Origin of the sequence: Pseudomonas sp. LFS044, assembly GCF_047978245.1 — a bacterium.
Lineage (GTDB): Bacteria > Pseudomonadota > Gammaproteobacteria > Pseudomonadales > Pseudomonadaceae > Aquipseudomonas.
The window spans coordinates 1-57,671 of sequence record NZ_JBFPFX010000028.1 but is presented as its reverse complement, the minus strand read 5'-3'; the positions used below and the strand labels follow the sequence as shown (position 1 = coordinate 57,671).

The 57,671-nt window shown below is 63.8% G+C and carries 43 protein-coding genes (1 of these 43 running past the window's edge); 16 read left to right on the top strand and 27 right to left on the bottom strand.

Annotated features, from left to right (window positions below):
* From ACNQPL_RS21085 to ACNQPL_RS21060, 6 genes are all read right to left on the bottom strand, one after another.
* A protein-coding gene (locus ACNQPL_RS21085; protein WP_346613238.1) for a serine acetyltransferase crosses the window boundary here: on the bottom strand, positions 1-370 show its 5' portion. 155 nt of this gene lie to the left of the window's left edge; only the first 370 of its 525 coding nucleotides appear in the window; the start codon lies at positions 368-370; its stop codon lies beyond the left edge, outside the window.
* 8 nt (positions 371-378) lie between these two features.
* The gene (locus tag ACNQPL_RS21080; RefSeq protein WP_346613237.1) at positions 379-1,335 is read right to left on the bottom strand and encodes a glycosyltransferase family 2 protein; all 957 of its coding nucleotides are present in this window, start codon (positions 1,333-1,335) and stop codon (positions 379-381) included.
* The gene (locus tag ACNQPL_RS21075) at positions 1,328-1,945 is read right to left on the bottom strand and encodes an acyltransferase (protein WP_346613236.1); all 618 of its coding nucleotides are present in this window, start codon (positions 1,943-1,945) and stop codon (positions 1,328-1,330) included. Before ACNQPL_RS21075 ends, ACNQPL_RS21080 begins: the two co-directional genes overlap by 8 nt.
* A 115-nt stretch (positions 1,946-2,060) precedes the next feature.
* Positions 2,061-3,527: an FAD-dependent oxidoreductase gene (locus ACNQPL_RS21070; RefSeq protein ID WP_416467812.1), complete on the bottom strand. Its 1,467-nt coding sequence runs from the start codon at positions 3,525-3,527 to the stop codon at positions 2,061-2,063.
* A complete protein-coding gene (locus ACNQPL_RS21065) occupies positions 3,524-3,652 on the bottom strand; it encodes a hypothetical protein (RefSeq protein WP_346613234.1) in 129 nt (42 codons plus the stop codon). Before ACNQPL_RS21065 ends, ACNQPL_RS21070 begins: the two co-directional genes overlap by 4 nt.
* A 134-nt stretch (positions 3,653-3,786) precedes the next feature.
* On the bottom strand, positions 3,787-5,163 hold the full coding sequence (locus ACNQPL_RS21060) for an oligosaccharide flippase family protein (RefSeq protein WP_346613233.1): 1,377 nt from the start codon (positions 5,161-5,163) through the stop codon (positions 3,787-3,789).
* A gap of 94 nt (positions 5,164-5,257) precedes the next feature.
* Between ACNQPL_RS21060 and ACNQPL_RS21055 the strand changes: the two genes are divergently transcribed.
* From ACNQPL_RS21055 to galE, 3 genes are all read left to right on the top strand, one after another.
* Positions 5,258-6,784 (top strand): O-antigen ligase family protein, encoded by a 1,527-nt coding sequence (locus tag ACNQPL_RS21055; protein WP_416467810.1) that lies wholly within the window; start codon positions 5,258-5,260, stop codon positions 6,782-6,784.
* Positions 6,785-6,788: 4 nt separating this feature from the next.
* Entirely contained in the window at positions 6,789-9,389 is a 2,601-nt protein-coding gene (locus tag ACNQPL_RS21050) for a glycosyl hydrolase family 5 (RefSeq protein ID WP_416467808.1), read from the top strand.
* Between the two features lie 75 nt (positions 9,390-9,464).
* Entirely contained in the window at positions 9,465-10,427 is a 963-nt protein-coding gene (galE, locus tag ACNQPL_RS21045; RefSeq protein ID WP_416467806.1) for a UDP-glucose 4-epimerase GalE, read from the top strand.
* A gap of 65 nt (positions 10,428-10,492) precedes the next feature.
* On the opposite strand, the gene ACNQPL_RS21040 is transcribed toward galE, so the two are convergent.
* From ACNQPL_RS21040 to ACNQPL_RS21005, 8 genes are all read right to left on the bottom strand, one after another.
* Positions 10,493-11,299, bottom strand: coding sequence for a CpsD/CapB family tyrosine-protein kinase (locus ACNQPL_RS21040; protein WP_416467804.1), 807 nt, complete (start codon positions 11,297-11,299; stop codon positions 10,493-10,495).
* Positions 11,300-11,311: 12 nt separating this feature from the next.
* On the bottom strand, positions 11,312-12,880 hold the full coding sequence (locus tag ACNQPL_RS21035; RefSeq protein WP_346613228.1) for a GumC family protein: 1,569 nt from the start codon (positions 12,878-12,880) through the stop codon (positions 11,312-11,314).
* Positions 12,881-12,900: 20 nt separating this feature from the next.
* On the bottom strand, positions 12,901-14,016 hold the full coding sequence (locus ACNQPL_RS21030; protein ID WP_346613227.1) for a hypothetical protein: 1,116 nt from the start codon (positions 14,014-14,016) through the stop codon (positions 12,901-12,903).
* A 25-nt stretch (positions 14,017-14,041) separates the two neighbouring features.
* Positions 14,042-14,599 (bottom strand): polysaccharide biosynthesis/export family protein, encoded by a 558-nt coding sequence (locus ACNQPL_RS21025; protein WP_346613226.1) that lies wholly within the window; start codon positions 14,597-14,599, stop codon positions 14,042-14,044.
* Between the two features lie 305 nt (positions 14,600-14,904).
* Positions 14,905-15,081, bottom strand: coding sequence for an EPS-associated small membrane protein EppA (eppA, locus tag ACNQPL_RS21020; protein WP_167060926.1), 177 nt, complete (start codon positions 15,079-15,081; stop codon positions 14,905-14,907).
* Positions 15,082-15,420: 339 nt separating this feature from the next.
* Positions 15,421-16,539: a glycosyltransferase family 61 protein gene (locus tag ACNQPL_RS21015; protein ID WP_416467800.1), complete on the bottom strand. Its 1,119-nt coding sequence runs from the start codon at positions 16,537-16,539 to the stop codon at positions 15,421-15,423.
* Between the two features lie 75 nt (positions 16,540-16,614).
* The gene (locus tag ACNQPL_RS21010; protein WP_416467798.1) at positions 16,615-17,766 is read right to left on the bottom strand and encodes a hypothetical protein; all 1,152 of its coding nucleotides are present in this window, start codon (positions 17,764-17,766) and stop codon (positions 16,615-16,617) included.
* Between the two features lie 254 nt (positions 17,767-18,020).
* The gene (locus ACNQPL_RS21005) at positions 18,021-19,634 is read right to left on the bottom strand and encodes a putative bifunctional diguanylate cyclase/phosphodiesterase (protein WP_416467797.1); all 1,614 of its coding nucleotides are present in this window, start codon (positions 19,632-19,634) and stop codon (positions 18,021-18,023) included.
* Between the two features lie 139 nt (positions 19,635-19,773).
* Between ACNQPL_RS21005 and ACNQPL_RS21000 the strand changes: the two genes are divergently transcribed.
* The 3 genes from ACNQPL_RS21000 to ACNQPL_RS20990 all read left to right on the top strand — a co-directional run bounded on the left by ACNQPL_RS21000 (position 19,774) and on the right by ACNQPL_RS20990 (position 23,235).
* Complete coding sequence (locus tag ACNQPL_RS21000; RefSeq protein WP_416467795.1) at positions 19,774-21,393, top strand: NADP-dependent glyceraldehyde-3-phosphate dehydrogenase; 1,620 nt, start codon at positions 19,774-19,776, stop codon at positions 21,391-21,393.
* Between the two features lie 123 nt (positions 21,394-21,516).
* Entirely contained in the window at positions 21,517-21,984 is a 468-nt protein-coding gene (locus ACNQPL_RS20995) for a VOC family protein (protein ID WP_346613221.1), read from the top strand.
* A 63-nt stretch (positions 21,985-22,047) separates the two neighbouring features.
* Positions 22,048-23,235 carry a hypothetical protein gene (locus tag ACNQPL_RS20990; protein ID WP_416467793.1) on the top strand — a complete coding sequence of 396 codons (1,188 nt, stop codon included), beginning with the start codon at positions 22,048-22,050 and terminating at the stop codon, positions 23,233-23,235.
* Between the two features lie 94 nt (positions 23,236-23,329).
* Here the strand turns inward: ACNQPL_RS20990 and ilvA are convergent, their stop codons facing one another.
* Complete coding sequence (gene ilvA, locus ACNQPL_RS20985; RefSeq protein WP_387532033.1) at positions 23,330-24,892, bottom strand: threonine ammonia-lyase, biosynthetic; 1,563 nt, start codon at positions 24,890-24,892, stop codon at positions 23,330-23,332.
* A 183-nt stretch (positions 24,893-25,075) separates the two neighbouring features.
* Positions 25,076-25,507: a PACE efflux transporter gene (locus ACNQPL_RS20980; RefSeq protein ID WP_416467792.1), complete on the bottom strand. Its 432-nt coding sequence runs from the start codon at positions 25,505-25,507 to the stop codon at positions 25,076-25,078.
* A 572-nt stretch (positions 25,508-26,079) separates the two neighbouring features.
* Between ACNQPL_RS20980 and wecB the strand changes: the two genes are divergently transcribed.
* The 5 genes from wecB (at position 26,080) to ACNQPL_RS20955 (ending at position 34,473) form a co-directional block, all read left to right on the top strand.
* A complete protein-coding gene (wecB, locus tag ACNQPL_RS20975; RefSeq protein WP_416467790.1) occupies positions 26,080-27,234 on the top strand; it encodes a non-hydrolyzing UDP-N-acetylglucosamine 2-epimerase in 1,155 nt (384 codons plus the stop codon).
* On the top strand, positions 27,231-29,405 hold the full coding sequence (gene nrfB, locus ACNQPL_RS20970) for a cyclic di-3',5'-guanylate-activated glycosyltransferase NrfB (protein WP_416467789.1): 2,175 nt from the start codon (positions 27,231-27,233) through the stop codon (positions 29,403-29,405). Before wecB ends, nrfB begins: the two co-directional genes overlap by 4 nt.
* Positions 29,402-32,401, top strand: a complete 3,000-nt coding sequence (locus ACNQPL_RS20965; RefSeq protein WP_416467787.1) for a phage receptor — start codon at positions 29,402-29,404, stop codon at positions 32,399-32,401. Before nrfB ends, ACNQPL_RS20965 begins: the two co-directional genes overlap by 4 nt.
* Positions 32,401-33,240 carry a DUF4434 family protein gene (locus tag ACNQPL_RS20960; protein WP_416467785.1) on the top strand — a complete coding sequence of 280 codons (840 nt, stop codon included), beginning with the start codon at positions 32,401-32,403 and terminating at the stop codon, positions 33,238-33,240. Before ACNQPL_RS20965 ends, ACNQPL_RS20960 begins: the two co-directional genes overlap by 1 nt.
* Before the next feature lie 141 nt (positions 33,241-33,381).
* Positions 33,382-34,473 carry a diguanylate cyclase domain-containing protein gene (locus tag ACNQPL_RS20955; RefSeq protein ID WP_416467784.1) on the top strand — a complete coding sequence of 364 codons (1,092 nt, stop codon included), beginning with the start codon at positions 33,382-33,384 and terminating at the stop codon, positions 34,471-34,473.
* Here the strand turns inward: ACNQPL_RS20955 and ACNQPL_RS20950 are convergent.
* Both ACNQPL_RS20950 and ACNQPL_RS20945 read right to left on the bottom strand, forming a co-directional pair.
* Positions 34,448-35,746 carry an ATP-binding protein gene (locus ACNQPL_RS20950; RefSeq protein WP_416467783.1) on the bottom strand — a complete coding sequence of 433 codons (1,299 nt, stop codon included), beginning with the start codon at positions 35,744-35,746 and terminating at the stop codon, positions 34,448-34,450. The two genes, ACNQPL_RS20955 and ACNQPL_RS20950, sit on opposite strands and share 26 nt — an antisense overlap.
* 6 nt (positions 35,747-35,752) lie before the next feature.
* On the bottom strand, positions 35,753-36,454 hold the full coding sequence (locus ACNQPL_RS20945) for a response regulator transcription factor (protein ID WP_346613211.1): 702 nt from the start codon (positions 36,452-36,454) through the stop codon (positions 35,753-35,755).
* A gap of 157 nt (positions 36,455-36,611) precedes the next feature.
* Between ACNQPL_RS20945 and ACNQPL_RS20940 the strand changes: the two genes are divergently transcribed.
* The 3 genes from ACNQPL_RS20940 to mobA all read left to right on the top strand — a co-directional run bounded on the left by ACNQPL_RS20940 (position 36,612) and on the right by mobA (position 41,600).
* The gene (locus tag ACNQPL_RS20940; protein ID WP_416467782.1) at positions 36,612-37,787 is read left to right on the top strand and encodes an efflux RND transporter periplasmic adaptor subunit; all 1,176 of its coding nucleotides are present in this window, start codon (positions 36,612-36,614) and stop codon (positions 37,785-37,787) included.
* A gap of 11 nt (positions 37,788-37,798) precedes the next feature.
* Positions 37,799-40,927 (top strand): multidrug efflux RND transporter permease subunit, encoded by a 3,129-nt coding sequence (locus tag ACNQPL_RS20935; protein WP_416467780.1) that lies wholly within the window; start codon positions 37,799-37,801, stop codon positions 40,925-40,927.
* A 100-nt stretch (positions 40,928-41,027) separates the two neighbouring features.
* On the top strand, positions 41,028-41,600 hold the full coding sequence (mobA, locus tag ACNQPL_RS20930; RefSeq protein ID WP_416467779.1) for a molybdenum cofactor guanylyltransferase MobA: 573 nt from the start codon (positions 41,028-41,030) through the stop codon (positions 41,598-41,600).
* Between the two features lie 132 nt (positions 41,601-41,732).
* Here the strand turns inward: mobA and ACNQPL_RS20925 are convergent, their stop codons facing one another.
* The 5 genes from ACNQPL_RS20925 to peaA form a co-directional block, all read right to left on the bottom strand.
* Positions 41,733-43,406 carry a fatty acid CoA ligase family protein gene (locus ACNQPL_RS20925; RefSeq protein ID WP_416467777.1) on the bottom strand — a complete coding sequence of 558 codons (1,674 nt, stop codon included), beginning with the start codon at positions 43,404-43,406 and terminating at the stop codon, positions 41,733-41,735.
* Between the two features lie 127 nt (positions 43,407-43,533).
* Positions 43,534-44,655 carry a quinohemoprotein amine dehydrogenase subunit beta gene (gene peaD, locus ACNQPL_RS20920; RefSeq protein ID WP_416467776.1) on the bottom strand — a complete coding sequence of 374 codons (1,122 nt, stop codon included), beginning with the start codon at positions 44,653-44,655 and terminating at the stop codon, positions 43,534-43,536.
* 32 nt (positions 44,656-44,687) lie between these two features.
* The gene (gene qhpC / locus ACNQPL_RS20915) at positions 44,688-45,011 is read right to left on the bottom strand and encodes a quinohemoprotein amine dehydrogenase subunit gamma (protein ID WP_008091708.1); all 324 of its coding nucleotides are present in this window, start codon (positions 45,009-45,011) and stop codon (positions 44,688-44,690) included.
* A 1-nt stretch (position 45,012) separates the two neighbouring features.
* Positions 45,013-46,443 (bottom strand): quinohemoprotein amine dehydrogenase maturation protein, encoded by a 1,431-nt coding sequence (gene peaB, locus ACNQPL_RS20910; RefSeq protein ID WP_416467774.1) that lies wholly within the window; start codon positions 46,441-46,443, stop codon positions 45,013-45,015.
* Between the two features lie 51 nt (positions 46,444-46,494).
* Positions 46,495-48,060 carry a quinohemoprotein amine dehydrogenase subunit alpha gene (peaA, locus tag ACNQPL_RS20905; protein ID WP_416467773.1) on the bottom strand — a complete coding sequence of 522 codons (1,566 nt, stop codon included), beginning with the start codon at positions 48,058-48,060 and terminating at the stop codon, positions 46,495-46,497.
* A gap of 494 nt (positions 48,061-48,554) precedes the next feature.
* Here peaA and ACNQPL_RS20900 point away from each other — a divergent pair, with 494 nt between their 5' ends.
* Together ACNQPL_RS20900 and ACNQPL_RS20895 are read left to right on the top strand one after the other, a co-directional pair.
* Complete coding sequence (locus tag ACNQPL_RS20900; protein ID WP_416467772.1) at positions 48,555-50,048, top strand: aldehyde dehydrogenase family protein; 1,494 nt, start codon at positions 48,555-48,557, stop codon at positions 50,046-50,048.
* 152 nt (positions 50,049-50,200) lie between these two features.
* The gene (locus ACNQPL_RS20895; protein WP_416467771.1) at positions 50,201-51,514 is read left to right on the top strand and encodes a hypothetical protein; all 1,314 of its coding nucleotides are present in this window, start codon (positions 50,201-50,203) and stop codon (positions 51,512-51,514) included.
* A 130-nt stretch (positions 51,515-51,644) separates the two neighbouring features.
* Here ACNQPL_RS20895 and ACNQPL_RS20890 read toward each other — a convergent pair whose 3' ends face one another.
* Genes ACNQPL_RS20890 through ACNQPL_RS20875 form a run of 4 tightly spaced genes read right to left on the bottom strand, consistent with a single transcriptional unit; the run spans position 51,645 to position 57,242 of the window.
* Positions 51,645-52,937: an NAD(P)/FAD-dependent oxidoreductase gene (locus tag ACNQPL_RS20890; protein WP_416467770.1), complete on the bottom strand. Its 1,293-nt coding sequence runs from the start codon at positions 52,935-52,937 to the stop codon at positions 51,645-51,647.
* Entirely contained in the window at positions 52,930-53,607 is a 678-nt protein-coding gene (locus ACNQPL_RS20885; RefSeq protein ID WP_416467768.1) for a S8 family serine peptidase, read from the bottom strand. The genes ACNQPL_RS20890 and ACNQPL_RS20885 overlap by 8 nt, the downstream gene beginning before the upstream one ends.
* Positions 53,597-55,330 (bottom strand): ABC transporter ATP-binding protein, encoded by a 1,734-nt coding sequence (locus ACNQPL_RS20880; RefSeq protein ID WP_416467767.1) that lies wholly within the window; start codon positions 55,328-55,330, stop codon positions 53,597-53,599. Before ACNQPL_RS20880 ends, ACNQPL_RS20885 begins: the two co-directional genes overlap by 11 nt.
* Position 55,331: 1 nt before the next feature.
* Positions 55,332-57,242, bottom strand: coding sequence for a sigma-54-dependent Fis family transcriptional regulator (locus ACNQPL_RS20875; protein ID WP_416467766.1), 1,911 nt, complete (start codon positions 57,240-57,242; stop codon positions 55,332-55,334).
* Positions 57,243-57,671 lie beyond the last annotated feature (429 nt).

The following is a 57,671-nucleotide window of genomic DNA, read 5'->3' as shown; positions in this document are numbered from 1 at the left end:
CAGCGCCGATGTCGACGTTATTGCCAAACACCGGTGCTATCGGTTCGTTGACGTTCTTCAGGCCGACCACCACGCCATTGCGAATCCGGCAGTCGTCGCCAAATCGAGCATAGCCGCTGATGACAATCCCGCCGAAATGGTCAATGACGAAGTTGCGGCCAATCACCACCTCGCATGGCAGCTCGACCCCGGTGATGATCTGCACGAACTTGAACAGCACCTTGTAGACAAACGACAGTAGCTTGCGCAAAAGCGCCGGCCGCACGCCATAACGCCAGCGGCCAAAGCGGTACACCACCAGCACCCAGAAACCCTGGGCGCCCCAATCGCCACCGTGTGCGCGCAAGTCCGCGCGAATGTTATCGAACATGGCTTCACCTAACGTGTGGGTTGGCTCGCGAACCGGGTCTTGAGCAGCAGCGACCAGGTCGCCTGGGTATGCCGCCAGCAGGCCTTGATTGCGCCCCAGCCGCGTCCCTTGAGCAGCGCCTTGAGTGCCAGCACCAGGTCACCCAGGCTCACCAGCAGCATGTGCAGGGCCAACCCGGCGACACCGTGATGCTTGCGAAAATACAGCAGCTCGCTTTCGATCTGGTAGCTGGAGATCTGCCGGCTCGCCGCCTCGAGCTCGGCGACCGACTTGGAGCTCTCACCGCCGATGTGCACGACCGTGGTGTGCGGGTAGAACACCACCTTCCAGCCAGCCTCCTTGACCCGCTTGCAATGGTCCACCTCCTCGTAATAAAGGAAGTAGCGTGGGTCGAACAACCCCACCTGGTCGAGCACCTCACGGCGTACCAGATAAAAGCAACCAGGCAGCCAGTCGCATTCGCGCACCGAGCCGTGGTCCCAGTTCATCTCGTCGACCATTTTCAAGCCGGGGAAAAAGCGCCCGAGACCGGTGCGTGCCACAAACACGTTCAACGGCGTAGGGAAGTACCGGCAACTGGGCTGCAGGTCGCCGTCGCGCCCCACCAGCCGCACGCCCAGCACACCGCACTCCGGGTGGGCATCCATGTAGTCGATGGTTTTCTGCAGGCTGTCGTCGGCAACGAACGCATCGGTATTGAGCAGCAGCGCGTATTTGCCTTGCAGGTGGGCCAGCAGCTGATTGTTGGCACGGCCAAACCCCACGTTCAGCTTGTTGCTGAGCAAAACCGCCTCGGGGCAGACCTGGGCCATGCGCTGCACCGAATCGTCGACGGAGGCGTTGTCCACTACCAGGTACTTGGCCAGCCGCTCACTGCCGGCCTGGCGCAAGGCATCGAACATCGGCTGCAGCAACGATGCGGTATTGAAGTTGACGACCATCACATCGACGGGTTTTCTATCCATTGCTACCGTCTCCGAAAAAATACTCGCTGCGTTGCCGCGCCAGCGCAGGCTCCACCGTGGGGTCGTAAGCGCCCTTGCGGTTCTTCACCATGTCGATCCAAGGATAGGCATTGCAGCGCGCCTCGACCCGCTTGATCAGCTCTTCGGTGGTGCAGATGAATTTGGCCGGGTTGCCGCCGACGACCGTGCCGGGCGGCACATCCTTGGTGACCACGGCACCGGCAGCGACAACCGAATCCGGCCCGATGGTGACCCTTGGCATGACGATGGCGCCGTGGCCGACAAAGCTGTTGTCCCTGATATCAATGTAGCCGACCGAATCCAGATGCTTGCCGTAACAGATCTCGATCAGCGCAACCACCCCATCGTGGCCGATCAATGTGCAGTCCGACAGGCCCACATTGCTGCCAATGCGCACCAGTGTCGGGTCGGTCACGTTACAGCCGCAGTTGATATACACGTTGCTGCCCACGGAGTGAAAACTCCCCCACCGCGCCAGGTAGGTACCCCACTCCAAGGGTGTCGGGTTGCAGAATTTCTTGTATGCCGAGCGTCCCCGCCCTGTCGAGTAAAAGTACTGCGTCATGGCATTCCGTATCCATCCTTTCATACTGCTAGCCTCGCAAGTCAAGCGCTCCTGGACTGTCCCTGAGGCGAACCGGTCTCGTTCTTCTTTGTGCTGACCGCAACGCTCTCAACCCTTTACCTTGTGCTTCAAGCCTTCATCAAACCCGCGCGCCCCTGGCCGCCTTCAACCGTGCATCAAGGTGGTCGGCCAGGCGGAGCGCGAACTGCAACAGCGGCATCGTCGGGTTCGAAGCGCCGCCCGTGGCGAAAATGCTGCTGCCGGCCACGTAGAGATTGTCTGTGCCGAACACCTTGCAGTCGGTATCGACCACGCCAAACTCAGGCGACGCTGCCATGCGCGTGGTGCCCATGTGGTGGGCATGCGGCTGCACCTTCAAGGCAAGGTCGGTGTCGTAGACGTAGTCGTTCAGCTTGACGAAGCCAAGCCCCATCTCGGCGAACTGCTTGGCCAGTTCACTGCCAATGCACTTGATGGTATGTCTGTCGGTGGCACTGAGCGCCCAATTGACGTTGACCTTGGAGACACCCAGTTCATCCTTTTCGTCGAGCAGCGAAATACGGCTGTGGGCATTGGGAAACTGTTCGATCATCGTGCTGATGACGCCATCGCCCGGGCAACTGAACTTGGCCACGAAGTCGATCTTGCTGGCCACGCCCATCTCACAGGCGAGGTTCTCCAGAAAGTGCTTCACCTCGGCGGTTCTGCCATACGTCTGCACATCGGTAAGCACGGTGGTCGAGACATTGCCTTTGCCGGCGCGGTACTCGGAGACAAACGTATCGGTGGTGTAGTACTGACGTGGCTCGGTACCTTGCCCGTCTTTGAGGATGAACGTGCCCATATCGACGTTCAGGTGTTCCATCAGGCAACAGCCGGTCAGGCCATCCTTCTTGATCACGCCTGCGCCAACCAGCGTCGTACTGTTGAGCAACTGCCTGGCATTCTCGATGGCGCCGGTGGCGAGAATGAAGGTGCTCGCCACGACCCGTTGACGATTGCGCGCGTAATCGCAGACCACTGCCGCTTTCAACTGCCCGGCAGCCTCGTCGAAATCCAGGTCGACGCAATTGCAGTTGATGAACACGTCCAGCCCTGCCGTTTCGTCGAGCGCCTTGGCATATTTTTGCGCAAACCGCGTTGGCGGGCTGAGCAGAAAGCGGTCGGCGTCGAATTCATCGCCGCCCAGGCCAGCGTTGACCGTTCGAAATTCGGCGCCCTGCGGCAGGTCCACGATATCCATGGCTGCGGGCAGGTAACGTTCTATCTCCCCATAGGGAATGGGCCAGCCAGGCAGATCGACTGGCGGTGCATTGGCGAAGTCGGACGCCGTGAAGGGGCGGCAACGGCCTGCCCAGTGATTGGAGGTGCCGCCCAGGTAACGCAGGCGCGTTTCCTCAGCGTACAGTTCAAGCCCGGTGGAGGTGCACCTGTAGAATGCCTGGGAACGCGGTGAATACTCATGGCCACCGCCCTCAAGCAGCACCACGCGCCACCCCGCCTCGGCCAGGCGCAAGGCCAGAGTGATGCCGGCCGGCCCGGCGCCGATGATGCAGACGTCGTAAGCCTTGCGCAGGGTTTTCTCAGCCTCATAGTCCTTGATCATGCTCGCCCGTCCTTGAAGTACTCGGAAGGCAACACCCAGCCGTTGATCACGACAAACTCGCCCTTTACCGCAGGTTTGCGCGGCACGCTGGCGCCCACGCCGAACACGGCAGCTCCGGCGCTCAACAAGACACAATTACGAAGAAAGCCCCTGCGCCCCAACTGCCGAGTAAGAAACTGCAGCTTCCCCATGATCACAAGACCTATGTCATTGATTTTATTGAGCTCGTTATTGTTAGGTACCACGTGCCAGCAGGGCTTCACAGCCAGTCGAAAAGGCGTGTGAGCAAAAAGCCACAAAGCGCGCCGACCACAATCATCGGCAGCACCACAAGTTCGCGCTTCACACTGAAAATGTCTAGCTTGCAGTTGACGTAGAAAATCAGGATCAGGGTTGGGAAGGTATGCAGTGCTGCGCCCCAGATCGCCCATTTCACACCGCCCAAGGCCAGCAGCAACGGTAGCAGGGTCCACAGCGACACGAGCCGGATGATGTTGTCCATTGCCTGGTACTTGGTGTGGCCCAGGGCGATCCACAGCTGATGGGCCAAGGTGTAGCGCAGGGTGAAAAACGACAGCGACAGGATGGCCAGCATGGGGCCGGCGTCGGCATAGCGCGCGTCGTACAGCCAGCCGATCAGCAACGGGCTGCCGGTCAGGAAGCCGCCACACAAGAACAGCATGACCAGGTCCACGATCAGCCTGAAGTGGAAGTACAGCTTCTTCAGGCGAGCCTTGTCCCCCGACCGGGCTGCCTCGCTGAACGCCGGCAGCGCCACCGTACCGAACAGCTTCATCAGGCCGGTCTGCAGTGACCCGAGTATCAGCACCGCAATCGAATAGACCCCCAGCTGCGCCACCGTCATGGTGCCGCCGAACCAGATGCGGTCACCATACATCGCCAGCACTCCGACCATCGATGACAGCAGTATCCAGCGGCCGAACACGATCAGTTCGTTCAACGCCTCGCGGTCCCACTGCAGACGGTTATGCGGCCCTTGCAGGGCCAGGTGGCCGAGCAGCGTACCGGCCAGGGCGGACGTCAGGCCGGCGATCACCAGCGACCAGATCGACCGGGTGAAATACCCGATGGCCAGCATCGTGATCAAACCGACGACCTGCGACGCGATGTCGACCAGTACCACGCGCTTCTGTTGGAAAGTTCGCACGGCCACGTCTATCTTGGTCGACTGGAACCCCCAGATGATCGCCGACAGGCCGGTGATTGCCAGCACCAGGGGCAACTCGGGCGCCGCATAGGTGGAGTGCGCCGGCCACAGGTCGGCCACTTGCGCGGCCCAGGCACCGAGGGCCAGCAGCAGCGTCAGCGCAAACAGCATGAAACCGCGCACGATCTGCACGGTCCAGGCGGTATTGAGGAATAGCGGGTCGTCGCCGCGGTGGCTCTGGATGATGTTCTGGCGCAGGCCGACATCCGACAGCAGGTGAAGCAGTACCGAAACGGTGGTAGCAATGACCATCACCCCGAACATTTCCGGCAGCAGCAGCCGGGCCATGATCAGGTTGCCGCCCAGGCGCAGTACCTGTGAGGCGACCAGCGACACCAGGTTCCATGCCCCGGCGCCCAAGGCGCGCTTGCGCAGACTGGATGAGGCTTGCACATCAATCGACGGCATGACTTCAATCTCTGACTGATTGGCTAGAAGTCACTATAGTTTCAATTAGCCATGATGCTAGTGCCCACCCACCCAGGGACAGGTGACCCTTCAGATGCCAGAACATATTCGTGCGTTGGTCGTCATTCTGTTCGTCGCGGGTGTGGTGTTTTTCCTCGCCCGCAACCCGGCAACCGACCTGATACCCGAGGGTGATTTCAAACGCCGCCGCAACCTGTGGTTCGCCCTCACGCTGGTGGCGTTCTTTGCCCACAGCTACTGGATCTACACGGCCGTGGCCGCGGTCATCCTGCTAACGACCAGGCGCCGCGAGCGCAACCCCATGGCGCTGTTCTTCATGCTGCTGTTCGTCATCCCGCCGGCGTCGATCGAGGTGCCGGGGTTTGGCGTGGTCAACTACCTCATCGAACTCAATCATCAGCGCATTCTGGCCCTGTGCGTACTGCTGCCTGCCGCACTGGTGCTGAGCAAGCAAGGCGATACCCTGCGCTTCGGCCGGCTGTGGGCCGACAAGCTGCTGGCCGCCAGCCTGCTGCTGATGGCCTTGCTGTACCTGCGCGAAACGACCGTCACCGACACCCTGCGCCAGGGGGTGTACCTGTATATCGACGTGTTCCTGCCCTATTACGTCGCCAGCCGCGGGGTGCGGGATATCAGCGAATTCAAGGACGTGATGCTGGCCTTCGTCATTGCCGCGTTCGTGCTGTCGCTGCTGGCGGTGGCCGAGTATGTGCGCCACTGGCTGCTGTACAACGCCCTGCTCGATGCCCTGGGCGTGCAGTGGAGCATGAAAGGCTACCTGAGCCGCGGCGGTGCGTTACGCGCCAGTGTCACCACCGGCCAGGCCATCGCCCTGGGTTACGTCATCACCGTGGCGATCGGCCTGTTCCTGTTCGTCCAGGGCTTCGTGCGCAACCGCATGCAGCGCTACCTGGGCGCCCTGCTGCTGGCCGCCGGGCTGTTCGCACCGCTGTCCCGCGGCCCCTGGGTGGGCGCGGTGGTGCTGATCGTCGTGTACATCGCCATGGGCCGCCGTGCGCTAAGCCGGCTGGCCTTGCTGGGCCTTGCCGGGCTGCTGAGCATCCCACTGCTGAGCATCATGCCTGGCGGCGAAAAAGTGCTCGACCTGCTGCCTTTCATCGGCAATGTGGACCACGAGAACATCACCTACCGCGAGCGCCTGCTCGACAACTCGTGGATCGTCATTCAGCGTTACCCGCTGTTCGGCTCGTTCGACTTCCGCAACACCCCGGAAATGCAGTCGATGATCCAGGGCGAAGGCATCATCGACATCGTCAACACCTACATCAACCTGGCCCTGCGCATCGGCCTGGTCGGCCTGGCACTGTTCGTGGGCTTTTTCGCCTGCGTCGTGTTGGGCATCAGAAAGACCCTGCGCACCTTTACCGACCGGGATGACCCGTACCGGGAACTGGGCCGGGTACTGCTGGCGACCTTGCTGGGCATTCTGGTGACCATCTTCACGGTCAGCAGCATCACGGTGATCCCGGTGATCTACTGGTCTGTCGGCGGCCTCGGCATTGCCTACATCCAGATGGTGCGCAGGCTCGGCCAGGCCGATGCCACCCAGCCCGCCAACGTCAGCCTGCAACCGAGGTAACGCGATGATCCGCACACTCCTTTGCCCTTTTACCCGGGCAACGGCGCTCGCTGGCCTGTTGCTGCTGCCGCTGGCCGGCTGGGCCTCGCAATGGGTGGTCAGCATCAACGAACAGAATGGCCTGCCAGGCCTGACACGCGGCGGCGGCGCAGCGATGGCATCGAGTTTCAACTTCTGGGGGGCGAACTGGAGCTGGACAGGGTTTTACCCGACGTTCAAGGTCGAAGGGCCTTACCACTACACCCTGGCGGGCAACAACAAGGACCTGGATTTCGACCTCAAGGCCGACATCCGCAAGGATGAAGCGCAAACCTTGACCTGGAACTTTGACCTGCAAGCGCACAGCAAGCAGGCCGATGTCATGGGTGGCGGCATCGTCTGGGACTTCGACCCTGCGCTGATCGCCGGCGAGATGGGCGACCCGGTGCTGCTGCCGGGCAATCGCGGCTGGTCGTGGGGCAAGAACGCACAAGGCCCGCGCGTGGAAATGCGCTTCGACCCGCCATTGGCCAAGGTCTATTTTGAACGGGGCGACACCCGCCAGATCCGTACCTTCTTCTATATCGACCCGATCCGCCCCGGTCGCCAGCAGATCAAGGCCGTGCTGAACGTGACCGGCGACGTCACCATCGGCCCGACCCCGAGCGAACGCTTCGGCCTGGCCGACCCCACGCAATGGCCTGATGACCAGCTCGACTGGCGCACGTCGCCGGTGGACCTGTCGTTCCTCAATGCCCCCGAAAAGCCTGCGGGCAAGCGCGGTTTCGTCAAGGCGGCCGGTGAACAGCTGGTATTTGCCGACAACACCCCGGCGCGCTTCTGGGGCACCAACCTGTCGGCCTACGCGCTGTTCAAGACCCCCGACGAAGAGATCAAGGCCCAGGCCAAGCGGTTGTCGGCACTGGGCTTCAACCTGGTCAGGCTGCACCACCATGACTCGCCCTGGGTCAGCCCGAATGTCTTCGGCGACCTGCAGCGCCTGAAGGACACCGGGCAACTCGATACCGATGCGCTGAAGAAGATCGACTGGTGGATCAAGTGCCTCAAGGACGAAGGCATTTATGTGTGGCTCGACATGAACGTGTCGCGGGTACTGACCGCTCACGACAACATCTATGCATTCGACGAATTGCCCAAGGAACACGAGGTTGCCGGCCTGAAGGGCTATGCCTACGTCAACGTCACCCTGCAACAGGCCATGAAGCGCTTTGCCCAGCAGTACATGACCCACGTGAACAGCTACACCGGGCTGGCCTACAAGGACGACCCGGCCATCGCCGCCATCCTGATCACCAACGAAAACGACATCACCCACCACTTCGGCAACGCCCTGCTGCCAGACAAGGGCGTGCCCAAACACAGCAAGTTGTACATGGACGAAGCCAAGGCCTTCGCCGCCCGCCAGAACCTGCCCGCAGACAAGACCTGGCGCGCCTGGGAACAGGGCCCGTCGAAACTGTTCCTCAATGACCTGGAGCACCGCGTTTTCGATGACATGATCAAGGACCTGCGCAGCCTCGGCGTCAAGGTACCCATCGCCACCACCAGCACCTGGGGCGGCAACGGGCTGTCGTCGCTGCCTTCGCTGACCACCGGTGATGTGATCGACGCCCACAGCTATGGCGGCATCGGCCAGCTGGAGAAGAACCCGCTGACCAGCGACGGCCTGATCAACTGGCTGGGTGCGGCCCAAGTGGTCGGGCTGCCGATGACCGTCACCGAGTGGAACGCCGAACCCTTCCCGCTGCCTGATCGCCACTCGCTGCCGTTGTACATCGCGGCCACCGCCAGCCATCAGGGCTGGGACGCGATCATGCAGTATGCCTACAGCCAGCAGGGTTTTCTGGCCCAGTGGCGCAGGGCCGACAACTGGAACGCCTACAACGACCCCGCGCTGATGGCCACGATGCCCGCCGCCGCCCTGCTCTACCGCCGCGAAGACGTGCAGCTGGCCAAAACCCGTTATGTGTTTGCGCCTACCCCCGACACCCTCTACAACACACTCATAACCCCCAACACCTCGGTGCTGCTGCGTACCGCCATGGAAAAAGGCCGGCTGCAGATCGCCATGCCGCAGACCGCACAGTTGCCCTGGTTGCAGGCCAATGCCATCCCGGCCGATGCCCAGGTGCTGCACGACCCAGACCAGTCTCTGCTGGATGCCAACGCCAGCGAAGCGGTCACCGATACCGGTGAGCTGCGGCGTAACTGGCAACAGGGCGTCTACACCATCGACACCCCCCTCACCCAGGCCGCCACAGGCTGGCTGGGCGGCCAGTCGATGAGCCTTGGCGACGTCACGCTGCAGCTGAAAACCGCTTATGCCAGCGTTGCCGTGCAAAGCCTGGATGCCAAGCCGCTCGGTCAGTCGCGGAACCTGCTGATTTCGCTCGGCAGCCGTGCTGTCCCCCGGCCCGACGACATGACGCCGTTCCACGTCGAACCGCTTGAAGGTGGTTTGAGCATCAAGGCACCCGCGGGCCTGAAACTGTACAGCCACACTGCCGACGGCCAGGAAAAGACACTGGCTGCGAGCTACAAGGACGGGCGCTACATGATCACCTTCGACGCTCAGAACATGTCCAACTGGCTTTTCTTGAAATAGGGCATTTCGCCATCTAGAGTCAATTCAGACCTGAATTCCAGGCATTCGACGCTGCGTCTGTTCCAGGAGGATTGGATGAAGTACTTGGTGGTCGGGGGTTCAGGTTATATCGGTTCGCACATGGTCAAGCACCTGCTGCGCGCCGGGCATGAAGTCGTGGTGGCGGACACCGCGGCCGCCGACCCGGGCATCGAATGGGTCGAGCTGGACATCGCCAACGCGCATGCGCTGGACACCTTGTTTGGCGATTGCCACTTCGATGCCGTCTTTCATTTCGCTTCTTTCATTCAGGTAGGGGAATCGGTCAGCGACCCTGGCAAGTATTACCAGAACAACGTCGCGGCCACCCTTACCCTGCTCAACGCCATGGTGCGGGCAGGTATCAGACACCTGATCTTCTCCTCCACCGCCGCCGTCTATGGCGACCCGCAGTACGTGCCCATCGATGAGCAGCACCCCAAGGCGCCCATCAACCCCTACGGCCGCAGCAAGTGGATGGTGGAACAGATCCTCCAGGACTTCGACCGGGCGTATGGGCTGAAGTCGGTGTGCCTGCGCTACTTCAACGCAGCGGGCGCCGACCCGGATGGGCTGCTAGGTGAATGCCACGAGCCGGAGACGCACCTGATCCCGTTGATCCTGCAGGCCGCCGCGGGGCGGCGCGAGGCGATTACCGTGTTCGGCCACGATTACGACACGCCGGACGGCAGCTGTATCCGCGATTACGTGCATGTAGCCGACCTGGCGTCGGCCCATGAACTGGCAGTGGAGTATCTATCGAAAGGTGGCACTACCACGGCGTTCAACCTGGGCAATGGCTTGGGGTTTTCGGTGCAGCAAGTGATCGATACAGCCCGCGATGTAACGGGGCGGCAGATCAATGTGGTCGAGGCCGCACGTCGCGATGGCGACCCGGCCAGGCTGGTGGCGGATGCTACCAGGGCCAGGCTGGTGCTGGGCTGGCAGCCTCGGTTTGATTCACTGGAGCAGATTGTGCGCCATGCTTGGGAGTGGGAGCTGCAGTACCCGTGGCGATGAACCGAGATACAGAACAGAAAAGAGCAGGCTTGCCCAGCCTGCTCCCGTTTGCAGCGAACCTGTATCTAGTAGTAAGCCCGCGGCTTCTCATCCGCCTTGTTCAACACCGCCCCGATGAGGTTCGCCGTCGCCAGGTGGTGCAGGCAATCCTCGATGTCCTTCTTGCTGTTCATCCCGTTGGCCACCACCAGCAGCACGCAGTCGAACTTCGGCAACACGGTGATCGCATCGTCGGAGCTCAACAGCGGCGGCAGGTCGAAAATGCAGATGCGCGAGTCGTAGCGATCGCGCAGGTCGTTGATCAGGCTGTTCACCTTGGGCGACGAGAGCATCTCGGTGGACATCGGGATCGGCTCGCGCGTTGGCAACACGACAAAACGCGGCAAGGTCGGGTTGACCATCACCTCCTCAAGCCATGCCTCGCCCTTGAGCAGTTCGTTGAGCGCTTTGTCCATCGGCAAGCCGAGGCTGCTGCCAACCCGTGGGCGGCGCAGGTCGAAGTCCACCAGCAAGGCGGTCTTGGTGGTGTGGTGGGCGATGCTCATGGCCAGGTTGACCGCCAGCACCGTCTTGCCCGCCTCAGGCGTTGGCGAGGTGATCGCCAAGGTACGCCAGCCGTTCTCTTCCATGGCCTGCAGCACCTGCGTGCGCAGCAGGTCGATGGCGCCGCTCATGTTCGAGTTCTTGTTGTACGAGACGATGCGGTTGCGCTCCAGGTGCTCCGCATTCAGCGGCACCACCTTGGTCTGCACATAATCGAACTGCCCCAGGGCCTCGGGCTTGTCCGCCAACAGCGGCGCCTTGGGCGTTTCTGCAGGGCTGGGAGAAACCTGATGAATGTTCTTTCCGATAGCCGGCGTAATTCTGTCCATCGCTGCGCTTCCCTATTCAAACCGAGCCATAGCTTTAAACAGCAGGAGGTCCAAGGGCATATAGAACACATGGACGACCACCATCAGCATAGCAACCAGTACCAACCCCGCGATCAGCAACCAGAACCGCCACTTGCGGCGCCTGGCTGCATCTGCCTGCGTGGGAATGTATGGGACAGCCACCAGCACACGCTTGCCCAGCACGCTTTCCAGCGCACCCACACCGCGTACCCGCTGGTTGAGCATTTCCAGCAACATCACCAAGCCACCGCCAATGGCCGGTGCCAGCACCAGGCCCAGGGCGACGATTTTCTTGCGGTTGGGCTTGACCGGTTTTTCCGGCATCAAAGGGGGTTCCAGCAGCACGAAGCGCTCGGCCTTGTTTTCCTGCTCGAGGCTTTCGGTGATCTTCGCGCCCATTTCCTTGTTGCGGATTTCTTCGTACTTCTTGCGTGCGTTGTCGTGGTCACGCATCAAGGTCACCAGCCCACGCTCGACTTGCGGGGCTTCAAGGATATCGGCCTCGTAGCCTTCCATCTTGGCGGTAAGCTGGCGTTTCTGTTCGGCCAGCGAGCTGATGCGCGACTGCGCCGCAGCCATCTTGGTACGCACCCTCGCGGCATCGAGGTTCATGGCCGCTGCCGCAGCGATGCCCTTCCCGCCCGACGCCTGCAGCAGGTCGATCTTGCGTTTGACCGCGACGACATCAGGGTGCGCCGAGGTGTATTTGGTCAGCAGCCGGGCGTACTCGGCCTTGAGGCTGGCCAGGTCTTGCGGCTGGTCCGCTGGTGCAGGCCTGCCGCCGGCACCCTGGCTGGGCACGCCCGCATTGGCGGCCGACAGTTCCAATTCGAGGTAACGCAGTTCTTCCTGGGCCGATTTATAGTCGCGGTCAACCTCACGGAACTCCAGCTCCGAGCGTGACAGCATGCTCATGCGCAACTGCTGGTTCTCGGGCAAGGCATTGGCGTGGGCCTGCTTGAAGTCCGCCAGCTTGTTTTCGAGGTCGGCAAGCTCCGCGCCGAGCTTGTTCGCCTCCTGGGTGAGGAACTCGGTGGTTTCGGTGGCCCTTTCGGTGCGCTGTTTCATGTTTTCGTTGAGGAACAGCGTTACCAGTTCGTCGGCCACTTCCTTGGCGACGTCGGCACGCTTGTCTTCATACGAAACCGTGAACGCGACCGTGGCTTCGCCTCGGCCTTTGACATAGGTGCTCAGCGTGGCCACAACGATCGCGTTGCGCATCTGGTCGATCTTGTCGGTTTCGCTGAACTGCCGGCCCTTGTCGGCAAACAGGTTGTACTTGTCGATGATCTTCAGCAGATTCTCGCGGGTCATCACGCGCTGGCGGATGACCTCGATGCGCTCATCGGCAAAGCTGTTGTTGTTCGCCGACACCAAATCCGGGGAAATCTGCTGCGACTCCACCAGGATGGTGCCGGTCGATTGATAAAGCGGCGGCACCGTGACGGCGACCCCCACGGTTGCGGCAACCACGACGACGATGCTCACCCCCAGCAACAAGGCGCGGTCCTTGATGATGGCGATGTAATCTTTGAGGGAAAGCTCGTACTCGGATTTCATGGTGGCCACCCGTGCGAGAGTCAGATGTCGGGATATCTATACGTCAGCGTCAGCCCAGCAATGGTCGCGTCAGCATCGGGCAAGCCGTCTTGCTTACGCTGCTTGTACATCAGAGAGAAACGCAGGTCCCAGGCCGGCGAAAACGCTCGGCTGGCCCAGACGCCGTAAGTCTGCAAGGTATTCGGTGATACGCCCTTGCTGTCCTGCCAGGATGCATCGACGCCCACGCGGTCCACCTCGGTGACCAGGTAGCTCCAGCTGCCGCGGACCATGTCGAGTTCGGCAAAACCGCCCTCGGCGTTGGCGACGGTGCTGCGCTCGGCGCTCAGGCTGGCATCGGCGCGCACGCCGCGATAGAACAGCGACATGCCGCCTTCACCACGGCGCCCGCCCCCCGGGCCAGTGGTCTTGTTGACGCCAACGTGCATCTCGCCTTCGAAGCGCTCGGAGAACCGGTGACGTACGCCGATGTTGGGGCTGTAGCTGTTGGAGGACACTGCAGTGGTGTCATCCTGCGGTTCATAACGCCTGGCGTTGAAACCGGTGATGATGTCGGTGCGCTCGTTCCAGGCGTAGGTCCAGGTCGATTTGTTGAACAACTCGTCGTAGCCGGTCAGCGTACTGATGTCGTAACGTGCATGGGAGTACGTGAGCACGTTCGCCAGGGTACTGCGCTCGGTCACCGCACTTGTCCAGTTACCCTCCAGCGTGGTCATCTTCTGGGTGCCGTCGGTGGTGACCACACCGGTATCCTGCACGGCCCCGGACAGCGTGGAGCTTTCTTCATAGCGTGCCAGCAGGCCAAAGCCGCCGGTCTCGGTTTCGCGCTGCCAGCCCAGGCTCAGTTTGGGGTCTTCGCGGTCATCCACGACCGAACGGTCGGATGAACGCAGCACGTTCACGCCCAACCCGAAGCGCAGCTGGTCACGATCGAACTGGCCTGTGAGGGTGTAGTCGGGTGCAATGATGGTACGCGTCACACCTTTCTCCTCGGACGTCAGGAGCAATGGGTTGCTGTCGTACTCGACAGACGTGGGTACCACGACTGAAGACTGCCAGATGGCGGCGTGAGCCACCCCTGCGAACGGCATCATCATGATCGCCGTCGCAATACGTGTTGGTCGAAAAATAGGCACTGGAGATTCTTATTTATATGAAGGGTCAAGGTACGACCAGCGTATCGCCAGCCTGAAGTTGGAAGTTGGTGGACATGTCCCGCCCGGAGACCAGATCCTTGTAACGCACTGGCATTACCCTTTGCGAAGGGCCGTTGCCACGGATGACCTTGATGGCACTTTCGTCGGCGAATTTGTCCATTCCACCCGACATGCTCAGCGCCTGCAGCACCGCAGTAGGGCCTGTCATCGGTACTGGGCCTGGCTTGACCACTTTGCCCTGGACATACACCTGATTGCCAGCAGTGCCGGTGACGACAACGCTGACGTTAGGGTCGGCAAGATAGGGTTTGAGGCCGGCCGTGACCTTGCTGGCTACCGCCGTGACATCGAGGCCGGCCACATCGATTCGGCCAGCCAGGGGGAATGTGATGCTGCCGTCGGGAAGGACAACGGTTTCCTGGCGGAGGGTGTCTTCCTGCCATACCGAAATCAACACCCTGTCGCCAGGGCTGAGCAGGTACGCCGAGTTGCCTTGATCGGCGACACTGGCGCCGGACCACGCTACGAGTACGCAGAAGATGGAAATCAGCAAACGCGCCATGAGGGATCCCTCCGGCCTTGCGGCCCAGGTTCAAGAGCACTGAATGAGAACAACACTAAACCTCTCGCTCCGCTTCGCAGGGGTGACCCACTGCGATGGCCTCGAGCATCCTGGAGGCCTTGTACCGCGATGCTGCTTTTGTGCCACTGCCAATCAGCCCCTGGGGCGTCAGCTACTGGAATATAGCAATAGCTGGAAAATTGACAAGCGGCGAATCCCCCCTCAACGCAAATATCCCTTATTTAGCGTCAATTCACCGGCAGCGCGGTAATACAGGTACAACTTTGCAACGGCACTGCCTGAAACTAGATTTTCTTTCTGTTTGCCACCGCGACAAAACCAATAACCGCAAATGCAAACAACCAACCGGCTGTCGCCAGCGGTACAATATTGGTCTGGCTCATATAAGAGTCCGCTGCGCGCGCCGCACCACTCAATAATACCAACAGGAAAATCGATTTGATGAAGAGTGTCGAACGCATGGTCCCCTCCTACGAAGAGGAAAGTGTGGCAAGGGTTTTTGGCAGGGGTTTTAATCGCTGTTGATTGGAGCTTATGGGCACGATGCCATTACGTCAACGATCCGACACCATAATAAATCTCAATCGATATGCCTTGGCTTCGTCAATATCTCGACATGCAGAATTTGCAGCCTCGACCCAGCCTTGATATACCCATCCAAGTTGCTGATAATCCTGATAAACCAGTCGCAGTGAATGCAGGCTCAACTGGGGCAGTTTTGCCGCCTCGCCGAAGCCCGGCCAACGTTAATGTGTTTCATCAACGAGAATGCGTGAGAATCATTGCGCTTACCGTCACGCTTATGACGGTAGCAAGTCCAGGGTACGCTCGACTTCTTCGACATCGATCGTAAAGCCTTCACCCTCCGGCATTCCCACGACAAAGCCGAAATGCTGATGGTCTCGGTCCGTCAGGTATTTGTAGTAACTGACGAAGCGGTTCGGTGGCTGCAGTGCCACTACAGCGCCCCCCGAGCGCAGCACGTTAACACCGTGGACCAGCTGGCTGCCTTCCACGCCAATTACCGTCCTTGCGCCGGCGCAGGCTGCAACGATGGTCGGCACATCACACTTCAGCGGGTTGATGACACGGAACCCGCGGTGGCTGCGCAGGTGTTCGGCAACTTCAAGTTCGTTGCGCATCAGACGCAAGTCACCCTCACTGCCGCGCAGGATGAACACGCCGGGGTGTGCGCTGTGATCGACATGCGACAGCAACTTGTCACCCATGGCGCGGTAACGCTGGTGACGGCTACGGTTGTTGCTCACGTCATCAAATAGCACCAGTTCCTTGAAATAAGCACTGCGCACCCGCAGCGGCTGCATACCTAACCAATCTTCATAAGCCGGGCCTTGGGTAAATAGCGGGTACCGCGCCGACGGCGCGGTGGTGATCGGGATGCCCTCGTTGATGGCCAGGGCATAGGTCGGGCAGTCTTCCATCAACCAGGTGCCAAACCATGTATTGCCGTTTTGGGTGCAGAAAGCAGCCCCCCGTTCGATCTCATACTCGACCTTTACCCGGGGAAAGTTGCTCGGCTTCAGCGACAGCCAGTGGCTGGCATTGCCTTTGTAGAGGGCCCCATCAATCATCCATACATCTTTGATCAGGTAGCCACGGGTCGGCCCCTGTTGCGCACTGATGCCACCCTCCATGGTGCGGGCGGGGTGTATGTAAGGGTAAAAGCGCTTGGCCTCCCAGCCCGTGACACGTTCCAACTGACCGGGCAGGTAAATGGCTGGAGGCGAAAGGGTGGCTTCACCCGGTGCAATATCCCAGGTTTTAACCGCAAGGCTTTTTATATCGATATCAGCTTTGCGCATCAGCCGCTTTCTTGCCATGTTCCTGTACGCCGCCAGTGTCCAGATGTTTTCGCGGGCGTTCAGCGCCTGGCTAAACTTCGAGATATCGCTTCCCATCAAACGCCCCCTATCAATGACAACGTCAATAACGTGGCAAACGACAACCTGTTCGATGCCGAACCTGCGTACAACTTAATTGGACAAAACCCGCTCCATCGTCGGCGGCGACTTTACGCTCGCGTAACGCTCGCGCAAGTTCTGCAGAAATTGCTCGCCCGAACTTCTGGCACCATAAAGGTATATTTTGTGCAGGCCACCAAACACCATCTCGTGATAACGGCTGGCAAGTTCTTCATCACTGGACCCGTCGGGTAACCCCAGGTGCAGCGTCAACTTGTTGCCTTCTACCGCAAACAGCGGCGTGTCCCAGAGAAACTGCGCAACGCCCGTGCGGGGCAGGCGGATGAACATGTAGGCGTGGTTGCCAAGCGAATCGACATCGCCCCCGCGTCGGCGCTTCCATTTCAGCAGCCCGTCATCGGGGCGTGCCAGGCACAGGCCGATGTCGTAGTAGTCGAAGCCGTTGGCCAAGGCCCACTCCAGCGCCATGAAGGTGGTGATGGAATTGACTTCGCGCAGCTTCTTGGCGTCGGAAAACACCGCTTCGCAGTAACCGAAACGCAGCGTACTCCAGTAACGCTTGCCGGCGCGGGTTATCTCGCAGCCCAGGTGGCAGGCGACCACTTCGCCATTGAGGGTAATCAAGTCCAGCCGGCCTACCCCCTTGGCCAGGCGGAATACCTCTTCGGTGGGGAACTGCGCCGCATGGATGCCCTGCCTGGCGGTGGCGTACGGGCGCAGCAGGTCGCGGTCGGCCATGGCGATGTCGTCATCCGCCAGGGTTTGCCTCATCTCATACAATGGGCGGTTCTTGCGGATGCTGCGGCGCAGTTCGCTGTCATAGCGAGCGGTGATGTCGTCCAGCGAACGGCCCAGTGGCACGACGGCACTCAGGTAGTGCGGCACGGACAACGCGCCGAGGGTCGGCAGTTCACTCACCACCACACGGTTCGCCGTGGTGGCTGCCGCGCTGCTTTCGGGCACCTGGGCCTGCTGCTGGCCCTTGCCGCCAATCAGCAGCTTGGCCATTTCCCGCTGCTGCTTTCTGCCAATGTAGAGGATTTCGTAGGGGCTCTCCTGCTGCAGCCTGAAACGGGCCACTTCCCAGCGCCAGAAACACGCACGCCCCAGCATGTCGCGTATCACGTTTGAAACGTTTCTGAGCTCGTAGCGCATGGAGGGGGAGATGAATTTTCGGGCTACCGCTGCCAGGTGCTGTTTCATGTCTGCTTCGACGTCCTTAGATGTTGCCCATGGGCGTGATCGAAAAAGAGTATCGGAAATGTGCAGATAACCCGCGTAACGCATTGATATAAATGGGAACTTAGCCGCTCTACCATCCTAATATTCAGTAACAATTTAAGATGCAAGGCTGCGTCTTGGCAAGCGGCCAATTGATATCACCGGCCTCTATTTAATGGCGTCAAATAAGGGATAAGTAACACGGCAAGGTGCACCTGGCACCTATCGACAAGTGACTATCTCTCGGCGTTGCCATTACCCCTCGCCCGGTCGGGCTGACGGGCCAACCAAAGCGCCAGGTCAGGCGCAGGCATCGGCCGCCCCATCAGGTAGCCCTGCCCCTGATCACAACCTGCATTGCGCAGGAAGTCATACTGTTCCTGGGTTTCGATGCCTTCAGCCGTGATGCGATAGCCCAGGGCGTGGCCCAGGTCGATGATTGCCCGGGCGATGGCCACGGCGTCGTCATCACCGGGCAGGTCTTTGATGAACGCACGGTCGATCTTCAGGTGGTCGATCGGCAAGGCACGCAGGTAGGCCAGCGACGAGTAGCCCGTGCCGAAGTCGTCGACTGCCGTGGCCACCCCCATGGCCTGCAGCTGGGCCAACGCGGCGCAGGCCTGCTGCTGGCTTTCCATCAACAGGCTCTCGGTGATTTCCACTTCCAGCATATTGGGCGACAGAGCATGCCGTTCAAGCGCCAGCGCCAGGCTCGACACGTAGTCGCTGCGCTCGATCTGCAGGGCGGCAACGTTGATGGCCAGCGGGCGAGGCAGGCAATCGTCGGCACGCCATGCCGCCAATTGCGCACAGGCTAATTCCAGCACCCGCTCACCCAGCGGGATGATCAGGCCGGTGCGCTCCGCCAGCGGGATGAATTCGCCAGGTGAAACCAGGCCATGCTCAGGGTCACGCCAGCGAAGCAACGCTTCAACCCCTTCCAGCTGGCCACTGAACAGGTCCACCTTGGGTTGGTACCACAGCTCGAACTCGTTGTTCTGCAGGGCCCGACGCAAGTTGCGCTCCAGCTCCAGGCGCTGTTGCAGGCGCGCGGTCATGTCGCGGTGGTACGGCCGCCAGGTATTGCGCCCGCCCTCCTTGGCCACGTACATCGCGGTGTCGGCGTGGCGCAGCAGGCTGCCAACGTCGGCGCCATGCTGCGGGCACCAGGCCAGGCCGATGCTGCCGGTGACCAGCGCGGCATTGCCGTTGAGGTCGAACGGCCGTTGCAGGCAACGCAGCAGGTGGCGGACCTGATGGTTGATCTGCCCCTGGGTGCCCTGGAGCATGAACACGAACTCGTCACCGCCCAGCCGGCACAGCCGGTCGGTGGTGTCCAGCTCCTGCAGAAAGCGCGCGGTGGCCTGCTGCAGCAGCAAGTCGCCCATGGCATGGCCCAAGCTGTCGTTGACCTGCTTGAAGCCGTCGATGTCCAGCATCAGCACTGCCAGGCCGTTGCCTTGGCGGGTGGCGTCGGCCAACTGTTGCTGGAACAGCACGCGGTTGGGCAGCCCGGTAATAGTGTCGTAATGCGCCAGGCGCTCGAGCTGCGCCTGCGAGCGCTGCAACTCGCGGTTGCGCTGCACCAACTGGCGCTGCTTGCGATTGATCTGGGCGACCAACAGGCCGCTCAGGCCGGTGCACACAAGCCCCAGCCAGAACAGCGGCGAAGCGAACACGCCTGCGCCCTCTGGCGCCTGCTGGCGCTGTGCGTCCAGGTGCCCAAGCGCCACCGACAAGCCGATGCCGGCCAGGGCGAAAGCCACCGGCAGCAAGCGCTTGACGGTCTTGCGCAGGGTGCCGGCAGCCGGCTTCTGCTCATCGGAATACGGGGAATTGGACGGGATCATAAGCCTGCGGACGCACTCGATTGCTTCTGTATCGGCGCAGCTTCGGCAATGTTGAGCCAGACTGGTGTTTTTCTTCAGGCCGGTGCATGCTCGAAGCTGAAGCGTTTCACCTAGCCAACACATGTGAGGTGCAGTACCCATGGACCGTCTGCTCGATTCGTTGTTTCCTGCCGCCGAGAACATCCCCGAGGCCTGGCGCCTGGGCGAGCCACTCGAGCAACGCGACTACCTGGTGAACGGTGAGTTGCGCCGCTGGGACGGCCCACTGGCTACCGTGCGCAGCCCGGTCTGGCTCAAGGAGGGCGACAGCGAGCGCCAGGTCATCCTCGGCAGCGCCCCGCTGCTCGACGCCGATACCGCCCTGACCGCACTCGATGCCGCCGTGCAGGCCTACGACAAGGGCCGCGGGGTATGGCCGAACATGCGCGTTGCCGAACGCATCCAGCATGTCGAAACTTTCCTGGCACGCATGCGCGAACAGCGCCAGGCGGTGGTCAAGCTGCTGATGTGGGAGATTGGCAAGAACCTCAAGGACTCCGAAAAGGAATTCGACCGCACCTGCGACTACATCGTCGATACCATCAACGCCCTCAAGGACCTTGACCGCCGCTCCAGCCGTTTCGAGCTCGAGCAAGGCACCCTCGGCCAGATCCGCCGCGCGCCACTGGGCGTGGCGCTGTGCATGGGGCCTTACAACTACCCCCTGAATGAAACGTTCACCACGCTGATCCCGGCCCTGATCATGGGCAACACCGTGGTGTTCAAACCGGCCAAGTTCGGCGTGCTGCTGATCCGCCCGCTGCTCGAAGCCTTCCGCGACAGCTTCCCGGCTGGCGTGATCAACGTCATTTATGGGCGTGGCCGCGAGACGGTCAGCGCCTTGATGGCCAGCGGCAAGGTGGATGTGTTCGCCTTCATCGGTACGCACAAGGCCGCCAGCGACCTGAAGAAACTGCACCCACGCCCACACCGCCTGCGCGCGGCACTGGGGCTTGACGCCAAGAACCCGGGCATCGTGCTGCCGCAGGTCGACCTGGACAACGCCGTCGACGAAGCGGTAACCGGCGCGCTGTCGTTCAACGGCCAACGCTGCACGGCGCTGAAAATCCTGTTCGTGCATGAGGATGTGGTCGACGCGTTCCTCGACAAGTTCAAGCGCAAGCTTGCCGCGCTGAAACCGGGCATGCCGTGGGAGCCAGGCGTGGCCCTGACCCCACTGCCGGAGCCGGGCAAGGTGGACTACCTCGACGGCTTGGTGGCCGACGCCACGGCCAAGGGCGCGCAAGTGCTGAATGAAGGTGGTGGGCATAGCCGCGGCTCGTTCTTCTACCCCGCCCTGCTCTACCCGGTCAGCAGCGACATGCGCGTGTACCACGAGGAACAGTTCGGCCCGCTGGTGCCGGTGGTGCCTTACCGCGACCTGCAGACAGTGATCGACTACGTGCTGGACTCCGACTACGGCCAGCAGCTGAGCCTGTTCGGCAACGACCCGCAGACTATCGGCAGCCTGGTCGATATCTTCGCCAACCAGGTAGGCCGGATCAACCTCAACGCCCAGTGCCAGCGCGGCCCGGACACCTACCCTTTCAACGGCCGCAAGAACAGCGCCGAAGGCACGCTGTCGGTGCATGACGCCCTGCGCGTGTTCTCCATCCGCACGCTGGTCGCAACCCGGTTCCAGGAGGCCAACAAGGAACTGATCAGCGAAATCATCCGCAACCGGCAATCGAGTTTCCTGACCACCGATTACATCTTCTGATGCCGCCTTGGTTATAGACATTTGATCTAGGGTGCGTGTCGATCTTGCGCTTTGCTAAACGACTCTATGCAACAGGGGCGCCTATCGCGCCCCTCTTGCATCCCCGGCAAAGGAGATTCGAACATGGCAGCCAAACCCATCCCCGAAGGCCAGCACAGCATCACCCCTTACCTGGGTATAAAGGATGCTGCGAGGGCCATCGAGTTCTACAAGCAAGCCTTTGGCGCAGTCGAGATGTTCCGCCTCGAAGGCCCTGACGGCCGTGTCGGCCACGCCGAACTGAAGATCGGCGATTCGTCGTTGATGCTCGCCGACCCGTGCGACATGGAAGGTGGCCTCACCGCCAGCCAGTCACTCAATGGCGTTGCGGTCGGCCTGCACCTGTACGTCGAGGACTGCGACAAAGTCTACGCCCAGGCCCTCGCCGCCGGCGCCACGCAATTGCATGAAGTAAAAGACCAGTTCTACGGCGACCGCAGCGGCACGCTGAAAGACCCGTTCGGCAACATGTGGTTCGTCTCCACCCACAAAGAGGACCTCAGCCCAGAGGAAATCCGTGCCCGCGCCGCCAAGATGTTCGGTGGTAGTTGAGGAGCGAGTTGAAAGCGGCGCGACTTTGCTTGAAGCTTGTGGCTCGTAGCTTGGAGCTGCTTCATGCGAATCATCGACAAAACCGCCGCGCAGGTCCGTAGCCTGACCCCGGCCGAAGAGGAACTGCTGCAGGCATTTGCCGCGGGCACCCTTGTTGGCCCCCGCCTGCTGCAGGCCAACCAGTTATTGATGAGGGTGCGCAGCGCCAACCATTGGCTGGCCTGCGATTGCCGCAAGGATGCCCTGCCGGTACTGAATGTCACCCTCAATGGCAGCACCGGTACCCTGTTTCTCAAGAACAACCCCGGCACCGCCGAGCATGCGCCGGGGTGCCCGTTCACCAAGGACGAGCGCGAGGCGGCCGAGCGCGAGCAAGACCCCGCCCCGCCCGCCGCCTGGCTGCCCCCCGACACCGCGCTGCGCCTGCTGGGTGATTTCCGCAAGGCCAGCGACAGCGCTGGCGGCGCCCCTGACGGCAGCGAGCGCCGGGAGCAGCAGCGTCTGCTGTCGCTGCTGTTGACCTGGATCGAAACCAGTGGCTTGAACCTCTACGCCACGCACCTGAAAAAAGACCTCACCAGCCAGTTTGCCGAACTGCGCAGCGTCGCCAGCCGTTACCCGCTGCTCGAGCGCGTGCCCGCCAGCAACTACCTGGAAACCCGGCTGGACATGAAGCACATGCTGATGCTCAAGGCCCGCCTGCGCGAGGCCACGGTGTTCGGCAACCACCGCCGCCATGGCCTGATGCTCGATTGCGTCGACCAGATCAAGGGGCGCAAGGTGTTCAACAATCGCCGCGAGGATGGCTTCGACTTCCAGGGGCATCATCTGTATTGGGGCGGCAGCCGGACGTCCGGGCCGCTGCTGGCACTGGCGCTGTATTCGCCGACCACAGCGGGCAGTCACTTCTACGAACTGATCCACGTGGCCAGCGTGCCGGTGCTGTCACGCGCTCACCTGTTCCCGGTATACCGCGACGAAGAACGTGAGCCGCTCAAAGCGCTGGTGTCGTTGATCGACTGGATGGCCAGCAAGGGTGTCAAGGTGCAGATGCGCCGGCCGGTGATTGGCGGCCAGGTGATGGATGAGCTGGTGCTGACCTCGGATCAGGACCGGGTGCTGTCGGTGTCGCTGCTCGAGCAGCCGGTGGGGCCGGAGCCGGATGCCGAGAACTTCAAGCGGTATGCGGATTTCAAGAGCCTGGAGACCTTCCGCAAGTTTGTGGCCGGGTTCTTCATGCGCGAGCGCTGATCAAGATACGCTGCCTCCCTGTGGCAGCGGCCTTGTGTCGCGATAGGGCTGCAAAGCAGCCCCCGATAATTCACGCAGTCCCGCTAGTGCGCGGTTACCCAAGAAACAACGCGTACGCCGGGTTATCAGTCTCATCCCAATACCGATACCCCATCTCATCCAGCGCCTGCGGCAACCTGGCCTGCTCATCCGCCGGCACTTCCAGCGCGGCAAACACCCGCGCCTCGGCCGCGCCATGGTTGCGGTAATGGAACAGGCTGATGTTCCAGCGCTTGCCCAGCCGCTCCAGGAAACCTAACAGCGCCCCCGGCCGCTCGGGGAACTCGAAGCGCAGTACGCGCTCATCCGCCCCCGGCGCCGCATGCCCGCCCACGGTATGGCGCACATGCAGTTTGGCCAGCTCGTTGTCGGTCAGGTCGAGTACGCTGTAGCCCTGTTCGGCCAGGCTGGCCAGCAACTTTTCACGCGGGTCGTGCAGCGGGTGCGTCTGCACGCCTACGAACAGCCGCGCTTCCTTGCCCGGGTAATAGCGGTAGTTGAACTCGGTGATCTGCCGCTTGCCCAGCGCCTGGCAGAAGGCGCGGAAACTGCCGGGTTGCTCGGGGATGGTCACGGCGATGATCGCCTCACGCTGCTCACCCAGCTCGGCGCGCTCGGCCACATGGCGCAGGCGGTCGAAGTTGACGTTGGCGCCGGAATCGATGGCCACCAGGGTCTGGCCCTGCACGCCTTCGCGCGCCACGTACTTCTTGATGCCCGCTACCGCCAGGGCGCCTGAGGGCTCGGTGATGGAGCGGGTATCGTCGTAGATGTCCTTGATCGCCGCGCACAGCTCGTCGCTGCTGACAGTCAACACCTCATCGACAAAGTGCCGGCACAGTTCAAAGCAGTGGGCCCCGACCTGGGCCACTGCCACGCCGTCGGCAAAGGTGCCGACCTGCGGCAGAATCACCCGCTCGCCGGCGGCCATGGCGGCCTGCAGGCAGTTGGAATCTTCCGGCTCGACACCGATCACCTTCACCTCGGGGCGCAGGTACTTCACATAGGCGGCAATCCCCGCCACCAGCCCGCCGCCACCGACCGGCACGAAGATCGCGTCCAGCGCACCCGGCTGCTGACGCAGGATTTCCATGCCTACCGTGCCCTGGCCGGCGATCACGTCCGGGTCATCAAACGGCGGCACGAAGGTTGCGCCCTCGCTGTCGGCCAGGGTCAGCGCATGGGCCAGCGCATGCGGGAAACTTTCACCGTGCAGCACCACATGGCCACCCCGCGAACGCACACCTTCGACCTTCAGCGATGGCGTGGTGGTCGGCATCACGATGGTGGCTTTCAGGCCCAGATGCGAAGCCGCCAGGGCCACGCCTTGCGCATGGTTGCCCGCCGATGCGGTAATCACACCGCGCTCGCGCTGGGCCGTGGTCAGCCGCGACAGCCGGGTGTAGGCACCGCGGATCTTGAACGAGAACGTGGGTTGCAGGTCTTCGCGCTTGAGCAGCACCTGGTTGCCGAGGCTGGCAGACAGTGCCGGTGCCGCTTGCAGGGGCGTCTCGATGGCCAGGTCGTACACCGGCGCAGACAAGATGCGCCGCACCTGCTCCGACAACAGTTGCTGCGGGCTGAGCGGGGTACGTGGGCTGACGTTGAGGCTGGTCATCGGTGCAACTCCTTGGCTGTTTTCACGTTGCCCAGGAGTCGAAGAGTAAAAACCCGCCTCCAGGGCGGGTTTGGTGCACGTACGCGCTAGCCCGCCAAACTGATAATGGCGGTAATAATAATGGCGTTCACGTGCAGGAAAGTGTTCATTGGGTGGGAACTTATCCCGCTACGGGCGGGCGTGTCAACACTTGGCCTGCTGGGCAGACAGCGGCACATCGAACACCTTGTCGAAGCCCCACTGGAACACGAAGGCATAGACGAAGAAGAACACGAACAGCGCCAGGTTGGTCAGCAGCGCCGCCCACAGGCTGACATCCAGCCAGTACGCCACCAGCGGCAACAGCAGCACTACCAGCCCGCCTTCGAAGCCCAGCGCGTGCAACAACCGGCGCAGAAAGGTGCGTTCACGTTGTTGCTGGCGGGCTTCCCAGCGCTCGAAGGCCCAGTTGAAGGCCATGTTCCAGCTCATGGCGATGCCCGACATCAGGATCGACAGCACGGCCGATTGCGCCATGCCGGCACCGAACGCCAGATCCAGCGCCGGCGCCACGCAGGCCACGGCGATGGCCTCGTAGAGGATGGCCTGGACGATCTTGCGGGCCTTGCCTTGCATGGTTGGGTCTCCTGTATGTGCTTGCCATGGCATTTTCATCGTTTTTGAGATCGAGCGCCGCCCGCGCGGCGCATCGCGAAGCGCTTGCCTTGGGATCTTCAGCGCCCTTGAGATCGAGCGCCGCCCGCGCGGCGCATCGCGGGCAAGCCCGCTCCTACATTTGTTGCAACGCGCCGTTCCAGTCAGGCCATGGTTGTCCGCCTTGGCGCATGGCTGAAGACATGTGAGAGGCCGGCAGCGCCAGCCGAGGAATCCCGTCATGCTAACAAAGCTGGCGACTATGGCCTATCAGGCCATGGTACGTTGCAACAAATGTAGGAGCGGGCTTGCCCGCGATGCGCCGCGCGGGCGGCGCTCGATCTCAAGGGCGCTGAAGATCCCAAGCCAAGCGCCGCGCGGGCGGCGCTCGATCTGCGCATCACCTCCACACCCAAGCCAGGCATCTCCCGAACCTCACACCGATTCCAGCCCCCCACATTGGACAACCCCTCCCTCGACTGCTTGTATCTATCCATTGCAAGCAACCCGAATTCGTACAACTTCGTCCAGGGAATCGTACGAGGAACAAGACGATGGCAAACACCGTCATGATGGTATTCGGTACCCGCCCAGAAGCGATCAAGATGGCCCCTCTGGCCAGGGTATTGCGCGAATGGCCGGACATCGACCTGCATATCTGCTCCACCGGCCAACACCGCGAGATGCTCGAGCAGGTGCTCACCGCTTTTGGCCTGAGCGTCGATCAGGACCTCAAGGTGATGACCCAGAACCAGACCCTCAACGGGCTGGCCCGTGACCTGCTGGACAAGATCGACAAGGCCTTCGAGAAGGTCAACCCGGATATCGTGCTGGTGCACGGCGACACCACCACCAGCTTCATTGCCGGCCTTGCAGCCTTCCACCGGCACATCCCCATCGGCCACGTCGAAGCGGGGTTGCGCACCGGCAACCTGCAGCAACCCTGGCCCGAGGAGGCCAACCGGCGCCTGACCGGGGTGATCGCCGACCTGCACTTCGCCCCCACCCGCAAAGCCCGCGACAACCTGCTGCGTGAAGGCGTGCCGCTGGAGCACATCGAAGTCACCGGCAATACCGTTATCGATGCCCTGCTGTGGATGCGCGAATACCTGGCCCAAACGGCCTGGCACCCCTCGGCCGACTCACCCCTGCACACCCTGCGCGACGACCAGCGCATGGTGCTGATCACTGGCCATCGCAGGGAAAACTTCGGCGCCGGCTTCGAACGCATCTGCCTGGCCCTGGCCGAATTGGCCCTGCGTTACCCCGACGTGCAATTCGTCTACCCCGTGCACCTCAACCCGCAGGTACAGAAGGCCGTCTACGGCCTGCTTTCCGGCCGTGACAACATCCATTTGGTGGCGCCGCAGGATTATCAGCATTTTGTCTGGCTGATGAACCGCGCCCACATCATCCTCACCGACTCCGGTGGCGTGCAGGAAGAAGCCCCCGCGCTGGGCAAACCCGTGCTGGTACTGCGCAAGGTGACCGAGCGCCCGTCGGTACTCGAAGGCGGCACGGTCAAGCTGGTCGGCACCCAGGCCGAGCGTATCGTCAAGGAAACCAGCCAGCTGCTTGACGATGAACAAGCCTACACGCGCATGGCCCGGGTATTCACACCGTTCGGCGACGGCCACGCCAGCGAGATCATCGCCGAACGCTTGAGCCTCTGGTTCGAGGAAACCACCCGTCAACAGGGTGACGCATGAGCCTGGCTTTCGTCGACTTCCTCACCTATGTGCTGTTCGGCCTGAAGATCCTGGCCATCATCCTTGCCAGCTTGATGTTCCTGCTCGGCCTCGATGACCTGTTCATCGACCTGTGCTACTGGTGCCGCAAGGTGGTGCGGCAAGTGCGCATCTACGACAAGTACGAAAAGGCTGACGAAAAACGCCTGTTCGAAGTGCCGGAAAAACCGCTGGCGATCATGGTCCCGGCCTGGAACGAAGTGGGTGTGGTCGGCGAAATGGCGCGCCTGGCGGCCTCTACCATCGACTACGAGAACTACCAGATCTTTGTCGGCACCTACCCCAACGACCCGCAAACCCAGGCCGACGTCGATGCCGTGTGCCTGCACTACCCCAACGTGCACAAAGTGGTCTGCGCCCGCCCCGGCCCGACCAGCAAGGCCGACTGCCTGAACAACATCATCGATGCCATCCTGCGTTTCCAGGAAGACGCACGCATCGAGTTCGCAGGCTTCATCCTGCACGACGCCGAGGACGTGATCTCGCCCATGGAGTTGCGGCTGTTCAACTACCTGCTGCCGGCCAAGGACATGATCCAGATCCCGGTGTACCCCTATGCGCCGGAATGGAAAGGCTTCACCGCCGGGCACTATGTGGACGAATTCGCCGAAAACCATGGCAAGGACGTGATCGTGCGCGAAGCACTCACCGGCCAGGTGCCCAGCGCAGGCGTCGGCACCTGCTTCAGCCGGCGCGCCATCAGCGCACTGCTCGAAGACGGCGACGGCATCGCCTTCGACGTGCAGAGCCTCACTGAAGACTACGACATCGGTTTTCGCCTGAAGCAAAAAGGCATGAAGTGCATCTTCGCCCGCTATTCGGTGACCGACCCGGCCCTGGCGCTCAAGCACGACTGGCGCTGGGGGATGAGCCGCGAGTTCTCCCAGGTGATCTGCGTGCGCGAGCATTTTCCGCGCGACTGGCAGCACGCCATTCGGCAGAAGTCGCGGTGGATCGTCGGCATCGTGTTCCAGGGCACCAGCAACCTCGGCTGGAGCCGCACGGGCGCACTCAACTACTTCCTCTGGCGGGACCGGCGCGGCCTGTTCGCCTACCTGCTGAGCTTTCTCGTCAACCTGTTGCTGCTGGTGTTGCTGGCCATGTGGCTGGTGACGGTTATCGCGCCGCAGTCCTGGCGGTTCATGTCGATCCTCAGTGACAGCTGGCTGCTCACCACCCTGCTCTGGCTCAACGGCCTGATGCTGATCAACCGGCTGTTCCAGCGCGGCTGGTTCGTTACTCGCTATTACGGCATCGGCGAAGGGTTGCTGTCGGCACCGCGCATGATGTGGAGCAACTTCGTCAATTTCTTCGCCAACTTGCGCGCGCTGCGCCAAGTCATGGAGATGGGCGATTCGCGCCGGGTAGCCTGGGACAAGACCACCCACGAGTTCCCCGCCCTCGCCTCGCCGGCCCGCACGCCACTGGGCCACCGCCTGGTCGAGAAAGGCTACATCAGCGAACAGCAGCTTGAGCAGGCCATCACCAGCCCGGTACGCCGGCGCCTGGGCCGCGAGCTGTTGCTGCGCGGCTGGCTGACCAGCGAGCAGCTGGTGCAGACCCTGGCCGAGCAACTGGACATGCCTTGGGCGCCGCTCAACCCGTTCAAACTCGACGCAGAGCTGATCGCCCAACTGCCGCGCCGGCTGGCCACGCATTACGGCGTGCTGCCGGTGGCGCAAGACGGCAGTACGCTGGTGCTGGCCAGCGAGAGCCCGGTCAGCCAGGTGTCGCTGGGGGTGATCAGCCGCCAGCTCAAACGGCCCGTCCGTTGCCGCCTGGCGCCCCAGGGCCGCGTAACCCTGGGGCTGCGCTTGCACTACCCCAGCCCTTGGCAGCACGCCGAGACCCAGCAGATGCTCAAGGTGCTCGAACTGCACCAGGACAATGCCGAGCTGATCGAACAGGTCAGCACTCACCAGGTCATGCTCGGTGCCCTGCTGCAGGTGCGCGGCATGGTTCCGCCGACCTTGTTCAACCAGGCACTGATCGACTTCGACCCCGAGCAGCAGAGCCTTGGCGAGCACCTGATCGCGCGCGGCATCATCACCGAGCACGTGCTGCAGCAGGCGCTCGCCGAGCAGGCCAGCGAACAGCAGGCCGCCTTTGACCTGATCAGGGAGGTGGCATGAAGCCGCGTTTCACCCTCACCTTCACCGGCCTGTTGCTGTGCTCCACCGCCCTGCCCACGCTGGCCGCGCCCATGACGGACTTTCAGCGTTTCACCAGCTACCCGTTCATGGAGCGCAGTTACCGCGAAGCGAAAAAGGATAACTGGGCCGAGGTCGAACGCCTGACCCGCCATGTGCTGGGCCGCGTGCCGAACAATGACGAGGCGCGCGCCTTGCTGGTGGAGGCACTGGCCCACCAACGCCGCTACAAAGAGGCACAAGCCCTGGCCGAGCAACTCGATGGCCCCGAGCATGCCGATGCCTTGCTGCAGCTGCGCCTGACCTGGATCGAACAGGACCCACCGCCCGCCAGCCAGGTTGAAAGCTGGCTGGCTACGGCCGACGGCATGCAGCGGGTACGGCTGTGGCAGGCCTACAGCCTGAGCCTGGCCAAGTTCGGCGGTGCCGGCAAAGCCCTGCAATGGCTCAGCCAGTTACCACCCCGTGACGATGGCCAGGTGCTGCGCCTGGCCCGGGCCAATTTCGCCGAACAGTTGCGCAACTGGAAAGAGACCATCGAACAGCTGCAGCCGTTGGCCGAAAAAGGCCAGCTGCCAGCTGAAGACTGGCAGCGCCTGGCCAATGCCTATGTCCAGCAAGTGGATGAAAAGGGCCTGACACGGTTGCTGCAAAGCGCGCCCTCCCCTGAAGTCGCCAACCAGACCCGGCTGGCCATGGCCAACCGAGCCATCGCCGTGGGCCATAACCAGCAGGCGCAACGCTGGCTGCAAACCCTCCCTGCCGAGCAGCTGCAACAGCCCGAACAACGCCAGCAACTGTGGGAACTGGCCCGTGAAGGCGACGATGCGCCGTTGCTGCGGCGCCTGAGCAACGAACTGCAGCGCCCGTGCCTGGAGACGGTCGACTGGCTGTCGCGGCATGACCCGGATGTCGCCCGCGAGCAGCTCAAAAGCTGCGCCGCCGCCGTCGACCCCCGCGCCTACGCCATCCTCAAGCAGCGCCTTTACGGCGACCCCGTGCAACCCCCACAACCACGCACGGCCGCCGAATGGGAGCAACGCTACCGCCAGAGCGGTAACCTGGCCGCACTTGAACAGGCAACCTTCCTGCTGGTAAAGCAGGGCCACAGCGAACGTGCACGAAGCCTTCTTGAGCAGGCCTACGACCGCCGTAAGGGCCGGCTGACGCCCTCGCTGCTGCAGCGCCTGGGCAATTTTTACGCGCGTGACGACGGGCCGCTGGACAGCCAACGGATGCTGGGCCTGATCCCACGCGTCGATACCCAAACACGCGCCCAGCTGCTCGCGCGCCTGGCCGAGGCCGGCCAGTGCGACGCCGTACACCAGGCTGTCCCGGCCAACCCAAGCGAAGCTGGCCAGTACCGTGCTCTGGGCCGTTGCGCCATGCCCGAGCAGCCCGGTGCAGCAGTGGTCTACTACCAGGCCGCTGAACGCCTGGGCGACAGCGGCAACCGCTTACCGCTGGCCTACGCCCTGGAAGCCGCCGGCGACTCCACAGCCGCCCTGCCGATCTGGCGCAGCCTGCCCGACAGCGCCTGGACCGACAACGCCCGCCTGACCGCCGCCGCTGGCGCCTTGCACGCAGGCGACCCACAGGCCGCGCGCCGCTACTGGGACGCCGCTGCGCACAACAGCGCCGACGACTGGGCCTTGGGCGCCGCGATCGCCCAGCGCCAGGGCGACCTGCAGGCAGCGCTTGGCTTCCAGCGTCAGGCCCTGGCGCACAACCCGCGTGCCGACCACTACTACGCAGCCGCCAGCACCGCGCAACTGGCCGGCGACAGCGCCCAGAGCACGGCCTGGCTGGCCGAGGCGCTACGCCTGGCACCGGACCAGCCCCGCTACCGTGCCGACTACGGCATGCGCCTGGCCGGTTCGCCCGACAAGGCCCAGCGCCGCCAGTCGATCCCTTATCTGCAAAGCGCCACGCGCGATTTTCCGGAGGACTACCGCCTCGGCGAAACCCTCGCTCTGCGTTACGACGAAGCCGAAGACAGCGCCTCTGCCCGCCGCGAGCTGCGCCGGATCATCGACGTAGAGCAGCACCTGGTCGACGGTGACGATGAATATGGCAGCCTCGAAGCGCGCAAGTACCGCCAGCGACGCGCTCACGAAACCCTGTCGCGCCGCGACAGCGTCACCCTGGCCAGCACCTGGTCGCCAGCCGGCACCTCGACCAACGACAAATTCCTCGACACCGGCCAGCGCAGTGGCAGCGCTCGCCGGGCACAGTCGCAGAACGTGCAGTTGGCCATGTGGGACCACGCACTGGGCGACGAGCCCAGCCGCAATGGCAGCACCTTGTCGGTGTACGGCCGCGTGCTTTTCGGCGGCCAGAGCCGCACCGACTACGCGCAAAGCATGGGCACTGGCGTCGGCCTGCGCTACAAGCCGCTGGGCCAGGCCAACCTCAACCTGTATGCCGAGCTGTATCACCAACGCCAGATCGACGCCGAGCATTACAGCGGGCTGAGCCTTGGCGAGCTGCTGAGCCCGGCCAAGGTCGGCGGCAATTGGGGCGATTTGCGCCACAACGCCGAATCGAGCAACGACTTGCTGTTGCGCGCGACGGCCTCATTCCTCGACCAAGGGGATTGGCGTAACGACTGGCGGGTTGACGAGGACGACTGGAACGAGCGCTTTTTGTACCTGGACGCCGCCTGGTGGACCCGCGCCGGCGACCATGCCTGGTTGTCGCGCTACCAGCAGGGGCATGCCTGGAAGCTGCCTGGCACCTCGCCGCAAACCCTGATGCCTTATGGCTTCCTCGAATTTGCCAGCCAGGACCCGAGCAATGACTGGCGCCAGGACGCCCGGGCAGGCGTGGGTGTGCGTTGGCAATGGTGGTTCGACGACGACCGTTACAACGCCTACCGCGGCTCGCTGAAAGTGCGCGCCGAGTATCAGCAGTCGCTGGGTGGCAACCTCTACGAGCGCGCCAACGGCGTGCTGGTGGGCGCGGAGATGACCTTCTGATGCGTACCTTCCTGGCAATCTGCATGCTTGCCCTGTGCCTGCCGGCCATGGCCGACCAGCGGCTGTTCTACCAACCCCTGAACCGCGACGCCGCGGTCAGCCCAGCCCAGTGGCAGCAACTGTGGCGCGCCACCGCAGCGCACGGCGGCAAGACCCTGATCGTGCAGTGGAGCGCCTACGGTGACAGCGATTTCGGCGGCGCCCAGGGGTGGCTGGCCAACAGCCTGCGCGAAGCCCGCGCGCAGGGGTTGGAGCTGGTGCTCGGCTTGTACATGGACCCGGCCTACTACCAGCGCCTCGAAGCGCTCGATGGGGATGGACTGAACAGCTACTGGAAAGCGCAGCTGGGCCGCTCACTGAGCCACTACCAGCAGGTGCGCAAGGACTGGAACCTGGAGGTAGCCGGCTGGTACCTGCCAATGGAGCTGGACGATCTGCACTTTCGTGACCCCGCACGCCGTGAAGCACTGTACGGCCAGTTGCAGGCGTTCAACCGGCAGTTGGACAAGCCGCTGCACATCAGTGCGTTCAGTGCCGGCACGCTGGCACCGCGGGTCAACGCCGCGTGGCTGGAGCAACTGGTGGGGTTGGGTTTGACTGTGTGGTGGCAGGACGGTGCCGGGACTGGGCGGTTGCCGCCGTTGGTGCGCCAGGGGTACGAACAGGCCCTGCCGTGCCGGGTCGGGGTGGTGCGTGAGGCCTTTCGCCAGGTGAGCGCGCCGGGGCAGGCGTTTCGGGCCGAGCCGGCCCCGCCCGGGCTGACGGGTGGGTGCCATGCCGAAGCGGTGTTTGCCCTGCGCTACCGGCCGTGGGCTCGGGGTATCCTGCCGCAGAATTGAGTCGTCTGTTCGGGCCTCATCGCGGGCAAGCCCGCTCCTACAGGTCGACCATCGCCCTTGGGTCAGCAATTATCCCGTAGGAGCGGGCTTGCCCGCGATGAGGCCGGCACTGACAAAGCACTCCTCAACAGGGCCAGATGAATGTTCAAGACCATCGAGGAATACGTGCGCCAGCAGGTGGCCCCCGCCGCCCTGCGCGCCGAATTTCGCCAGCATGAATACGACACCGCTCGACGCTTCTGCCAACTGATCTTCTGCCTCAGCATCGCTGTCTGGCTGCTCTTCGACCTGATGGTCAGCTACCTGGGCAACCAAGGTTTCACCTGGCTTTCAGGCCTGTTCCTGGCGCTGATGTGCAGCCTCACCGTGGTCCTGGGTTTTACCCGCAAAACCCACCACTTCGACGTGCTCAACCTGCTGTTCATAGCCGTCATCACCTTGGGCATGCGCCTGGTCATCGAAGGCATCCCGATCGCCCTTCGCCCGGTCTGGCTGGTGCTCGGCACCTCCACCGTGCTGTACAGCGTCTCGGTGCTGCCGGTACGGCGCTGGTCGTTCTTCTGCGCCATGGGCATCACCTGGGCCATGCTGAACCCGTTCTATGACACCAACATCGACCTGGACGACCTTGAAGCAGCCATGTTGGTGAGCTATGCGGTGTTCCTCAGCGGCCTGGTGATCTACAGCTACCTGCGCATCCGCCAGGCCAAGCTGCACAATTTCTACATGTCCAAGTTGCTGCTGGAACAGGCCTACGTCGATGTGCTCACCGAAATCCCCAACCGCCGCTCGTTCATGGCCAAGGCTCAACGCCAATTGCAGCAGGCACCACCCGGGCAGTGGCTGGCCATGATCGACATCGACAATTTCAAGAAGGTCAACGACCGCTACGGGCATGACGTCGGCGATGAGGTGCTCAAACGCGTGGCCGTGCACATCAAGGCATCGATGGCGGGCCATGAGTTCGCAAGGCTCGGCGGCGAGGAATTTGCGATCTTCCTGCACGGGCTGGATCAGCAAGCCGCCGAGCGCCAGGTTGAATCGTTGTGCAAGCGGGTGCGCGAAGACCTGGGTGCGCACCCGGTGACGATCAGCATCGGGCTGGCCGAGGTGGGCAGCGCAGATACCCTGACCATGGCGCTGGTCAAGGCCGACCAGGCGCTGTACCAGGCCAAGCACACCGGCAAGGACCGCTTCGTGTTGTGGACTAGCCGGCTGGCAGCCGAATCCTGAACTGCGCCCCACCCAGCGCCGACTGCGCCACGGTAAGCGTTCCGCCCTGGCCCTCGATGGCCCTTCTGCTGATCGCCAGGCCCAGGCCGAAGCCGCCGGTATTGCGGTCGCGGCTGCGGTCCAGGCGGTAGAACGGCTGGAAGATCCGCTCGCGCTCCTGCACCGGGATGCCGATGCCGTCGTCCTCGACGGTCAGCAGGCAGGCGCCGTTCGCCTCCAGGCGCAAGCGCAGCAGCAGGCTCTGGTCGCAATAGCGCATGCCGTTGCGCACCAGGTTCTGCACCGCGCGGGCGGTCAGCCGTGGGTCGAGCACGAAGCGCGGCAGATCGCCTTCGGCGCGCACCTCCCACTGGATGCCACGGCTGTCGAGTTCTTCGGCAAAGCCGCCGAGCACGCTGTCGACCAGTTCCAGCAATGACACCTCGACCCGCTCGCGGGCCTGGTCGGCGTTGTACAGCCGGCTGTAGGACAGCAGCTCGAGCACCAGTTCGTCCAGCTCACGCACATGCCCGACCAGCTCCAGCAGGCGCTTGCGGCTGCTGGGCGGCACTTCGTCAAACAACAGCACCAGGCCGAAATCCAGCCGCGTGAGCGGCGTGCGCAGTTCATGGGACACCGCATTGAGCAGCTCGCGCTGCTGGTTGACGTGGCGCTCCAGGTCGCTGGCCATGGTGTCGAACACCCCGGCCAGCTCACCGATGTTCGAATGCGGCGAGATATGCGTGCGCTCGGCCATCTGCCCCTGGCCCAGGCGCCTGGCGGTTTCCTTGAGGCGCTCCAGGTCGCGCCAGTGCGGCCACACCCACAGCAGCAGGCAGCCGAGCATGGCGGCGCCGATCAGCACCGTCACGCCCCACGACAGCACATTGATGTCCAGTGGGTCTGGCGGCGCGTGCAGGCTCACCAGCCAGCCTTGTTCCAGCGGGGCCAGCACGGTTTGGTAGTAACCCCAGTCGCCGATGCGCACTGCGTACAGGCCGTGCTCCAGGCGTGCCTGCTCCTGCGGGCTCAAACCGGCCTGGTCGGTGCGCAGCAGCGTCACCTGCAGCGGCGCGAATGCCTTGGCCAGGTCCTGCTCCACCGCAGGCCACTGCTCGCGCGGGGCCTGGCGGAACTGGCGGACGATCAGCGATTGCACCCCCTTGGCCTGGTCCAGGTTGTAGGCCATGAAGCGGTCATGGAACAGGCCGACGATGGTGTCCGGAATCAACAGCAGCGCACCGGCGTAAGCGACGATGATCAGCAGGTACAGGCGCACCAGAATCTTCAGCATGCGGTATCAGCACTCCCATTCGACGCGGCTGAACAAGTAGCCCTTGCCCCACACGGTCTTGATCTTGCGCGCCTCGCCGGCGCTGTCGTCGAACTTGCGGCGCAGCTTGGAGATGGCCACGTCCACCGAGCGGTCGGTGCCGTTGAACTCGATGCCACGCAATTGCTGGAGAATGCGGTCGCGGCTGAGCACTTCGCCGGCATTGCGGGCCAGCACCACCAGCAGGTTGTACTCGCCGCTGGACAGCTCCACCTCTTCGCCGCGCCAGCTGACCACGCGCTCGGCCAGGTCGATACGCAAACCGCCGACCAGGATCTGCTCGCTGTCCAGGCGCGGCTCGTGCACGCTGCTGCGGCGCAGCAAGGTGCGTACACGTGCCAGCAGCACGCGCGGTTCGCAGGGTTTGGTCACATAATCGTCGGCGCCCATCTCCAGGCCCAGCACCTGGTCGTGGCTATCGTCGCGGGCCGTGAGCATCAGGATCGGCAGGCTTTGTGATTCCTGGCGCAGCAGGCGGCACACCTGCAGGCCGTCGATGCCCGGCAGCATCAGGTCGAGGATGACCAGGTCCGGTTTGTCCTGGCGGAACGCCTCCAGCACATGATCGCCCCGGGCGATCACCCGCACATGGAAGTCATTGCGTTGCAGGTAGCTGGCAATGAGCTCGGACAGGGCACTGTCGTCTTCGACCAGAAGAAGGTTTGGCATAAGCGCTTGGACACAAGGGGAAAGACCGGCAGGATATAGAATCCCGCCCGCAGACAGGATTGTTCTTCACACTTTTTCACACTCGCCCTACACAGCTTAACAGGCGCTCAGGCAACCTCTGCCTTAGCATACGCACGGTCATCATCGGAAGATCCGTATGCCTATCATGTTTACCCATCGCCTGCGCCCTTTGGCGCTTCTGGCACTGCTTACCCTGTCCCTGGCCGGTTGTGGCGACGACGCCGGGAAGGACGAGCAGGCACCCACGCCCCACGTCGGGGTAGAAACCCTGCAGTTGCAGCCGCTGGCGATCAGCACCGAACTGAGCGGGCGCATTCTGGCACCGCGCACGGCCGAAGTGCGTGCGCGGGTCGCCGGCGTGGTGCTCAAGCGTGTTTACCGCGAGGGCAGCGACGTCAAGCAAGGCGACGTGCTGTTCCTCATCGACCCGGCACCGTTCAAAGCCGACCACGACAGCGCCCGGGCCACCCTGGCCAAAGCCCAGGCCAACCTGTACCAGGCGCGCCTGCAGGAACAGCGCTACCGCGACCTGGTGGATGACAAGGCCGTCAGCCGCCAGGAATACGACAACGCCCGGGCCGCCTTCCTTCAGGCTGACGCCGAAGTGGCCGAGGCCAAGGCTGCACTGGAGCGGGCCCGCCTGAACCTGGGCTACGCCACCGTCACGGCGCCGATCGCCGGGCGCATCGGCCGTGCGCTGGTCACCGAAGGTGCCCTGGTGGGGCAGAACGAGACCACGCCGCTGGCCACCATCCAGCAACTGGACCCGATCCATGCCGACGTCACCCAGTCGACCCGCGAGCTCAACGCCCTGCGCCGCGCCTTGCGTGCGGGCGAACTGCAGCAGGCCGGCAACGGCGAGGCGCGTGCCACGTTGATCCAGGATGACGGCAGTGCCTACCCGTTGCCCGGCAAGTTGTTGTTCTCCGATATCAGCGTCGACCCGAGCACCAACCAGATCACCCTGCGCAGCGAGTTCCCCAACCCGGACCTCGACCTGCTGCCCGGCAGCTATGTGCGCGTACGCCTAGAGCAGGCCGTGCAGCCCAAGGGCATCAGCGTGCCGCAGCGCGCCATCCTGCGCGACAGCGCTGGCGTACCGAAGGTGCTGGTGGTCGACGCGCAGGCGCGCATCAGCGAACGCCAGGTGGTCCTCGGCAACGCCCAGGGCGACCGCTGGATCGTCAGCGAAGGCCTTGCAGCCGGTGACCGCGTGGTGGTCGAAGGCCTGCAACACGTCAAGGCCGGTGACCATGTGCAGGTCGACGCCAGCCAGAACACCCAGCCCATCGCCCAGCACAACGGCCAATGAGGGCCTGACCCATGCCGCAATTCTTCATCGACCGCCCGGTGTTCGCCTGGGTGGTCGCGTTGTTCATCCTGCTGGCCGGCGCGCTGGCCATCCCGCAGTTGCCGGTGGCCCAGTACCCCAACGTGGCGCCGCCGCAGGTGGAAATCTATGCCGTGTACCCGGGCGCCTCGGCGGCGACCATGGACGAGAGCGTGGTCAGCCTGATCGAGCAGGAGCTCAACGGCGCCGACAACCTGCTGTACTTCGAGTCGCAGAGCAGCCTGGGTAGCGCCACCATCACCGCCACCTTCGAACCGGGTACCCACCCCGATCTGGCCCAGGTCGATGTGCAGAACCGTCTCAAGGTGGTCGAGTCGCGCCTGCCGCGCCCGGTCACCCAACAGGGCCTGCAGGTGGAAAAGGTCTCCACCGGCTTCCTGCTGCTTGGCACCCTGACGTCCGAGGACGGCACGCTCGACGAAACCGCGCTGTCGGACATTCTGGCGCGCAATGTGATGAACGAAATCCGCCGCCTCAAGGGCGTCGGCAAGGCCCAGCTGTACGGTTCCGAACGGGCCATGCGTATCTGGATCGACCCGGCCAGGCTGATCGGTTTCAACCTGACGCCCAATGACGTGGCCGAGGCCATCGCTGCGCAGAACGCCCAGGTCGCACCCGGCAGCATCGGCGACCTCCCCGCCCGCAGCACCCAGGAGATCACCGCCAACGTGGTGGTCAAGGGCCAGCTCAGCACCCCTGAGGAGTTTGCCGCGATCGTGTTGCGGGCGAACCAGGACGGCTCGACCGTGACCATCGGCGATGTTGCCCGGGTCGAGATCGGCGCCCAGGAGTATCAGTACGGCACGCGGCTGAACGGCAAGCCGGCCAGTGCCTTCAGCGTGCAGCTGGCGCCGGGCGCCAACGCCATGGAAACCGCCACGCTGGTGCGGGCGAAGATGCAGGAGCTGTCGCGCTACTTCCCCGAAGGGGTCAAGTACGACATCCCTTACGACACCTCGCCGTTCGTCAAGGTGTCGATCCAGCAGGTCATCAGTACCCTGTTCGAAGCCATGCTGCTGGTGTTCGCGGTGATGTTCCTGTTCTTGCAGAACCTGCGCTACACGCTGATCCCGACCCTGGTGGTGCCGGTGGCGCTGATGGGCACCTTCGCCGTCATGCTGGCGCTGGGCTTCTCGGTCAACGTGCTGACCCTGTTCGGCATGGTGCTGGCCATCGGCATCCTGGTGGACGACGCCATCGTGGTGGTGGAAAACGTCGAGCGGATCATGGCCGAAGAAGGCCTGCCGCCCAAGGAGGCCACGCGCAAGGCCATGGGCCAGATCAGCGGCGCCATTGTCGGCATCACCCTGGTGCTGGTGGCGGTGTTCCTGCCCATGGCGTTCATGAAGGGTTCGGTGGGCGTCATCTACCAGCAGTTCTCACTGTCGATGGCGGTGTCGATCCTGTTCTCGGCGTTCCTCGCCCTGAGCCTGACGCCGGCCCTGTGCGCTACGCTGCTCAAGCCCCTGGCCAAGGGCGAGCACCACGAGCGCACAGGGTTCTTCGGCTGGTTCAACCGGCGTTTCGAGGCCATGAGCAACGGCTACGAGCGCTGGGTCGTCAATGCACTCAAGCGCAGCGGTCGTTACCTGCTGGTGTATGGCGTGCTACTGGCCGTGCTGGGTTATGGCTTCAGCCAACTGCCCACGGCGTTCCTGCCCACCGAGGACCAGGGCTACACCATCACCGACATCCAGCTGCCGCCGGGTGCCAGCCGCATGCGCACCGAGCAGGTGGCCGCGCAGATCGAGGCGCATAACGCCGAAGAGCCTGGCGTGGGCAACACCACGGTGATCCTCGGGTTCAGCTTCTCGGGCAGTGGGCAGAACGCCGCGCTGACCTTCACCACCCTGAAGGATTGGTCCGAACGCGGCGCCGACGACAGTGCCCAATCGATTGCCGACCGCGCCAGCGCAGCGTTTTCGCAGATCAAGGATGCGGTGGCGTTCTCGGTGCTGCCGCCGCCCATCGACGGCCTGGGTGAATCCACCGGCTTCGAGTTCCGCCTGCAGGACCGCGGCGGCATGGGCCATGCCGCGCTGATGGCCGCCCGTGACGAACTGCTGGCCGGTGCCCGCAAGAGCAAGATACTGGTCAATGTGCGCGAGTCATCGCTGGCCGAAAGCCCGCAGGTGCAGCTGGAGATCGACCGCCGCCAGGCCAACGCGCTGGGCATCTCGTTTGCCGATATCGGCGCGGTGCTGGACACCGCAGTGGGCTCCAACTACGTCAACGACTTCCCCAACCAGGGCCGCATGCAGCGGGTGGTGGTGCAGGCCGAAGGCGACCAGCGCAGCCAGGTCGAGGACTTGCTGAAAATCCACGTGCGCAACAGCAGCGGCAAGATGGTCCCGCTGGCTGCCTTCGTCCAGGCCAAGTGGGTCAGCGGCCCGGTGCAGCTGACCCGCTACAACGGCTACCCGGCCGTGTCGATTTCCGGCGAGCCGGCGGCCGGCTACAGCTCGGGCGACGCCATGGCCGAGGTTGAACGCCTGGTCGCGCAGCTGCCGGCCGGCGCCGGCCTGGAATGGACGGGCCTGTCGCTGCAGGAACGCTTGTCCGGCAGCCAGGCGCCGCTGCTGATGGCGCTGTCGCTGCTGGTGGTGTTCCTGTGCCTGGCGGCGCTGTACGAAAGCTGGTCGATCCCCACCGCCGTGCTGCTGGTGGTGCCGCTTGGCGTGCTGGGTGCGGTGCTGGCGGTAACCCTGCGCGGCATGCCCAACGACGTGTTCTTCAAGGTCGGCCTGATTACCCTGATCGGCCTGTCGGCGAAGAATGCCATCCTTATCATCGAGTTCGCCAAGAGCCTGGTGGACCAGGGTGTGGACGCTGTCGACGCCGCCATCCAGGCTGCCCGCCTGCGCCTGCGGCCGATTGTCATGACTTCGCTGGCGTTCATCCTCGGCGTAGTGCCATTGGCCATCGCCACCGGTGCCAGCTCGGCGAGCCAGCAAGCGATCGGTACCGGGGTAATCGGCGGGATGCTCAGCGCGACCTTGGCGGTGGTGTTCGTGCCGGTGTTCTTTGTGGTGGTGATGCGCCTGGGCGAGCGCCGCCGCAAGCGGGCCGATGGCGACGCGCAAGCTATCGACGCTCAATAAGCCGCCGGTGGGATTGCCCTGTAAGGGCACCCCCGGCCAGCCTGGACAATTGCGCTGCAGCGTGGGAGGGTGCGGTCCTTGCACTTCAGGAATCGACACAATGCCCAGGCTCCCCTCCTTTTCTGCATTGATCCTCGCTGGCGGCCGCGGCCAGCGCATGGGCGGCCGTGACAAAGGGTTGGTGCCGTGGCGTGGCGAACCACTTGTGGCGCATGTGCAGCGCGTGGTGCGGGCGCTCAGCGATGACGTGGTGATCTCCTGCAACCGCAACCAGGATCTTTATCGCCCGTTTGCCGATCAGCTGGTATCCGACGCTGAAGTGGGCTTCCCCGGGCCGTTGGCCGGCGTCATTGCCGGGCTGGCAGTGGCGCGGCAGGAATGGGTGGTGGTGCTGGCCTGTGATGCGCCATTGATTGACCAGGGGTTGATCGAGGAATTGCTACAGCTGGCGGTGGCCAATGACAGTGCCGCCATGGTGCGCCAGGCTGGCTATTGGCAGCCGATGTTCAGCGTGCTGCCGCGCAGGTTGCTGCCGGTGCTTGAGCAGGCCTGGGCGGCGGGTGAGCGGAGTTTGCAAAAGGCGCTGTTGCTTGAGCCGGTGCAGGGGCTGGAGTGTGCCGAGGATGATCGGCGGTTGAGCAACTTCAATAGCCCCGACCTGCTGCAGGGCTGAGCTAGCGACTGCCTGTACCGGCCCTATCGCCGGCAAGCCGGCTCCCACAAGGTTCTTTTACGCAAGCCTCAGGCGTTGCGCATTACCTGTGGGAGCCGGCTTGCCGGCGATAGGGCCACCGAATGCGACATATCAACCACCAGCCAGCTCCTCGATACTGATCTCGCGCATCCTGAACTTCTGCACCTTGCCCGTCACCGTCATCGGGAACTCGTCGACGAAGCGGAAATGCCGGGGCACCTTGAAATGCGCGATCCGCGCCCTCGCCCACTCGCGCAGTTCCTCCTCAGTGACGAGATGCCCAGGGTGCAGCCGCACCCAGGCGACGATCTCCTCCCCGTACCTGCTGCACGGCACGCCGATCACCTGCACATCGGCGACTGCCGGGTGGGTGAAGAAGAATTCCTCGAGTTCACGCGGGTAAATATTCTCGCCACCGCGGATGATCATGTCCTTGCTGCGCCCGACAATGCGCACATACCCCTGCTCGTCCATCACCGCCAGGTCACCGGTGTGCATCCAGCCTTCATCGTCAATGCTTTCAGCGGTGGCCTTGGGGTTGTTCCAGTAGCCCAGCATCACGCTGTAACCCCGGGTGCACAGCTCGCCGATTTCGCCGCGCGGCACGCTGTTGCCGTCGGCATCGATCACCTTGTTCTCCAGCCGTGGCTGGGTGCGGCCGACGCTGGTGACGCGGCGCTCCAGGTCGTCGTTGGCGCCGGTCTGCAGTGACACCGGGCTGGTTTCGGTCATGCCGTAGGCGATCTGCACTTCGGCCATGTGCATCTCGTCGATCACCCGGCGCATCACCTCGATCGGGCAGGTGGCGCCGGCCATGATGCCGGTGCGCAGGCTCGACAGGTCGAAAGCGCTGCGCTGTGGGTGGTCCAGTTCAGCGATGAACATGGTCGGCACGCCATACAGGGCGGTGGCCTTTTCTTGGGCCACGGCGCGTAGCGTGGCCAGCGGGTCGAACGCATCGTTGGGGTAGATCAGGGTGCTGCCGTGGGTCATGCAGCCCAGGTTGGCCATGACCATGCCGAAGCAGTGGTACAGCGGCACCGGGACCACCAGGCGGTCGTGCTCGGTCAGGCCCAGGCTCTCGCCGACCATGTAGCCGTTGTTGAGGATGTTGCTGTGGCTGAGCGTCGCGCCCTTGGGAAAGCCCGTGGTGCCCGAGGTGTACTGAATGTTGATCGGGTCGCCAGGCTGCAACTGTGCCTGGCGTTCGGCCAGCGCTTCGGCGCTGACGGCAGCGGCGCGGGCCTGCAGGTCGTGCCAGGCGAGAAAGCCAGGTGGCGGCGTGACGGCCAGGCTGACGACCCCGCGTAGCGCTGGGAAGCGCTCGCAGTTCAGCGCGCCGGGGTGCCCTTTGGCTAGGCCAGGGACCAGGCCCGACAGCATGGCGTGGTAGTCGGACGTCTTGAAGGCATCGGCGCAGATGACCCAGCGGCAGCCCGACTGACCGAGCGCGTAGTCGAGTTCGCTTGCGCGGTAGGCCGGGTTGATGTTGACCAGGATTGCCCCGACCTTGGCGCTGGCGAACTGGGTGATGCACCATTCGGCGCAGTTCGGTGCCCAGATGCCGAGCCGGTCGCCGGGTTGGACACCCAGGGCCATGAGGGCGCGGGCATGCTGGTCGACGGCGTCGGCGAGTTGCCGCCATGTGTAGCGCAGGGCCTGGTGGCGAACCACCAGGGCTTCGCGGTCGGGGAAGCGGGCGACGGTGGTGTCGAAGGCGTCGCCGATGCATTGGGTGAGCAAGGCCTTGCCCTGATCGCCCTGGGAGTAGCTTGGCTGGGTCATGGGTGCGCTCTTGTTGTTTTTGTGGTGCCGAATCGGGCCCTATCGCCGGCAAGCCGGCTCCCACAATGACCGAGGTGTCGCATGGTCCTGTAGGAGCGGGCTTGCCCGCGAAGAAGCCAACACAAAATTACCTGACAAACACCTGCGGCGTGGTGGTCGACATATCGCCACCGGGCAGCTTGATGTTCTTCACCTTCTCCAGTGTTTGCGGGTCGAACACCGCCAGGTCATTGAAGGTGCCGCCCAAGTACAACTTGTCGCCCTTCATGTCGAAGGTCACGCAGTAGTAGGTGTGCTCAAGGTTAGCTGCCTTGATCAGCTTGCGCTCTTTGATGTCATAGCGCGCCAGGCGGTTGAGCACGCCGTAGATCTGGTTCGGGTCCTTCGGCGAACGCAGGCCGGTGAAGTACAGCTCGGTCAGGTCGGCGAACTCCTGGGTGTGGGTCTTGCCGGTCTTGAGGTCCACGCTCAGGTAGCCGTACAGCAGCTCGGCGGTGTTGGGGTCTTGTTTCTCGTCCTTGAACCTGGCGATGGTGTACAGCATCGACAACTCGTGGCGCGGGCTCTGATGCGGCCAGAAGTACAGCACGTCCGGTGCGCTGTAGCCTTTGCGGTTCCAGTTGCGCAGCGGCAAGGCCACCTCGTACTTGCCGGTGTTCACGTCCATCTTGTAAATGTCGGGGCCGGCGACGAACAGGCTGCCGTCATCGGCGGCGCGCATCAGGTATACCTGGCGTGGCATCGGGAAGGTGCGCACTGGCTTGGCGCCTACTCCGTCGGCGGTGCGGAACACTTCGAGGCGCGGTGGCTTGACCACGTAACGGTCGTTCAAACGCTGGCTGGGGTTGACCGTGGCGTACACCTCTTTGCCGTCCGGGCTGATGGCGAACGAGTACATCGACTTGCCGACTTCGCCTGGCACGCTGGACAGGTTGGCGTGGAAGGTGGTCTTGCAGGTGTCCAGGTCGATACCGTAAATGTCGGCGTAGTGGTTGTTGAGTATGTAGGCGGTACGGTTGTCCGGCGCCATCATCGCGGTGCCCGGGCCGAACGCGTCGGGCAGGCGGCAGCTTTTATACAGCGTGTCGCTGGCCACATCGACCACGTGCAGGTTGTTCGGGTAGTTGGTGGCGATCAGGTATTCGTTGCCGGCCTTCAGGGCAGGCGCGGCGTCATCGGCCTGTACCGCCCAGGCGCAGGCCGTGGCGGCGACGGTGAGCGCGAGCTGCGCGCAGAGTCCAGGTTTCATGCGGTTTCCCCTTGTCATTCTTGTTGGGCCGGTCACTTGTCTTTCGGGAACACGGTGCCGAGGTTGCGCCAGTCGTCCTGCGAATTGGTCGCCTGGGCGTTCCAGTCCTGGTAGGTGCTCATCATGTCCGGCACCTGGGCTGGCCACCAGCAAGGGTCGGAGCAGCCATAAAGGTCGGCCTCCATCGGCTGGCACAGCGAGCTGACCCCGCCAAAGGCGTCCACTTCCCAACCCGGGTCGGTGGTGGCGGTGCAGCCGGCCACTGCGCTCATGGCCATGACTTCTTCGACGCGGTCTTCGGCAGCGGCCTGTTCGAGGATGCGTGCCTTGTTGTTCAGGGGCTTCAAGTGCTTCATGTCAGTGGGCCTTGCGCGGAGTGATATAGCGGTCGATGAAGGCCGGGTTGGCGGCCATGATGCGGCTGTAGACTTCGATGCCGAAGTCGACCCAGTCACGCATCAGTTCGCAATAGTGGTAGGTCGGGTGCTGCGGGTCGCCGTAGCGTGCGTAGCTTTCGTGGTAGCAGCCGCCGGAGCACAAGTTGCGGATGCGGCAGCTGTCGCAGCCGGTGTTGCTGCGGTCCAGGCGCTGGGACAGGAAGTCATTGAGCTGCGCCTGCTTCACGCCCTGGTGCACGTTGCCGAAGGTCGGCAGGCTGGAGCCGGTGAAACGGTGGCACAGGTTCAGTTCGCCCTCGTGGTCCACCGCCAGCATTTTCAGCCCGGCGCCGCACGGCAGAGCTTTCTTGTGGCCTTCGTGGATATCGGTGATCAACTGGTGCAGGTTGGAAAAACCGATGTTGCGGTGTTCCAGGGCGGCCTCCAGGTAGCGCCGGCCGAGGGCTTTCATGTTGGCGAAAACCGCGATCAGCTCCTCGCCGGTGAGGTTGAAGTCGGCCATGTCGCCCGAGGTCACCGGGGCGAAGCCCACCTCGGCAAAGCCCAACTCATTGAACAGGTGGTTCCAGATGGTCTCGACGTCGGTGATGCCGCGGGTCAGGGTCACCCGCGCCCCAACCGGCCGGCTGGTGTAGCGCGACAGCAGCAGCTCGGCCTTGCGCCGCACCACGTCATAGGTGCCCTGCCCGCCCACGGTGATGCGGTTGCGGTCGTGCACGGTCTTGGGCCCGTCGATGCTCACCGACAGGCCGAAGCGGTGGGCATTGAGCCAGTCGATGGTGTCTTCGGTGAGCAGCGTGGCATTGGTGGTCATGATGAATTCCACCTGCTTGCCGGCTTCGGCGAAGCGCCGCTCGCAGTAGGCGACCATGTGCTCGATCAACGGCCGGTTGGACAGCGGCTCGCCGCCGAAGAACACCACGCTGTAGCGTTGTTCGTCGGGTGATTCCTTGAGCAGCATCTCGACCGACGCCTCGGCGGTGGCGGTGCTCATCTTCTTGCCGGCCGAGGGTTTGTCCAGGTCTTCCTTGTAGCAGTAGGTGCAGCTCAGGTTGCAGCCGGTATTCACGTTGAGCACGACGGTGTTCAGCGCCGTACGCTCGACTTGCTTGAGGGCGATTTCCGGGGTGAGCGGCGAGCCGTCGCTGACCAGCTCCAGCGCGATCAGCTCGCGCAGGGTGTCCTCGATGTCGTTGCCGGCGAACTGCTGGCCGAGGCGCTGCACCAGCTCCTCGGCGGAGCAGCCGTGCTGGCGCAGGGTGTCGATGATGCCCCCGGTCACCGCGTCGGCGGTGAACAGCGAACTGCTGGGGATATGAAACAGCATGCGGTCGGCATCGACCTGCACTTCGTGCAGGTTGCGCTCGACCAGGTTCAGTAATACGCCCATGGCGACCTCCGATAATCGATCCGTTGGTTGATGCGTCTGGCAGGCCAACCCTTATGGCAGGGGCGGGTTGTTCCAGCGCTGGACGGTGACGATCATGTGGCCCTCGCCGGTCTGGCCGCCGTCAGCCAAGGTAGCGATGACTTTCAGGTTGCCGGCGTTGTTGGTCATCATCTTGCGCGCAGGGTTAGGGCCCGCACCGCCTGGCACGAACACGCCGTCAGCCTGCATCTGGCCAGCAAACTTGACGTCTTCGTCCTCGACCGCACGTTCGTTGAACGGCTCGACCTTCCACGTGGCCGGCAGGTAACCGATGCGCAGCGGCTGGCCGCTGGCATCCTTGCCCCAGGCTTCGGCCTCGAAACGCCCCTGAACCTTCGGTACCGCCGCGCCGTTTTCGCCGATACGGGCGATGGAGAACGCCGGCACGACCTTCACCGCCTCGACCTTGTCGTAAACAGCCAGGTTGACGCCCTTGAGTGCACCGACTGCAACCTCACGCTGGCCAGGTTTGGCATCTGCTGCCGCGCGCGCCTTGAGCCGCACCAGGGTCGGGGTCTGCTCCAGCACCTCGGTCACCTCGACACCCGCGCCCAGGTCAGGCTTGCCGCTCAGGTCGCTGCCCACCAGAGTGATCTCACTTTCGCCACCGGCCTTGATGTAGCCAGGCTGTACTGCCAACAGGCGTGGTTTGCCGGCTTTCACCGCGGTGAAGTCCAGCCCGCGCTCGTCGTGCTCGGCCTCGAACATGCGGCCTTTCATCTCGCCGTCCAGCGCCGCGAACACCTGGCGCAAGCTGGCGTCGCCCACCTTGACGTTGCCGCGCCACTCGTAACCGTTGTAGAGGATCGCCGTGCCAGTGCCATTGAATGGCGTGCCGTCGGCATAGGCGCCCTTGACTTCCACCTTGAAGGTATCGCCTTGCTCGGGGCTGACCGTCATCACCCCGCGCACGTCGCCTTTGGCCAGCATGTGGCCGCTGAAGGCCCATTGCCCCGGTAAAGCATCGGCCTTGGGTTTGGCGTTCTGCCAGTCAGCCCAGGCTGTGCTGTCCAGCGGGAAGCGCTTGGCCAGCTCCGGCACCACCTGCTTGAGGGCGATGTCCAGCCAGTCGCGGTCGCGTGCCTGGGCCTGGTATTCCAGCGATGGCCACTGGCTGAGGTGGAAGTTGACCAAATGCTCCCATTCCTGGGCCGGCCGGCGCTGCAGAGCGACACGGGCACCGGAGTGGCAACGGCCGCAGGTTTCGCCGATGATCGGGTCGAAGTGCTCGACGGTATTGAGCCGGCGCTCCATGGCGTAGCGCACGCCTTCGGTTTCGCTGGGGGCCAGGCCTTGCTTGTCGGCCAGGTACTTGACCAAGGTGCGACGGTCATCGTCACTGATCTGCAGGCCGTGCATGATTTGCATGCGGGCGATGCTCATCAGCCAGCCTTCGGGCGTTTTGCGCTGGTGGCTGATGCGGCTGTAGGTATCGTTACCCTCGGGGATATGGCACCCCATGCACTTGTTCTGCAACAGGCTCGGGCCCTGCTCGGCCGCCATGGCCTGGGTGCCCAGCAGTGCGGCGGCGATCAACGCCAGTTTGCCCGCTTGCCGCCGGAGTCGAGTCGTCTTCAAGGTCAGACCTCCACGGTTGTTGTTCTTATGGTTTTCGCACGCTTGGGTACAGCAGGTGTGCATGTGACAGTTGCGATACAGAAACTGTGCCAGATGCTTGAAAATTGTTGTATTTCAGCTTCTTAGCGCATTTAAGGGACCTGCAACCACACCTTGGTGTCGAGTCGGAACGTGCCATTTCGCGACAGGGTGTTTCATGTTGAGACAGGGGCCTGCTGCGCAGGCCATCGCCGGCAAGCCAGCTCCAACAGGTACAGCGGCGTAGGTGATGACTGCACTGTACCTGTGGGAGCCGGCTTGCCGGCGATGAGGCCTTGTAGGCACTGTTTCAATCACCGTCTCACACCGTCTCAATGTGCAACAGCGCAGCTGCGCAATGGCACCCGTGCACCAAGGCAAACCCTAGGCAGTTCAAGCAGTTGCGCCTGCTTGGCCACCTTGGCACGGCCATTGCGCCGGTGCCCGGCACATCCAATGACAAGAGGCACAGCCCCATGCTTTCCGACCTGCCCATCCTGCCCGCCACCCGCGCCTTCCTGGAGCGCAAGCTGAAGATGCGCATCGGCGCCGACTGGCAGGACGCCACCAGCGGCCGTACCCTGGCGTTCCGCAACCCGGCCAGCGGCGACATCCTCGGCGAAGTGCCGGCCGCCGAGCAGCAAGACGTCGACCGCGCCGTGCGCGCCGCGCGCCAGGCCTTCGACGATTCGCCCTGGAGCCGCATGCGCCCACGCGAGCGGCAGAACCTGCTGTGGCGCCTGGCCGACCTGATGGAGCGCGACGCACAGCAACTGGCCGAGCTCGAATGCCTGAACAACGGCAAGAGCGCTGCCGTGGCCAAGGTCATGGACGTACAGTTGGCCATCGACTTCCTGCGCTACATGGCCGGCTGGGCCACCAAGATCGAGGGCAGCACCGTCGAAGCCTCGATGCCGTTGATGCCCAACGACCAGTTCCACGGCTTCGTCCGCCGTGAGGCCGTGGGCGTGGTCGGCGCCATCGTCGCCTGGAACTTCCCACTGCTGTTGGCCTGCTGGAAACTCGGCCCTGCCCTGGCCACTGGCTGTACGGTGGTGCTCAAGCCCGCCGATGAAACCCCGCTGACCGCGCTCAAGCTCGCCGAACTGGTCGATGAAGCCGGTTACCCGGCCGGGGTGCTCAACGTGATCACCGGCACCGGCCTGAACGCCGGCGCGGCGCTAAGCCGCCACCCAGGCGTCGACAAGCTGACCTTCACTGGCTCGACCGAAGTCGGCAAGCTGATCGGCAAGGCCGCCATGGACAACATGACCCGCGTCACCCTGGAGCTCGGCGGCAAGTCGCCGACCATCGTCATGCCCGACGCCAACCTGCAGGAAGCTGCCGCCGGCGCCGCCACGGCAATCTTCTTCAACCAGGGCCAGGTGTGCTGCGCGGGTTCGCGCCTGTACGTGCACCGCAAGCACTTCGACAACGTGGTGGCGGATATCGCCGGCATCGCCAACGGCATGAAGCTCGGCAATGGCCTGGACCCGACCGTGCAGATGGGCCCGCTGATCTCGGCCAAGCAGCAGGACCGGGTCACCGGCTACATCGAACTGGGCCGCGAGCTGGGCGCGACCATCGCCTGCGGTGGCGAGGGCTTCGGCCCGGGTTACTTCGTCAAGCCGACGGTGATCGTCGACGTCGACCAACGCCATCGCCTGGTGCAAGAGGAAATCTTCGGGCCGGTGCTGGTGGCAATGCCGTTCGATAACCTGGACGAGGTGCTCGGCATGGCCAACGACAACCCTTACGGCCTGGGCGCCAGCATCTGGTCCAACGACCTGGCTGCCGTGCACCGGATGATCCCGCGCATCAAGTCGGGGTCGGTGTGGGTCAACTGCCACAGCGCCCTGGACCCGGCGCTGCCGTTTGGTGGCTACAAGATGTCGGGCGTCGGCCGCGAGATGGGTGCGGCGGCGATCGAGCATTACACCGAATTGAAATCGGTGCTGATCAAGCTCTGATCGACATCTGCACCGGCCTCATCGCCGGCAAGCCGGCTCCCACAGAATCACCACAGGCTTGAGACGCGCGCGGTCTCTGTGGGAGCCAGCTTGCCGGCGAAAGGGCCTGGCCAGGAAAAACAAATACAACAAAAAAAAACATGGAGTCCACCATGAAGCACACACTCGCCTGCACGTTGGCACTGATCGTCATCGCCCCCCTGACCCAGGCCCACGAGCTCTACAACCACAACGGCACCACCCTCAATGCCGACCTCGAAGCCCTGTTCGGTGCCTTCCACAGCGACGAAAGCTACAACCAGGCCGGCAACCGCCAGCCAGGCAGCAGCAACTGGCGCGAGGGCTATGTGAAATACGGCCTGAGCGGCAGCCAGGCCCTGGCCGAAAGCGGCGCCCTGTACGCTGCCTTCAACCTGCTCAGCTCGGCCACCTGGGGCGATGGCGATGCCGCCGGCCTGACCCTCGGCGACGAGCGCCGCACGGCCATCGAAGACCTGTACCTGGGCTGGCGTTCGGCCAATCTGTTCCCTGCCCTGGGCGAAGACGGTGTCGATCTATCAGGCGGCCGTCAGGTGGTGACCCTGGGTGACGGCTTTCTGATCCAGGGCGACCCGGTCAACCTGGGCAAGGTAGACCTGGGCGCCAACTTCGACCGCGGCGGTGCCTACTACCTGGCCGCGCGCAAGGCCTTCGACCGCACCGCCGTGCTGCGCCTGGGCGGCAAGGACGGTTGGCGTGGCGATATGATGTGGCTGAAATCCGACAACCATTACCAGGCCGACACTTCGCTGGCGGTGGCCAACCTCGAGCATGTCGCAGACGCCGGCACCGTCGGCGTCAGCTGGATACGCGGCCTCGACGTCGACCCGCGCTATGCGCAGATCATGGGCCTTGAGCATCGCGATGGCATGGACACGGTCAGCCTGCGCGGGCGCGGCAACCTCGGGGTGAAGGACCTGGAGCTGGCGGGCGAATACGTCACTCAGGACCGCACGGGCGGTAGTGAGAATGCGTGGTACCTGGAGGCTGACTGGACTTTCTCGGCGCTGCCCTGGACACCCACTGCCAGCTACCGCTACAGCCGTTTTTCGGAACATTTCGACCCGCTGTTCTATGGCCTGAGCCGCGGCTACGGGACCTGGTTCCAGGGTGAGGTGGCAGCCAACTATGCCGGGCCGTTCAACAAGAACAGCCAGGTGCACCACGTAGCGCTCAAAGGCAAGCCGCTGGACAACCTGACGGTGGGGGCACTGTACTTCGACTTCGATACGCTCGACACCGACCTGGGCAACCTGGGGGGGCGTGAACTGGACCTGTATGTGGAATGGATGGTCAACGAGCACCTGCTGATCAGCCCGCTGGTGGGGTTCTACAAGCCAGAGCGCAGTGCGGTGAATGGCGGTACCCAGATGGGCAGCCGGGATACCGGGACCTATATGCAGTTGGTAGTCGGGACCTTCTTCTGACCAATTGGGGCTGCTTTGCAGCCCATCGCCGGCAAGCCAGCTCCTACAGGGCCAGCGCAGATCTCAAGACCGGTGATGAGCCTGTAGGAGCTGGCTTGCCGGCGATGGGCCGCACAGCGGCCCCAAATGCTCAGGCCCTGCCCTGCTCTGCCAGCCACCGCCGCAGCATCATCTGTTGCACTGGGGAGTGGCTGCTCATGACCTCGTCCAACGCCTGCCCCGCCAGCACCGCCCGCACCACCGGCGCCAGCTCCACACCTTGCAAATGCCATACCCCCAACGGCTGATCCCCTGTGACCACCACCTCAGCCTCATCCACAAAGCCCTCACGCAACACCGGCCTGCGCGCTACCCGCACTGACTGCCAATCGGCCGCCACATGCAACGCCTGTGCATCGGGCCAACCCCGGCGCCGCGCCCAGAACGGCTGCCCCATGCGTGTCTGCTCCTGCCCGTAGAAATCCCGCCCGATCCGGGCAAAGCGCATGAACAACTGCTCGACCCGCTGCTGATGAAATTGCCGCGCCAGCGCAGCCCGCTCGGGCCGGCGCAACAGGGTGTTGATCACCACAGGCGCCTGCAGCGCCGACGACAGCGACTGGAAAATCCCGTTCCCCGACAGTGGGTCAACCGCCATCGCAGCATCCCCCACCCGTATCCAGTCATCCCCTACGCAGGCGCCGGCAAGAATCGCGGTGCTGCTGCGCGCATGCACCTGTGCAGGTTCCATCGCCTGCGCCCCGAACAACTCGGCCACCAGCGCCGAGCCACGGCGCCGTGTGGCGCAGTAATCCGGCAGAGCTGCCTTGCCCGGTACCCCTTGGGCGTCCAGGGTAATTTGCCAATAGCAACGGCCATCGGCCAACCTGGCCATCCAGGCCCAGCCGTCGTCCAGGCTTTCCACCGCCGAAGCCGGTGGACCAGGGGCGTCGTGCCACAGGTTCAGCAAACTGACCGTCTCTGGCCCGCGCAAGCGGTCAACCGCCAACGGCGCCTGGCGCCCGCGTGCTTCAACCAGAAAATCGGCCTGCAGCACCTGCCCATCGTCCAGGCGTACCTGGTGAGCTTCGGCACGCAGCACCTCACGGATGCGCCCTTCGACCAGCGTCACCCCGGCCCGCACAAGGTCATCCCGCAAGGCGCGGTCGAAGCGTTGCCGGTCGAGCAGAAACTCCTGGTTCATCTGCAAGTGCTCGCCATTCCAGCGCACCTGCCGGACCGCCGGCATCGCCGCCTCGCTCAAGGCGCCGCCCAGGCCGGCATGGCGCAGCCCTTCCAGAACCCGCTGCGAGACGCCCTCCACCGCCGCAAAACGGCGCCAGTCGGAGACCACCGTGACCGGGTAGCCCAGCCGACGCAGGCCGATTGCCGTGGCGGCACCGGCCGGGCCGGCGCCCAATACCAGAATGCGCGGTTCAGGCATCGCGCGCCCCCCGCCGCTCGGGGCCGACAAAGGCTGCATGCGCTTGCAGCCACGCCACAACCTGGTCCCGCTCAAGATCGGGCTGTTGTTGCAACAGCGCGGCGATCCGCCCGGTTACCGCTGCACAACCCAGGCTGGCGCCGGCCATGCCGCGCTCGCCGACGTAACCGCCGAAGTCGGCCTGGGCGCTGTTCAGCCACGACCACTGCCCCGGCGCGCAGCGAGCATCGCCGGTGATACGGATAACGCCTGGGTAAGCGGCCGGGTACACTGCGCTGCCCTGCGCCGGGCTCGATGCACAAAGCAGCACACCAGCAGCCTGCACCTCGGCGCAGGCCTGGCGCAGTACCGGCCGATCCTGCTGCAGCCCAAGGCTCAGGTTGATCAGCGTGGCGCCCTGCTCTGCCAGCCACAGCAATGCGCCGGCTACCTGCAAGGCGCTGGTGCTCGCCTGCTCGGCAAACACTTGGGCTACCAGCAGCGGCACCTGGCCTGCCTGGGCCTGCAGCCGGGCTAGCACCGCGCTGCCATGGCCAAGCCGGTCGGGCTGCGGCTCGCCGTCACGCAGCACGCCGTCCTCCAACCAGAACCGCCGCGCCGCACACAGGCCCAAGGCCTGTGCCGGGGAGCACCCGCTGTCGATCACCCCGACCTGCACGTCATGGGCCATGCTTGATGGCCTCCTTGGGCAACACGCGCAGTTGCCCGCCCAGCAACTGCAAGTGCAGGTCGGCATCGGCCAAGGTCGAGGCGCGGTGGCTGATAAGAATGCGGGTGCGCCCGGCGAACAGCTGGTCGATGGCGGCAATCACCTCACGCTCGGTCGCTTCGTCCACCGCTGAAGTGGCTTCGTCCAGCACCAGGATCGACGGGGCCTGCAGCACGGCGCGGGCGATGGCGATGCGCTGTTTCTGCCCCCCGGAGAGTTGCTGGCCGCGCTCGCCGAGCAGGCCATCCAGGCCCAGCGGCAGGCTGTCGACCAGGGTTTCGAGGTGCGCCAGGCGCACCACCCGCTCAAGCTCCGCGCGGCTGGCCTGCGGCGCACCGTAGGCAAGGTTCTGCGCCAAGGTGCCACGGAACAGCACGATATCCTGGCTGACCACGGCGATGCGCTGGCGCAATGCTGCAAGGTTCAGGTCCCGCAGGTCGGCGCCGTCCAGCAGAATGCGCCCAGCATCGGGGTCGTAGAAACGCTGCAGCAGGTCGATCAACGTCGATTTCCCGACACCGGATGCGCCACTGATAGCCACTTTGAGGCCGCCCGGCACGCAGGCATGCACGCCGTCCAGCACCGCACCCTGGCGCCCATCGTGGGCGAAGTGCACGCCTTCCAGGCGCAATTCGCCTGGGCCTTGGGGCATCGGCCGGGGCGTATCCGCCTCGCGCACGGCCACGGCCTCCTGCTTCAGCTCCATCACCCGGCCCAGGCTCACGGCCATGCGCTGCACCGCCACATACAGGCCCAACAGGCTCTGCACCGGCCCCACGGCCATGCCCATGTAGGTAGAGAACGCAATCAGCGCGCCCAGTTGCCAGGTACCCTCGATAACCCACCAGCCACCGACCAGAAACGCGCAGGCGCGGCACCACGACGTCAGGGTACCGGGTATCGCCTGGGTGAAAAACTCGGTGACCTGCACCTTGAGCAACTGGCGCATGTACCCCTGACCCAGCTGGTCCAGGCGCCCGGCCTCGCGGCCTTGCTGGCCGGACGCCTGGATGAACTTCATCGCCGGCAGCGTTTCGACCAGGAACGACGACACGTCAGCCGAGCGTTCGCGCAGGCTGCGCACTTCGCGCTCTACCTTGCGCCGCATCCAGCGCAACCACAGCACCTCGATCGGGACCAGCAGCGCCAGCAGCAGCGACAGCTGCCAGGACAGCATCAGCATCAGCGCCACTGCGCCTACCAGGCCAATGACCGCCGACACCGCCGAAAACAGCGAGTCCACGGCAAAGCGCTGGATTTCCGCCACATCGCCATCCAGCCTGGACAGGATGTCGCCGGTACGCCGGCGCCCGTAGAAGGTTGGCGACAGCTGCTGCAAGTGGCGATACAGGTCATCGCGCAGGGCAAACAGAATGCGCCCGGACAGCCGCGTGTGCAGGTAGCGGTTGACCCCAGCCAGCACGGTGCCGAGCAGCCCGGCGACGATCATGATCGCGGCCACGTGCCAGAGGGTCTGGTAATCCTTGGCCAGCAGGCCTTCGTCGATCAGGGTCTTGACCAGCCAGGGTTGCGCCAGCGCCAACAGCGAGGCGCCCAGGGAAAGGCCCAGCAACACACCGATGGCGTGGCGCTGCGGGCGGACGAAACCATACAACCAGGCCAACGCCTGGCGCATGAGCGCGGGGTCGCTGGTCTCTACCAGCCTTGCGAACAGGTTACCCATATCAACCGCGCAACTGCTTGAGCTTGCGGTACAACGTGGCGCGGCTGATGCCCAGGGCCTCGGCCGCAGCCGAGACATTGCCCTGATGCCGGGCCAACGCTTCGCGAATCAGCTCCAGCTCGTTGTCCCTCAAGCTGCCGGACGGCGCAGCGCCGCTGGCCAGCTCGTCGAGCAGGCAATCGGTCAGGTGCTCGAGGGTAAGCTGCTGTTCACCGTCTTCACGCATGGCCAGTGCGGTGCGCACAACCATCTCCAGCTGGCGGATGTTGCCCGGCCAGTCGAAGCCCTGGAGCAGCGCAGCCAGGGCCGGGTCGAGGCTTACGCCGTTGGCGCCGGCCTTGTCCAGCAGGCCCTGGACGAGGCTCGCCAGGTCGTCCCGTTCACGCAGTGCCGGCAAGCGCAGCGAAACGCCGTTGACGCGGTAGTACAGGTCTTCACGAAAATGCTGTTCGTGCACCAGCCGCTTGAGGTCGCGGTGGGTGGCGCAGATCAGCGCCACGTCGATGTCCTGCTCGTCGGCCGCGCCCAGCGGCGCCACCCGGCGCTCCTGCAACACCCGCAGCAGGCGCGCCTGCAAGGCCAACGGCATGTCGCCGATCTCGTCGAGGAACAGCGTGCCGCCGTGGGCCTGCATCAACCGCCCGACCATGCCGCCACGGCGGGAGCCGGTGAAGGCACCCTCGCGGTAGCCGAACAGCTCGGACTCGATCAGCCCCTCGGGGATGGCCGCGCAGTTTACCGCCACGAAGGGTTTGTCGGCCCGTGGGCTGGCCTGGTGCAAGGCGCGCGCCACCACCTCCTTGCCGGTACCGGTCTCGCCCAGTAGCAGCACCGGCAGGCCACTGGCCAGGCCCTGGCGGGCCATGCGCAGGTTGCGCGCCAGGCGTGCATCGCCCCCGGCCAGGGCGTCCAGCGCCGGCGATGTGTTGGCCAGTGCCGGTTTGCTCGGTGCCACGCTGCTGGTCAGCTGGCCATGGCGTGGCAGCTGCAGCGCGCGGAAGAAGAACTCGCCCTTGGCAGTCTGCACGCTGCTGACGCCGCCCTGCCACAGGCGTGCGATGAACGCTGGCGAGCGTTCGCCGAGCAGGTCGCTGCTGCGCCGCCCGATCAGGCCCTGGCGCGGTACCTGCAACAGTTGGCAGGCGTTGTCGTTGGCCGCCAGCACTTCACCGTCCAGGCTCAGTGCCAGCAAGCCGTGCCATGCGCTGTTGAGGTACTGCGGGCGGCTGTGGAAGGCCAGCACCAGCTGCTCGGGGTGGCACAGGCCGAACAGCCGGCTTTCGATATTGCCGGCAGCCAGCATCAGCATCGACAGGCTGTCTTGCGGCTGGGCCATGTTGCCTTCGCGGGTGATGTCGAGCACCCCGATCACCTCGCCATTCGGGTCGCGCAGCGGCACCGAGGTGCAGGCGAACGGGCTGAGCCGGTCCAGGTAGTGTTCGCCGCAGTTGATCAGGGTCGGCCGGCCTTCCACCACCGCCGTGCCGATGGCGTTGGTGCCGCGCAGCGATTCGCTCCAGCAACTGCCGGGGTGCAGGTCGCGCAGGCCTTCGCGTTCGAGTACGTGGGTTTGCCCTTCGATGGCCAGCACGTTGGCCTGGGCGTCGCCGAGGATGATGATGCCGGCCTTGCCCTGGCGCGCCACCAGATAATCCAGCTCGGGGGTCACCGCGTCGACCAGCAGCCGGTTGTGGTCCAGCAACGCGCGCAGGTCGAGGCCCTGCTGCAGGCCCAGGCCGACCTGCTCGCCTTGCAGGCAATTCAGGCCATGGCCCAGGCTGCGGCGCCAGGAGGCGTCGATTTCGTCGCGCAGCATGCCTGACGGCAGCTGGCCTTCGCGGGCCAGCTTGAGACGGGCCTGGCGGGCTTCATGGAGTGGGTCTTGGGCGGTTGGTTGTTGTTGTCGCGCCATTTTTTGCTCCGGCTGTGCCTCTTCACGGTGAGGGCAACGGGCTTGGGAATTTTTTTGCAGTGTGCGGGAGATTTTTCTGGGCGTCATCAGGGAGATTGCGGGGGGGTTGGAGTGCATGCCTTTGGGTTTTGCAGTGCTTTTGAGATCGAGCGCCGCCCGCGGGGCGCATCGCGAAGCGCTTGCCTTGGGATCTTCAGCGCCCTTGAGATCGAGCGCCGCCCGCGCGGCGCATCGCGGGGCGCTTGCCCTGAGATCTTCAGCGCCCTTGAGATCGAGCGCCGCCCGCGCGGCGCTTCGCGGGGCGCTTGCCCTGAGATTTTCAGCGCCCTTGAGATCGAGCGCCGCCCGCGCGGCGCTTCGCGGGGCAAGCCCGCTCCCACATTTGTTGCAACGTGCCATGGCCTGATAGGCCATAGTTGTCAGCCTTGG

What these genes read in the sequence shown, in the direction of transcription:
- ACNQPL_RS21075 (WP_346613236.1), bottom strand. Translation starts at nt 1,945, where the DNA reads ATGAAAGGATGGATACGGAATGCCATGACGCAGTACTTTTACTCGACA.
- ACNQPL_RS21040 (WP_416467804.1), bottom strand. Translation starts at nt 11,299, where the DNA reads ATGGACAGAATTACGCCGGCTATCGGAAAGAACATTCATCAGGTTTCT.
- ACNQPL_RS20940 (WP_416467782.1), top strand. Translation starts at nt 36,612, where the DNA reads ATGCCTATCATGTTTACCCATCGCCTGCGCCCTTTGGCGCTTCTGGCA.
- ACNQPL_RS21080 (WP_346613237.1), bottom strand. Translation starts at nt 1,335, where the DNA reads ATGGATAGAAAACCCGTCGATGTGATGGTCGTCAACTTCAATACCGCA.
- ACNQPL_RS20885 (WP_416467768.1), bottom strand. Translation starts at nt 53,607, where the DNA reads ATGGCCCATGACGTGCAGGTCGGGGTGATCGACAGCGGGTGCTCCCCG.
- ACNQPL_RS20875 (WP_416467766.1), bottom strand. Translation starts at nt 57,242, where the DNA reads ATGGCGCGACAACAACAACCAACCGCCCAAGACCCACTCCATGAAGCC.
- ACNQPL_RS21035 (WP_346613228.1), bottom strand. Translation starts at nt 12,880, where the DNA reads ATGAAATCCGAGTACGAGCTTTCCCTCAAAGATTACATCGCCATCATC.
- ACNQPL_RS21005 (WP_416467797.1), bottom strand. Translation starts at nt 19,634, where the DNA reads ATGATCCCGTCCAATTCCCCGTATTCCGATGAGCAGAAGCCGGCTGCC.
- wecB (WP_416467790.1), top strand. Translation starts at nt 26,080, where the DNA reads ATGGCAAACACCGTCATGATGGTATTCGGTACCCGCCCAGAAGCGATC.
- ACNQPL_RS21050 (WP_416467808.1), top strand. Translation starts at nt 6,789, where the DNA reads ATGATCCGCACACTCCTTTGCCCTTTTACCCGGGCAACGGCGCTCGCT.
- galE (WP_416467806.1), top strand. Translation starts at nt 9,465, where the DNA reads ATGAAGTACTTGGTGGTCGGGGGTTCAGGTTATATCGGTTCGCACATG.
- ACNQPL_RS20950 (WP_416467783.1), bottom strand. Translation starts at nt 35,746, where the DNA reads ATGCTGAAGATTCTGGTGCGCCTGTACCTGCTGATCATCGTCGCTTAC.
- ACNQPL_RS20965 (WP_416467787.1), top strand. Translation starts at nt 29,402, where the DNA reads ATGAAGCCGCGTTTCACCCTCACCTTCACCGGCCTGTTGCTGTGCTCC.
- ACNQPL_RS21025 (WP_346613226.1), bottom strand. Translation starts at nt 14,599, where the DNA reads ATGGCGCGTTTGCTGATTTCCATCTTCTGCGTACTCGTAGCGTGGTCC.
- ACNQPL_RS20900 (WP_416467772.1), top strand. Translation starts at nt 48,555, where the DNA reads ATGCTTTCCGACCTGCCCATCCTGCCCGCCACCCGCGCCTTCCTGGAG.
- ACNQPL_RS20895 (WP_416467771.1), top strand. Translation starts at nt 50,201, where the DNA reads ATGAAGCACACACTCGCCTGCACGTTGGCACTGATCGTCATCGCCCCC.
- ACNQPL_RS20995 (WP_346613221.1), top strand. Translation starts at nt 21,517, where the DNA reads ATGGCAGCCAAACCCATCCCCGAAGGCCAGCACAGCATCACCCCTTAC.
- nrfB (WP_416467789.1), top strand. Translation starts at nt 27,231, where the DNA reads ATGAGCCTGGCTTTCGTCGACTTCCTCACCTATGTGCTGTTCGGCCTG.
- ACNQPL_RS20925 (WP_416467777.1), bottom strand. Translation starts at nt 43,406, where the DNA reads ATGACCCAGCCAAGCTACTCCCAGGGCGATCAGGGCAAGGCCTTGCTC.
- ACNQPL_RS20890 (WP_416467770.1), bottom strand. Translation starts at nt 52,937, where the DNA reads ATGCCTGAACCGCGCATTCTGGTATTGGGCGCCGGCCCGGCCGGTGCC.
- ACNQPL_RS20980 (WP_416467792.1), bottom strand. Translation starts at nt 25,507, where the DNA reads ATGCAAGGCAAGGCCCGCAAGATCGTCCAGGCCATCCTCTACGAGGCC.
- ACNQPL_RS20990 (WP_416467793.1), top strand. Translation starts at nt 22,048, where the DNA reads ATGCGAATCATCGACAAAACCGCCGCGCAGGTCCGTAGCCTGACCCCG.
- peaB (WP_416467774.1), bottom strand. Translation starts at nt 46,443, where the DNA reads ATGGGCGTATTACTGAACCTGGTCGAGCGCAACCTGCACGAAGTGCAG.
- mobA (WP_416467779.1), top strand. Translation starts at nt 41,028, where the DNA reads ATGCCCAGGCTCCCCTCCTTTTCTGCATTGATCCTCGCTGGCGGCCGC.
- ACNQPL_RS20880 (WP_416467767.1), bottom strand. Translation starts at nt 55,330, where the DNA reads ATGGGTAACCTGTTCGCAAGGCTGGTAGAGACCAGCGACCCCGCGCTC.
- eppA (WP_167060926.1), bottom strand. Translation starts at nt 15,081, where the DNA reads ATGCGTTCGACACTCTTCATCAAATCGATTTTCCTGTTGGTATTATTG.
- ACNQPL_RS21015 (WP_416467800.1), bottom strand. Translation starts at nt 16,539, where the DNA reads ATGGGAAGCGATATCTCGAAGTTTAGCCAGGCGCTGAACGCCCGCGAA.
- ACNQPL_RS21000 (WP_416467795.1), top strand. Translation starts at nt 19,774, where the DNA reads ATGGACCGTCTGCTCGATTCGTTGTTTCCTGCCGCCGAGAACATCCCC.
- peaD (WP_416467776.1), bottom strand. Translation starts at nt 44,655, where the DNA reads ATGAAACCTGGACTCTGCGCGCAGCTCGCGCTCACCGTCGCCGCCACG.
- ACNQPL_RS20960 (WP_416467785.1), top strand. Translation starts at nt 32,401, where the DNA reads ATGCGTACCTTCCTGGCAATCTGCATGCTTGCCCTGTGCCTGCCGGCC.
- ilvA (WP_387532033.1), bottom strand. Translation starts at nt 24,892, where the DNA reads ATGACCAGCCTCAACGTCAGCCCACGTACCCCGCTCAGCCCGCAGCAA.
- ACNQPL_RS20945 (WP_346613211.1), bottom strand. Translation starts at nt 36,454, where the DNA reads ATGCCAAACCTTCTTCTGGTCGAAGACGACAGTGCCCTGTCCGAGCTC.
- ACNQPL_RS21055 (WP_416467810.1), top strand. Translation starts at nt 5,258, where the DNA reads ATGCCAGAACATATTCGTGCGTTGGTCGTCATTCTGTTCGTCGCGGGT.
- ACNQPL_RS20935 (WP_416467780.1), top strand. Translation starts at nt 37,799, where the DNA reads ATGCCGCAATTCTTCATCGACCGCCCGGTGTTCGCCTGGGTGGTCGCG.
- ACNQPL_RS21060 (WP_346613233.1), bottom strand. Translation starts at nt 5,163, where the DNA reads ATGCCGTCGATTGATGTGCAAGCCTCATCCAGTCTGCGCAAGCGCGCC.
- ACNQPL_RS21070 (WP_416467812.1), bottom strand. Translation starts at nt 3,527, where the DNA reads ATGATCAAGGACTATGAGGCTGAGAAAACCCTGCGCAAGGCTTACGAC.
- ACNQPL_RS20955 (WP_416467784.1), top strand. Translation starts at nt 33,382, where the DNA reads ATGTTCAAGACCATCGAGGAATACGTGCGCCAGCAGGTGGCCCCCGCC.
- qhpC (WP_008091708.1), bottom strand. Translation starts at nt 45,011, where the DNA reads ATGAAGCACTTGAAGCCCCTGAACAACAAGGCACGCATCCTCGAACAG.
- ACNQPL_RS21010 (WP_416467798.1), bottom strand. Translation starts at nt 17,766, where the DNA reads ATGAAACAGCACCTGGCAGCGGTAGCCCGAAAATTCATCTCCCCCTCC.